55 protein-coding genes (2 of these 55 cut by a window edge) are annotated in these 57,671 nt (G+C 44.1%); 22 read left to right on the top strand and 33 right to left on the bottom strand.

Annotated features, from left to right (window positions below):
- Window positions 1-1,305, bottom strand: partial view of a heterodisulfide reductase-related iron-sulfur binding cluster gene (locus M3204_RS09175; protein ID WP_251480920.1) — the 5' portion only. The gene continues 807 nt to the left of window position 1, outside the view; only the first 1,305 of its 2,112 coding nucleotides appear in the window; the start codon lies at window positions 1,303-1,305; its stop codon lies beyond the left edge, outside the window.
- Between the two features lie 224 nt (window positions 1,306-1,529).
- On the opposite strand from M3204_RS09175, the gene cls reads away from it, so the two are divergent.
- Complete coding sequence (gene cls, locus M3204_RS09170) at window positions 1,530-2,729, top strand: cardiolipin synthase (RefSeq protein ID WP_251480919.1); 1,200 nt, start codon at window positions 1,530-1,532, stop codon at window positions 2,727-2,729.
- A 53-nt stretch (window positions 2,730-2,782) separates the two neighbouring features.
- Complete coding sequence (uvsE, locus tag M3204_RS09165; protein WP_251480918.1) at window positions 2,783-3,739, top strand: UV DNA damage repair endonuclease UvsE; 957 nt, start codon at window positions 2,783-2,785, stop codon at window positions 3,737-3,739.
- Window positions 3,740-3,774: 35 nt separating this feature from the next.
- On the opposite strand, the gene M3204_RS09160 is transcribed toward uvsE, so the two are convergent.
- The 3 genes from M3204_RS09160 to M3204_RS09150 all read right to left on the bottom strand — a co-directional run bounded on the left by M3204_RS09160 (window position 3,775) and on the right by M3204_RS09150 (window position 7,615).
- Window positions 3,775-5,058 carry a M48 family metallopeptidase gene (locus tag M3204_RS09160; protein ID WP_251480917.1) on the bottom strand — a complete coding sequence of 428 codons (1,284 nt, stop codon included), beginning with the start codon at window positions 5,056-5,058 and terminating at the stop codon, window positions 3,775-3,777.
- A 446-nt stretch (window positions 5,059-5,504) separates the two neighbouring features.
- A complete protein-coding gene (gene argS, locus M3204_RS09155) occupies window positions 5,505-7,175 on the bottom strand; it encodes an arginine--tRNA ligase (RefSeq protein ID WP_251480916.1) in 1,671 nt (556 codons plus the stop codon).
- Window positions 7,172-7,615 (bottom strand): DUF1934 domain-containing protein, encoded by a 444-nt coding sequence (locus tag M3204_RS09150; protein ID WP_251480915.1) that lies wholly within the window; start codon window positions 7,613-7,615, stop codon window positions 7,172-7,174. The genes argS and M3204_RS09150 overlap by 4 nt, the downstream gene beginning before the upstream one ends.
- 227 nt (window positions 7,616-7,842) lie before the next feature.
- Here M3204_RS09150 and M3204_RS09145 point away from each other — a divergent pair, with 227 nt between their 5' ends.
- Window positions 7,843-7,995, top strand: coding sequence for a DUF1540 domain-containing protein (locus tag M3204_RS09145; RefSeq protein WP_251480914.1), 153 nt, complete (start codon window positions 7,843-7,845; stop codon window positions 7,993-7,995).
- Window positions 7,996-8,112: 117 nt separating this feature from the next.
- On the opposite strand, the gene M3204_RS09140 is transcribed toward M3204_RS09145, so the two are convergent.
- From M3204_RS09140 to speE, 3 genes are all read right to left on the bottom strand, one after another.
- The gene (locus tag M3204_RS09140) at window positions 8,113-9,432 is read right to left on the bottom strand and encodes a short-chain fatty acid transporter (RefSeq protein WP_251480913.1); all 1,320 of its coding nucleotides are present in this window, start codon (window positions 9,430-9,432) and stop codon (window positions 8,113-8,115) included.
- Between the two features lie 229 nt (window positions 9,433-9,661).
- A complete protein-coding gene (speB, locus tag M3204_RS09135; RefSeq protein ID WP_251480912.1) occupies window positions 9,662-10,534 on the bottom strand; it encodes an agmatinase in 873 nt (290 codons plus the stop codon).
- 308 nt (window positions 10,535-10,842) lie between these two features.
- Complete coding sequence (speE, locus tag M3204_RS09130; RefSeq protein WP_251480911.1) at window positions 10,843-11,670, bottom strand: spermidine synthase; 828 nt, start codon at window positions 11,668-11,670, stop codon at window positions 10,843-10,845.
- 271 nt (window positions 11,671-11,941) lie between these two features.
- Here speE and M3204_RS09125 point away from each other — a divergent pair, with 271 nt between their 5' ends.
- Entirely contained in the window at window positions 11,942-14,005 is a 2,064-nt protein-coding gene (locus tag M3204_RS09125) for a transglycosylase domain-containing protein (protein WP_251480910.1), read from the top strand.
- A gap of 187 nt (window positions 14,006-14,192) precedes the next feature.
- Here M3204_RS09125 and M3204_RS09120 read toward each other — a convergent pair whose 3' ends face one another.
- Window positions 14,193-14,705 (bottom strand): YwhD family protein, encoded by a 513-nt coding sequence (locus tag M3204_RS09120; RefSeq protein ID WP_251480909.1) that lies wholly within the window; start codon window positions 14,703-14,705, stop codon window positions 14,193-14,195.
- 24 nt (window positions 14,706-14,729) lie between these two features.
- Entirely contained in the window at window positions 14,730-15,317 is a 588-nt protein-coding gene (locus M3204_RS09115) for a site-2 protease family protein (RefSeq protein ID WP_251481045.1), read from the bottom strand.
- 204 nt (window positions 15,318-15,521) lie between these two features.
- Here M3204_RS09115 and M3204_RS09110 point away from each other — a divergent pair, with 204 nt between their 5' ends.
- The gene (locus M3204_RS09110) at window positions 15,522-15,707 is read left to right on the top strand and encodes a 2-hydroxymuconate tautomerase (RefSeq protein ID WP_251480908.1); all 186 of its coding nucleotides are present in this window, start codon (window positions 15,522-15,524) and stop codon (window positions 15,705-15,707) included.
- 444 nt (window positions 15,708-16,151) lie between these two features.
- Here M3204_RS09110 and M3204_RS09105 read toward each other — a convergent pair whose 3' ends face one another.
- From M3204_RS09105 to M3204_RS09095, 3 genes are all read right to left on the bottom strand, one after another.
- Window positions 16,152-16,664 carry a YwgA family protein gene (locus M3204_RS09105; RefSeq protein ID WP_251480907.1) on the bottom strand — a complete coding sequence of 171 codons (513 nt, stop codon included), beginning with the start codon at window positions 16,662-16,664 and terminating at the stop codon, window positions 16,152-16,154.
- An 18-nt stretch (window positions 16,665-16,682) separates the two neighbouring features.
- Window positions 16,683-17,999, bottom strand: coding sequence for an HD domain-containing protein (locus M3204_RS09100; protein WP_251480906.1), 1,317 nt, complete (start codon window positions 17,997-17,999; stop codon window positions 16,683-16,685).
- A gap of 266 nt (window positions 18,000-18,265) precedes the next feature.
- Entirely contained in the window at window positions 18,266-18,487 is a 222-nt protein-coding gene (locus M3204_RS09095) for a DUF1450 domain-containing protein (protein ID WP_207501403.1), read from the bottom strand.
- 253 nt (window positions 18,488-18,740) lie between these two features.
- Here M3204_RS09095 and M3204_RS09090 point away from each other — a divergent pair, with 253 nt between their 5' ends.
- Window positions 18,741-19,589, top strand: a complete 849-nt coding sequence (locus tag M3204_RS09090; RefSeq protein ID WP_251480905.1) for an RsfA family transcriptional regulator — start codon at window positions 18,741-18,743, stop codon at window positions 19,587-19,589.
- A gap of 177 nt (window positions 19,590-19,766) precedes the next feature.
- Here the strand turns inward: M3204_RS09090 and M3204_RS09085 are convergent, their stop codons facing one another.
- Both M3204_RS09085 and pta read right to left on the bottom strand, forming a co-directional pair.
- The gene (locus tag M3204_RS09085; protein WP_251480904.1) at window positions 19,767-20,615 is read right to left on the bottom strand and encodes a lipoate--protein ligase family protein; all 849 of its coding nucleotides are present in this window, start codon (window positions 20,613-20,615) and stop codon (window positions 19,767-19,769) included.
- 108 nt (window positions 20,616-20,723) lie between these two features.
- Window positions 20,724-21,701, bottom strand: coding sequence for a phosphate acetyltransferase (gene pta / locus M3204_RS09080; protein WP_251480903.1), 978 nt, complete (start codon window positions 21,699-21,701; stop codon window positions 20,724-20,726).
- A gap of 375 nt (window positions 21,702-22,076) precedes the next feature.
- Between pta and hemQ the strand changes: the two genes are divergently transcribed.
- Together hemQ and gerQ are read left to right on the top strand one after the other, a co-directional pair.
- Window positions 22,077-22,823, top strand: a complete 747-nt coding sequence (gene hemQ, locus M3204_RS09075) for a hydrogen peroxide-dependent heme synthase (RefSeq protein ID WP_251480902.1) — start codon at window positions 22,077-22,079, stop codon at window positions 22,821-22,823.
- A gap of 279 nt (window positions 22,824-23,102) precedes the next feature.
- Window positions 23,103-23,642: a spore coat protein GerQ gene (gene gerQ / locus M3204_RS09070; RefSeq protein ID WP_251480901.1), complete on the top strand. Its 540-nt coding sequence runs from the start codon at window positions 23,103-23,105 to the stop codon at window positions 23,640-23,642.
- A gap of 63 nt (window positions 23,643-23,705) precedes the next feature.
- Here the strand turns inward: gerQ and M3204_RS09065 are convergent, their stop codons facing one another.
- From M3204_RS09065 to M3204_RS09055, 3 genes are all read right to left on the bottom strand, one after another.
- Complete coding sequence (locus tag M3204_RS09065; RefSeq protein ID WP_251480900.1) at window positions 23,706-24,077, bottom strand: DUF423 domain-containing protein; 372 nt, start codon at window positions 24,075-24,077, stop codon at window positions 23,706-23,708.
- Between the two features lie 21 nt (window positions 24,078-24,098).
- Window positions 24,099-24,428 carry a YwdI family protein gene (locus tag M3204_RS09060; protein ID WP_251480899.1) on the bottom strand — a complete coding sequence of 110 codons (330 nt, stop codon included), beginning with the start codon at window positions 24,426-24,428 and terminating at the stop codon, window positions 24,099-24,101.
- A gap of 374 nt (window positions 24,429-24,802) precedes the next feature.
- Window positions 24,803-25,483: a uracil-DNA glycosylase gene (locus M3204_RS09055; RefSeq protein ID WP_251480898.1), complete on the bottom strand. Its 681-nt coding sequence runs from the start codon at window positions 25,481-25,483 to the stop codon at window positions 24,803-24,805.
- A 195-nt stretch (window positions 25,484-25,678) separates the two neighbouring features.
- On the opposite strand from M3204_RS09055, the gene M3204_RS09050 reads away from it, so the two are divergent.
- On the top strand, window positions 25,679-26,008 hold the full coding sequence (locus tag M3204_RS09050) for a general stress protein (RefSeq protein WP_251480897.1): 330 nt from the start codon (window positions 25,679-25,681) through the stop codon (window positions 26,006-26,008).
- Window positions 26,009-26,197: 189 nt separating this feature from the next.
- On the opposite strand, the gene M3204_RS09045 is transcribed toward M3204_RS09050, so the two are convergent.
- The 11 genes from M3204_RS09045 to fdhD form a co-directional block, all read right to left on the bottom strand.
- Entirely contained in the window at window positions 26,198-27,217 is a 1,020-nt protein-coding gene (locus M3204_RS09045) for a thiazole biosynthesis adenylyltransferase ThiF (RefSeq protein ID WP_251480896.1), read from the bottom strand.
- A gap of 109 nt (window positions 27,218-27,326) precedes the next feature.
- Window positions 27,327-27,560 (bottom strand): molybdopterin converting factor subunit 1, encoded by a 234-nt coding sequence (gene moaD / locus M3204_RS09040; protein ID WP_251480895.1) that lies wholly within the window; start codon window positions 27,558-27,560, stop codon window positions 27,327-27,329.
- Complete coding sequence (locus M3204_RS09035) at window positions 27,553-28,017, bottom strand: molybdenum cofactor biosynthesis protein MoaE (protein WP_251480894.1); 465 nt, start codon at window positions 28,015-28,017, stop codon at window positions 27,553-27,555. The genes moaD and M3204_RS09035 overlap by 8 nt, the downstream gene beginning before the upstream one ends.
- Window positions 28,018-28,324: 307 nt before the next feature.
- Window positions 28,325-30,244, bottom strand: a complete 1,920-nt coding sequence (locus tag M3204_RS09030) for a molybdopterin biosynthesis protein (protein WP_251480893.1) — start codon at window positions 30,242-30,244, stop codon at window positions 28,325-28,327.
- Between the two features lie 13 nt (window positions 30,245-30,257).
- Window positions 30,258-31,490 (bottom strand): molybdopterin molybdotransferase MoeA, encoded by a 1,233-nt coding sequence (locus tag M3204_RS09025; protein WP_251480892.1) that lies wholly within the window; start codon window positions 31,488-31,490, stop codon window positions 30,258-30,260.
- 31 nt (window positions 31,491-31,521) lie between these two features.
- Complete coding sequence (mobA, locus tag M3204_RS09020; protein WP_251480891.1) at window positions 31,522-32,121, bottom strand: molybdenum cofactor guanylyltransferase; 600 nt, start codon at window positions 32,119-32,121, stop codon at window positions 31,522-31,524.
- Window positions 32,122-32,137: 16 nt separating this feature from the next.
- A complete protein-coding gene (locus tag M3204_RS09015; protein WP_251480890.1) occupies window positions 32,138-32,947 on the bottom strand; it encodes a formate dehydrogenase accessory protein FdhE in 810 nt (269 codons plus the stop codon).
- A gap of 132 nt (window positions 32,948-33,079) precedes the next feature.
- Complete coding sequence (locus M3204_RS09010) at window positions 33,080-33,787, bottom strand: formate dehydrogenase subunit gamma (RefSeq protein ID WP_251480889.1); 708 nt, start codon at window positions 33,785-33,787, stop codon at window positions 33,080-33,082.
- Window positions 33,780-34,613, bottom strand: coding sequence for a 4Fe-4S dicluster domain-containing protein (locus M3204_RS09005; RefSeq protein WP_251480888.1), 834 nt, complete (start codon window positions 34,611-34,613; stop codon window positions 33,780-33,782). Before M3204_RS09005 ends, M3204_RS09010 begins: the two co-directional genes overlap by 8 nt.
- Window positions 34,613-37,585 (bottom strand): formate dehydrogenase-N subunit alpha, encoded by a 2,973-nt coding sequence (gene fdnG / locus M3204_RS09000; protein ID WP_251481044.1) that lies wholly within the window; start codon window positions 37,583-37,585, stop codon window positions 34,613-34,615. Before fdnG ends, M3204_RS09005 begins: the two co-directional genes overlap by 1 nt.
- Before the next feature lie 64 nt (window positions 37,586-37,649).
- Window positions 37,650-38,444: a formate dehydrogenase accessory sulfurtransferase FdhD gene (gene fdhD, locus M3204_RS08995; RefSeq protein ID WP_251480887.1), complete on the bottom strand. Its 795-nt coding sequence runs from the start codon at window positions 38,442-38,444 to the stop codon at window positions 37,650-37,652.
- A 581-nt stretch (window positions 38,445-39,025) separates the two neighbouring features.
- On the opposite strand from fdhD, the gene pdxK reads away from it, so the two are divergent.
- From pdxK to bshB2, 3 genes are all read left to right on the top strand, one after another.
- A complete protein-coding gene (gene pdxK, locus M3204_RS08990; RefSeq protein WP_251480886.1) occupies window positions 39,026-39,850 on the top strand; it encodes a pyridoxine/pyridoxal/pyridoxamine kinase in 825 nt (274 codons plus the stop codon).
- Between the two features lie 207 nt (window positions 39,851-40,057).
- Window positions 40,058-40,405, top strand: coding sequence for a YojF family protein (locus M3204_RS08985; protein ID WP_251480885.1), 348 nt, complete (start codon window positions 40,058-40,060; stop codon window positions 40,403-40,405).
- Window positions 40,406-40,450: 45 nt separating this feature from the next.
- The gene (bshB2, locus tag M3204_RS08980; protein ID WP_251480884.1) at window positions 40,451-41,116 is read left to right on the top strand and encodes a bacillithiol biosynthesis deacetylase BshB2; all 666 of its coding nucleotides are present in this window, start codon (window positions 40,451-40,453) and stop codon (window positions 41,114-41,116) included.
- Window positions 41,117-41,319: 203 nt separating this feature from the next.
- Here the strand turns inward: bshB2 and M3204_RS08975 are convergent, their stop codons facing one another.
- Window positions 41,320-41,661, bottom strand: coding sequence for a hypothetical protein (locus M3204_RS08975; protein WP_251480883.1), 342 nt, complete (start codon window positions 41,659-41,661; stop codon window positions 41,320-41,322).
- A 265-nt stretch (window positions 41,662-41,926) separates the two neighbouring features.
- On the opposite strand from M3204_RS08975, the gene M3204_RS08970 reads away from it, so the two are divergent.
- Genes M3204_RS08970 through M3204_RS08960 form a run of 3 tightly spaced genes read left to right on the top strand, consistent with a single transcriptional unit; the run spans window position 41,927 to window position 44,356 of the window.
- Window positions 41,927-42,649, top strand: a complete 723-nt coding sequence (locus tag M3204_RS08970; RefSeq protein WP_251480882.1) for an ABC transporter ATP-binding protein — start codon at window positions 41,927-41,929, stop codon at window positions 42,647-42,649.
- A complete protein-coding gene (locus tag M3204_RS08965; RefSeq protein WP_251480881.1) occupies window positions 42,639-43,670 on the top strand; it encodes an ABC transporter permease in 1,032 nt (343 codons plus the stop codon). The genes M3204_RS08970 and M3204_RS08965 overlap by 11 nt, the downstream gene beginning before the upstream one ends.
- Window positions 43,671-43,702: 32 nt before the next feature.
- Window positions 43,703-44,356: a TetR/AcrR family transcriptional regulator gene (locus tag M3204_RS08960; RefSeq protein ID WP_251480880.1), complete on the top strand. Its 654-nt coding sequence runs from the start codon at window positions 43,703-43,705 to the stop codon at window positions 44,354-44,356.
- Window positions 44,357-44,664: 308 nt separating this feature from the next.
- Here M3204_RS08960 and M3204_RS08955 read toward each other — a convergent pair whose 3' ends face one another.
- The 4 genes from M3204_RS08955 to M3204_RS08940 all read right to left on the bottom strand — a co-directional run bounded on the left by M3204_RS08955 (window position 44,665) and on the right by M3204_RS08940 (window position 48,199).
- Window positions 44,665-45,759: a PQQ-dependent sugar dehydrogenase gene (locus M3204_RS08955; protein ID WP_251480879.1), complete on the bottom strand. Its 1,095-nt coding sequence runs from the start codon at window positions 45,757-45,759 to the stop codon at window positions 44,665-44,667.
- 21 nt (window positions 45,760-45,780) lie between these two features.
- Complete coding sequence (locus tag M3204_RS08950) at window positions 45,781-46,641, bottom strand: Cof-type HAD-IIB family hydrolase (RefSeq protein ID WP_251480878.1); 861 nt, start codon at window positions 46,639-46,641, stop codon at window positions 45,781-45,783.
- Window positions 46,642-47,078: 437 nt separating this feature from the next.
- The gene (locus M3204_RS08945; protein WP_251480877.1) at window positions 47,079-47,258 is read right to left on the bottom strand and encodes a hypothetical protein; all 180 of its coding nucleotides are present in this window, start codon (window positions 47,256-47,258) and stop codon (window positions 47,079-47,081) included.
- Between the two features lie 137 nt (window positions 47,259-47,395).
- Window positions 47,396-48,199, bottom strand: coding sequence for a hypothetical protein (locus M3204_RS08940; protein WP_251480876.1), 804 nt, complete (start codon window positions 48,197-48,199; stop codon window positions 47,396-47,398).
- A 366-nt stretch (window positions 48,200-48,565) separates the two neighbouring features.
- On the opposite strand from M3204_RS08940, the gene M3204_RS08935 reads away from it, so the two are divergent.
- The 7 genes from M3204_RS08935 to M3204_RS08905 all read left to right on the top strand — a co-directional run.
- Complete coding sequence (locus tag M3204_RS08935; protein ID WP_251480875.1) at window positions 48,566-49,468, top strand: helix-turn-helix domain-containing protein; 903 nt, start codon at window positions 48,566-48,568, stop codon at window positions 49,466-49,468.
- Between the two features lie 763 nt (window positions 49,469-50,231).
- Window positions 50,232-51,539 carry an ABC transporter substrate-binding protein gene (locus tag M3204_RS08930; protein ID WP_251480874.1) on the top strand — a complete coding sequence of 436 codons (1,308 nt, stop codon included), beginning with the start codon at window positions 50,232-50,234 and terminating at the stop codon, window positions 51,537-51,539.
- A gap of 178 nt (window positions 51,540-51,717) precedes the next feature.
- Complete coding sequence (locus M3204_RS08925; protein WP_251480873.1) at window positions 51,718-52,578, top strand: carbohydrate ABC transporter permease; 861 nt, start codon at window positions 51,718-51,720, stop codon at window positions 52,576-52,578.
- Window positions 52,578-53,399: a carbohydrate ABC transporter permease gene (locus M3204_RS08920; RefSeq protein WP_251480872.1), complete on the top strand. Its 822-nt coding sequence runs from the start codon at window positions 52,578-52,580 to the stop codon at window positions 53,397-53,399. Before M3204_RS08925 ends, M3204_RS08920 begins: the two co-directional genes overlap by 1 nt.
- Window positions 53,400-53,423: 24 nt before the next feature.
- The gene (locus M3204_RS08915) at window positions 53,424-54,449 is read left to right on the top strand and encodes a LacI family DNA-binding transcriptional regulator (protein WP_251480871.1); all 1,026 of its coding nucleotides are present in this window, start codon (window positions 53,424-53,426) and stop codon (window positions 54,447-54,449) included.
- A gap of 79 nt (window positions 54,450-54,528) precedes the next feature.
- Window positions 54,529-56,187, top strand: coding sequence for a glycoside hydrolase family 13 protein (locus tag M3204_RS08910; protein ID WP_251480870.1), 1,659 nt, complete (start codon window positions 54,529-54,531; stop codon window positions 56,185-56,187).
- A 368-nt stretch (window positions 56,188-56,555) separates the two neighbouring features.
- Window positions 56,556-57,671, top strand: the 5' portion of a protein-coding gene (locus M3204_RS08905) for a YjiH family protein (RefSeq protein WP_251480869.1). It continues 246 nt past the right edge of the window; only the first 1,116 of its 1,362 coding nucleotides appear in the window; its start codon is at window positions 56,556-56,558; its stop codon lies beyond the right edge, outside the window.

The following is a 57,671-nucleotide window of genomic DNA, read 5'->3' as shown; positions in this document are numbered from 1 at the left end:
CTCACGCCAGTTTTCTTTTTCCTTGCGGTTCAAGCCCCAAGGGTTGCCCTGGCGCTCAATATTGGTCATTGCGCGCTGTGCGTCTGCGTCCATTTTGCCTTCCGTCAATACAAGGTAACGGCGGAGGTCGATGATTTTGTCAACATGCTCGTTCATGACCGGACACTGGTCTTCACAGTTGCGGCAAGTCGTACACGCCCAGATTTCTTCTTCTGTAATGACATCGCCGATCATGCTTGGATTGTAAGCAAGGCCAGCAGCAGCTTCATTTGCACCCTGTCCAGCAGCCGCCATTGCGATCTGGTTGCCCTTGGTGTTTGAAAAAGCAAACGTCGGAACCCATGGCTGCTTGGATGTCACAGCTGCACCATGCAGCGTCAAATGGTCGCGCAGCTTGACGATCAGGTCCATTGGCGACAGCATTTTCCCTGTGCCGGTTGCCGGACACATATTCGTACAGCGGCCGCACTCAACGCATGCGTAGAAGTCGATCATCTGCTCATAGTTGAAGTCGGTGATTTTACCTGCACCGAACGTTTCCTGCGTTTCATCTTCAAAATCGATTTTCTTGATCTTTCCTGGCGCATCAACCTTGGTCAAATAAACATTGGCCGGGCCAGCGATTAAGTGTGCGTGCTTGGATTGCGGCACGTAAACGAGGAATGCCAGCAGGAACAGCAGATGAATCCACCATGCAATATAGAAAATAGTGATGGCAGCTGCCTGAGGAATTCCGCTGAATGCTGCTGCGATCAGTGACGCAACAGGTTCTGTCCATGTTCCTTCATGCCCATGCCAGATCATGCCCATTCCGTTACCTAGCAATACAGAGAGCATCAAGCCTCCGATGAACAGCAGCACAAGACCATTTTTAAAACCGCGCTTCAAACGGACGAGCTTTTCAACATATCGTCGATAAAATGCCCATACAACTGCAACAAGTATCGTCAATGTTACGATTTCCTGAAAAAACGTGAAACCTGGATATAACGGCCCAAGCGGCAAATGCGAACCCGGCTTCAATCCCTTCCAGATAAAATCAATTGCTCCGAACTGGACAAGGATAAATCCATAGAAAAACATAACGTGAATAATACCGCTTTTCTTGTCCTTCAAGAGCCTTTTCTGGCCAAATACATGAACCCAAATTCTTCTTACCCGCTCTTTTACATCATCATCGAACTCTGATTTCTTGCCGAGCTTGATGTATTCGATTCTTGTCTTAACCACATAAACAAACAAACTGACTGCGTAAGCGGTTACAATCAAGAACGCGATAAGATTGATCCAAAGCAAACCGTCCATAAAATCAATTACCCCTTTCGATGCTGGTTTTGGATGAAAATTTTTAAACAATCCAATTTTCTGAATATACCCTTATTTCCATTATATAATGAATGAGCATTCAGTCAACTCATTTCCTTTCATTTCTGAAAATTGTTTATACTTCCTCTTTTACAGGAACATAACATATATCAAGCGTTTTCGGCAAAAATAAATGGAAATACTTTAAAGGGAGCCGAATCGCTATGGGGCTTGGATCGATCATATTTTTGATAATAGCCGGGCTTGCCTTGTGGGTCTGCGCAGACTTCATGCTTGGCCGAAAAAAGCACCTGGCCAATGCTAATACTAATGTTTTACCAGTCCGGGAAAGTAACCTCGAAATCTTCACAAAGGGGCCTGAACTGTTCGACAACCTTTTTTCCGAAATAAAAAAGGCTAAGCAGCACATCCATATTCTGTTTTACATCGTCCAGGATGATAAAATTAGCCAAGAATTCCTCTCCATTTTAAAAGAAAAAGCACAGGCTGGCGTCGAAGTCCGACTCCTGGTTGACTGGGTCGGCAGCGGGTTGAAACGGAAAACAATCCAGTCGTTAAAGGATGCCGGTGTAGAATTCGCTTATTCCCAAACACCCAAATTTCCGTTCCTGTTTTATTCGTCGCAGGTGCGGAACCATCGCAAAATCTCTGTCATTGACGGCCGCATCGCTTACCTTGGCGGGTTTAATATTGGAAAGGAATATTTTAACCAGGATCCAAAGCTGTCGCCCTGGCGCGATTATCATCTCAAAATGACCGGTGAAGGAGTTATGGATCTGCAAAGAGAATTTTTGAAGGATTGGCGAGCAGCTGCGAAAGTGAACCTTCTTCAGGACAAGGCATATTTTCCTCCATTGGAAAAGGGGCCGTTCAGCCACAAGCTCATTCCCACTGAAGGAATTCTGCTAGAGGAGCTGTTTTCAGATTTGATCAGCCAGGCGCAGAAATCGATATTCATTGGCACACCTTATTTCATTCCAAGCAAAAGAGTTTTTGACCTTTTGCGTAATGCGATTAAAAGGGGGGTTTCCGTTACGGTTCTCGTACCTTTCACGGCAGATCATGTCCTTGTAAAAGAAGCATCCCTTCCTTATTTAAGAACTCTCCTTACGGATGGAGCCGATGTCTATCAATATCTGAAGGGCTTTTACCATGCAAAGATCGTGTTGATTGATGATAAGGTATGTGATGTCGGAACAGCCAATTTTGATAAAAGAAGCATGTTTTTAAATTATGAATTGAACTGTTTGATTTATGATCCTGATTTTATAAAAAAAATAAAGCACATCCTGACAGAAGATATCCTGAATTCGCAAAAGGCCAATCTCCAGGACTTTAACCGCGTCAATCCATTGCTATCGATCAAGGAGACAGCAGCGCGTACGATTTCTTATTTTTTATAAGTATAATAACCGGAGCCTTATTAAGCTGCTTCGGACAATGAAGGAGTTTCATTATGATCATTCGGCTTGGATATGTCTCCACTGCCATCAGCTTGTGGGATGCTTCCCCGTCGAAGGCACTGACATTTGCGCGTTACGGACAGCTGCCTAAAGAAGAACGATATGGAAAATTGCTTTCCGTGACCTACCAGAACCTGGTGAATACAGAAAGAATGATACATTACAATATTGCTCATGATATCCCTCTTTACCGGTTCTCCAGTTCAATCGCTCCGCTGGCCACACACCCGGAAGTGAAATGGGATTATGTAACGCCTTTTCGCGAAAAATGGCTTGAAATTGGAGCACTCGTAAAGAAGTATGGATTGAGGACAAGCTTCCACCCGAATCAATTCACATTGTTCACCTCGCCGAGGGAGGAAGTAACGGCAAATGCCATCCTTGATATGGAATACCATTACGGAATGCTCAAAGCGATGGGGCTTGAAAACGAGGCGATCATCAACATCCACATTGGCGGGGCATACGGAAACAAGGAAGAAACCATCGTGCGATTTCATGAAAACTTCGCCAGGCTCCCTGCCCATATCAAAAAAATCACCACTTTGGAAAACGACGATAAAACTTATAATGCTGAAGAAACACTTGCCGCGTGCGTTAAGGAAGATGTGCCGTTCATGTTCGATTACCACCACCATATGGCGAACCTGTGCGAGTCAGAGCTTGAGGAAATCCTTCCCGTCGGTTTTGCAACGTGGGAACGGACTGGCTTAAAGCCGAAAATCCATATCTCCTCCCCTAAATCGGAAAAAGCATACCGATCGCATGCAGATTATGTAGACCCGGAATTCATACTGCCGTTGATAAAAATACTTCAGAGAATCGGCCAGGATGTTGATTTCATGATTGAAGCGAAGACGAAGGACAAAGCAGCGCTCGCATTGGTGGAAGATTTGGGGAAAATCCGTGGAGTGAAGCGGATTGGCGGGGCTGTTTTGGAGTGGAAATAATCAAAAGCGGCTGCTGGAAAATCCAGCAGCCCTTTTCACCACATATTTAAATAATATCGGTAATCTTCAATTATTTGATCTTGAACCCTGCTATGCTGGGTCTCCAGTTCCTTCTGCATTTTTACTAAAATAACTCTATTCACCGCAGAGACATCAGGAATGGTTCTGAATTTCTCAAGGAGCTGTATACGATTGAATGTCGGCGGGTGAGTAGAATCCAATTTGGAAGACTCTAGCTGTGCAATGCGATAAAGCCTTTCTTTTTCCCGAACAGGCATGCTGTTGATTTGCTCCTTTACAGCTTCAAACAGGTTGATTTCCTTTTTCCGCACCGCCAGCTCCCTCACTTTTAAATGAAAAGCTTCTTCAAACTGAAATTTTTTCAGCGTGGAAATTAAATGCTGATAGCCCACTGCTTTAGCGGCTCTATTATCCGCCAAATATTCGCCTTTCTGAGAAGCATCGAACAATAAATGGACAAGCAAAAAGAAAATAGAGTAAGGGATTTGAGCAAGAAAGACCATAAAATAGTACACAGGGATTTCAAAAAGACCAAAGTTATCATATTCATCGATTGGTACCGGTTCGAGCAGTTCATACCATGTCTGGAGGGTATACAGAGCTGTCCCTATATAAAAGGACCTTGTCAAATCTCCATTTGAGATGTGCCCAAATTCATGGGCAAGGACTGCGAGCTGTTCCTCCGGTTCCAGTATTGAAAATAACGGGAGCCCTATAGTGACGATGCCTTTCCTTCTCCAGCCGATTTGAGTCACAGAGGCATTGAAGTCGCCAGTAATGATAATTCCATCAATTTTTGTTACCTTCATGGCATCCGCCAGTTGATCAACCACCTGGTATAAACCAGGGAAATCTTGGCGAGAAATAACCCATTCACCCTTCTCCAGTGCCGGTACCCGTGGTCTCGCCATCCAGGCAATTCCTAAGAGAATAAGCCCACCTGCCAATAAGAAATAATTATTATTATGAAAAATAACAAAGAAAATACCCAGTGTTAATGAACCGATACTGATTAAGTGGACAAGACTGGCCAACAGGAACGCCATACCTTTGGACAACGAAGGGCCCTGCCGTAATTTTTGCTGCCCGGACAATTTTTTATAGATCCCGTCTCCCCGCTTTTCGCCAAGCCGTTCATATAATTTTTGCAGTTTAGTTACCGTCTTTCCTGCTGATGGAGTGTCCAGATTAAATCCACAATCACACCAGGAAACATAGCCTTTATTAAACGGAATGACTGCATTGCACTCAGGGCAGACCTGTCCATTTTCTAAAACGTTTATTTCCCTCAACTCCAATCAGTAGCATATATTGATATATTAAGCGAATGGTAAGTTTTTTGAAATACAAAAATTCAAAATATTTACAAGCAGACTATTTTTGTTCGGAAATTAAGCCAAATAAACAGCAGGTGGAGGAATTGTGAGAGTGGACGGTATAAAAAGCAGGCAGAATACTTACAGCAGCAGCCTTTAAAGAGGTTTTATACCTCTAAATTTGGTTTTATAGCGAAAAATTTATTTTTATAGCGAAAATCAGGATTTAATAGCGAAAAATTTATTTTTATAGCGAAAATCAAAATTTAATAGCGAATTTCTTATTTTAATAGCGAATTGGAAATCCCTCTCGATTTTTTCCAATTTTTCAAAAAGGCAAATGCCGATATTTGGTTTTGATTGTGAAAGCAACAAAATTTACGAAAAGAGACCCAGCCGAGTTTGGCTGGGTCTCTTACATTTGATTATTACATCTTCTCAGGAGCAGAAACACCAATCAACGCAAGAGCGTTCTTCAAAGTGATCTGCGCTGACTTGATCAGTGCCAAACGCGCCAGTGTTCTTTCTTTATTCTCCATATCCAATACTTTTTCCGCATTGTAGAAGCTGTGGAATACGGACGCCAGTTCAAAAATGTAGTTGCTGATGCGATGCGGCATCCGCTTCTGAGCTGCTTCGGCAACTGCAAGAGGGAATTCGCCAATCTTCTTCAGCAGGTCCATTTCCTTCTCAGCCTGGATCAGTTTAAAGTCCGCATCCGTTCCTGCTTTGAAGCCTTGCTCTTCAGCAGAACGTAAAATGCTGGAAATACGCGCATGCGCATACTGTGCGTAGAATACAGGGTTTTCATTTGACTGAGATACTGCCAAGTCAAGGTCAAAGTCCATGTGAGTGTCCGCACTTCTCATTGCGAAGAAGTAACGTACCGCATCAAGTCCTACCTCTTCAATCAGGTCACGCATTGTGACAGCTTTCCCTGTACGTTTGCTCATCTTCATCTTCTCGCCGTTTTTATACAGGTGGACAAGCTGGATGATCTCAACTTCAAGCGTATCGCGCTCATAGCCAAGCGCCTGGATTGCCGCCTTCATACGAGGGATGTAACCGTGGTGGTCCGCTCCCCAGATGTTGATCAATTTTTCAAAGCCGCGCTCAAGCTTATCCTTATGGTAAGCGATATCCGGCGTCAAATAAGTGTATGAACCATCTTGCTTGATCAGCACGCGGTCCTTGTCATCGCCTAGTTCAGTCGAACGGAACCAGGTAGCACCGTCCTCCTCGTAGATGTGGCCGTTTTCACGCAGCGCATCCAACGCCACATCAATTTTTCCATTATGATAGAGCGAAGTCTCAGAATACCACACGTCAAACGGGACGCGGAAATTCTCAAGGTCCTGCTTCAGTTTGGCCATTTCATATTTCAGGCCATACTCACGGAATGCATCGAAGCGCTCCTGGTCCGGAACATTGACATACTTGTCGCCATGTTCCTCAGCCAGCTTCTTCCCGATTCCAATAATGTCTTCACCCTGATAGCCATCCTCGGGCATTGACTTGTCCATGCCAAGCGCCTGGAAGTAACGTGCTTCAACAGACAATGCAAGGTTGTTGATCTGATTGCCGGCATCATTGATGTAGTACTCACGTGAAACATCATAGCCAGCCTTGGCAAGCACATTGCACAATGAATCACCGACAGCTGCGCCGCGCGCATGTCCAAGGTGAAGGTCGCCAGTTGGATTAGCGGAAACGAACTCGACCTGGATCTTCTGTCCGTTGCCGACCTTCGATTCGCCGTAGTGGTCTCCAGCTTCAAGAATCGCAGGAATCAAGTCAGTCAAATAGCTGTTATCCATGTAAAAGTTGATGAAGCCTGGTCCAGCAATCTCGATTTTCTCGATCGATGCCTTGCTTTTATCAAAGTTCTCGATCAACAGCTCAGCAATCTGGCGAGGTGCCTTCTTTGCAACGCGTGCAAGCTGCATGGCCATATTCGTAGAGTAATCCCCGTGCGCTTTTTCCTTAGGGGTCTCAAGGATTACCGCAGGGATTTGTGCTTCCTCGGCAAGATTAGCCTTAAGCGCAGCCTGCTTGATTTCTTCCTTCAGCTTCAATTGAACCTGTTCAACTATATTCATTTGCCTTCCTCCTTATAATTGATCGTCAAATGGTATGTACCTGCACTCGAGCCCTGGATCGCCATATCATACAGCAAATCCACATGGCCCTCCTGCTTTTCATCGTTAAAATCTGTATCAAGCCGTTTCGTGGCTGCCGATGTTTCCAGCAGCCCATACGGCGTCTTATAATTGCCCGGAGTCTTTTTATTCAGCAGAAAATGAAGCCTCATCTTGATTGCGCCGCTCCGTAAAATCAGCACTTCACTTCCGGAAACCTTCACAGTCGTGTGAACATCCCCCTCCTCCATTACTTCGTCATACTGGAGGTATGAGCTGTTCGCCTTTTTATAGTATCGGCCAAAAGTGGTCAATTCAAAAGTCTCCTTCTCACTGCCACTATAAATCACCGTTTTTACCGTCACCTTGACAGGAATCTGATCAGCGGGTCCACTCGACACCGATAACACATCCTTTGCTGCATCTATTACATCTATTATAACTTTATAAGTATAAATATTCCGCCTTGAAAGTGCAAGGTTAGCAAGGGAATCAATCATGTTCTTTTTCAAGGAAAACAAAGGATTTTTCTAAGAGTTATTAGCTAAAATTAGGAATACGCGCAGGGGATTATCCTTTGTCCAAAAAGGGTATAGATTATCAAAACCTTTTAAAGGAGGTGCCCTACATGAAAATCGAAGTTAAATGCGAGGTAGAAAACTGTAAATACTGGGCAGAAGGCGATCAATGTGTCGCTGACTCAATCCTGGTAGTTGCCAATACCGGCAGACAAGCAGCAAACGAACGCGAAACAATCTGTGATACTTTTGAAAAAATGTAAGTTATGAAACTGGATGGCAGAAGCTATCCAGTTTTTTTATTTGATTTAAAACTACATTCCTCGAAGATTATCAATATAAAAAGGAGAAGCAGAGCGCTCCTCCTCTTTTCAGCTATCTTAGAAAAACAGCATTCCTGCTGAAATGACAATACCGCTGATAATCAGCATCAACACGCAATAGCCCATGATATCCTTAGCCTTCAGCCCGGCAATAGCCAGTGCTGGCAGGGCCCAGAATGGCTGGATCAAGTTGGTCCACGCGTCGCCCCACGCCACCGCCATCGCTGTTTTTGGAATCGATACGCCTAGCGTCTGAGCAGCTTCAAGCATGACCGGTGCCTGGACAGCCCATTGTCCGCCGCCAGAAGGTACGAAGAAGTTAACAAGACCCGCACTCAGAAACGTGAAAAACGGGAATGTGAATTCATTTGAGATGGAAACGAACCCTTCTGACATGACGGCTGCCAGTCCTGATGCCGTCATCATCCCCATGATTCCCGCGTAAAAAGGAAATTGAACGATGATTCCGCTCGCTCCTTTTACCGCGTTCACAACAGCCTCAAGGAAAAGTTTGGGTGTCCCATGGAAAAGTATCCCCAAAAACAAGAATAGGAAATTAACAATGTCGAGATTCAGCTTAAATCCATTTGTGGAAAGATAGTAAAATAAGAAAACAAGTCCAAAAATGCCGATAAGCAATGAAATAATCCGGCTATTTTCAAGCTTTTCAGCAGGCGTCATCGCCCCCTGCTCGATTGTTGCTGCCTGTACGTCATTTTCTAATAGAACGGGATCCACTATGATTGTTTCCTCTTTTGAAGGCATCATCATTCTATTAACCACTGGCAGTACCAACAGCAAGATTAAAATGATAATAAGGTTAAAACCGGCAAAAATCGTTTGGTCCGTCGGAATGATTCCTATCAGGTCCTGCGAAAAGTGCCCTTCAGTTGCAATCGTCAACGGGATGGACCCTGAAATGCCTCCATGCCAGACAATAAATCCACCGTAAGCGCTTGCAATTAACAGCCTGTAATCTACATTTTTTACCTTTTTCGCTAATTCCTTCGCAAACAACGCTCCAATTACAAGACCGAATCCCCAGTTAATTAAGCTGGCGGCCATCGACACGACGGTGACGATGATAATCGCCTGACCCGGAGACTTCGCAAGGGATGCAAGAGCTCCTAATCCTTTCTTAAAAATATGGCTGCTTGCAAGTACATGGCCTGTAACAAGAACCAGGACCATCTGCATCGAGAACGTCAGCAAGCTCCAAAATCCACTTCCCCAGTGCTGAATCATCTGGTACGGACCGCTGTCGGTAAAAATAAGGCCCAATCCAAAGACCGCAAAAGTTAAGATGATGACAAAAAGAAACGGATCAGGCAAGTACCGCTGCATGATGCGGTTGAAAAAAGAAACCAACATTTTCATCCTTTTAACCTCCTTATTAGTAGTAACACTCTTAATCAATATATTTTCTATACGTTTCTGAATATTCCTTCTATTTTTAGAGATTGTATTAACGGAAGTAGAGGGGGATGAAATCAATGTCGATATACTTGCTCAATCCCTTTTGAGCTATCGCAGCACTTAAATTGAAGCAATTTCGAAAATAAAAAAAGCCACCCCCTTTTGAAAAGAGAGCAGCTTCTCAGCCAAATTATTTTACAAACCCAAGCAGCATTTCACGGATGAGTTTGCTTGCAGTGTTTGCAGTCATTTCTGATGTGTCATAAATTGGCGCTACTTCTACTAAGTCAGCACCTACTACATTCACTTCTGAATTCGCGATTGCGTGGATGGATGCAAGCAATTCCTTAGAAGTGATTCCGCCGCAATCTACCGTTCCTGTTCCTGGCGCATGGGCCGGGTCAAGGACGTCGATGTCGATGGTTACATAAACTGGGCGACCTGCAAGCGTAGGAAGAATCTCTTTAAGAGGCTCAAGAACCTCGAACTTGGAAATATGCATGCCGACTTCTTTTGCCCACTCAAATTCTTCCTTCATACCTGATCGGATACCGAATGAGTAAACATTTTTAGGCCCAATGTGCTCAGCAATTTTGCGGATAGGCGTTGAGTGGGACAAAGGCTCCCCTTCATAGTGCTCGCGCAAATCTGTGTGTGCATCGAAATGGATGATTGACAGATCATCATACTTTCTAGCCACAGCCTTCATTACCGGCCAGGATACAAGATGTTCGCCGCCCATCCCAAGCGGGAATTTTTCTGCAGCCAAAAGCTTGTCCACGAATTCTTCGATCATATCAAGACTTTTCTGCGCATTCCCGAAAGGAAGCGGAATATCGCCTGCATCAAAATACTGAAGATCAGCCAGGTCCTTATCAAGGTACGCGCTGTACTCCTCAAGACCAATCGACACCTCGCGGATACGAGTCGGGCCGAAACGGGAACCAGGACGGTAGCTTACTGTCCAGTCCATCGGCATACCGTAAAGTACAGCCTTGCTTTCCATATAATTAGAATGGCTGCGGATAAATACATTGCCAGAATATGCTTCATCAAAACGCATTCCAAACACCTCTTTCGTATGATTTTTACATTGGCTGTGTTAACTTAGACTGTTGATTTCCGTTCCAGGCGCTTCGCTTTCCGCGGACGACTCGTGGAGCCTCCTCGTCGCTTCAATCCTGCGGGGTCTCCACTGACCCGTACACCCCGCTGGAGTCTTCGCGCCTTCCACTCCAATCAACAGGGCTTAAAAACAATAGTATAAGCTTTAACACAGCCTTTACATTAAAATGGCCCCCGGCGGACCGGGAAGCCATAAAAGGTCAAGCCGGCAGGACAAGCCGCCGACTGGTGACCGATATTTAACTATTATTTCAAAAGGTCGCCAACAAACTTAGGCAATACGAAAGCTGCTTTGTGAAGCTCTTTCGTGTAATACTTTGTTTCGATTTCGTGGAAGCGGTCCTCGCTCACTTCAAGCGGGTCATGCTTTTTTGAACCTAGAGTGAAAGCCCACAATCCGCTTGGGTATGTTGGGATGTTCGCTACGTAAAGACGAGTGATCGGGAAAATCTCCCTAACATCCTTTTGAACGTTGCGGATCAAGTCAGCCTTGAACCAAGGGTTATCAGACTGAGCAACAAAGATGCCGTCTTCCTTCAGCGCTTTGGAAATTCCCGCGTAGAAGCCCTTCGTGAACAGGTTAACTGCTGGTCCAACTGGTTCAGTAGAGTCAACCATGATGACATCATACTGGTTTTCACTTTCAGCGATATGCATGAAGCCGTCGCCAACCTGGACATCAACACGTGGGTCATCAAGCTTGCCAGCGATTTCAGGCAAGAACTTCTTTGAATACTCAATTACTTTTCCATCGATATCTACAAGAGTCGCTTTTTTCACGCTAGGGTGCTTAAGGACTTCACGGATTACTCCGCCGTCGCCGCCGCCAACAACCAATACGTGCTCAGGATTTGGATGTGTGAACAAGGGGATATGCGCAACCATTTCATGGTAAACGAACTCATCTTTTACAGATGTCATAACCATGTCGTCGAGCAAAAGCATATTGCCCCACTCTTCTGTTTCCACCATATCAAGCTTCTGGAATTCCGTCTGTTCTGTATGTAACGTTTTATTTACTTTCATTGTGATACCAAAGTTTTCTGTCTGCTTTTCTGTAAACCAAAGACCCATTTTTGTTCCTTCCTTTCGGCAAAAAAATTTCCGTTATGATGCGGCGAATTTTTAAGGCAGGCAGCATTTTTGCTGTCCAAATTTATATTGATCAAGCATGGCGCTTACATTTATTTGTTATACTTCCCCAACATCACAAATACAAACATCAGAAAAAGTATAGTTGAATCTAGCAAAAATGCAAGCAAAATTTAAATATCTTTGATTCTATGTTTAAAACTTGCTGTTATTTTTCATACTGATGGTATCTATCTTTTTAGGGGGAAGCAGTATGGAGCTGATGACCGACCAGCGGTTTCGCAAAACAATTAAATATTTGCGGGCTTTGATTTTTATCGGGCTTGCGGGATTGGCTTTGGCAACTGTCCTCTATTTTTCGCTGATTGGGTACGCGAAATTGCAGGGTCCGCCTGCGCTTGCCGTGCCGCAGTCAACCTTATATTATTCTGACGATGGAACCGTCATCGGTGAGAGCCATTCAGGCCAGAAGCGCTACTGGGTGGCGCTTAAGGATATTTCCCCTCACCTGATTGACGCAACCATTTCCATAGAGGATAAAAGCTTTTTTGCCCATAGCGGCTTTGATTATAAACGGATTGCCGGTGCTGCGCTGGCTGACTTGAAGGCGATGTCCAAAGTCCAGGGAGCTAGCACCATCACCCAGCAATACGCGCGGAACCTTTACCTTGCCCATGAAAAAACATGGAAGCGTAAAGCGATAGAAGCGCTTTATACACTGCGGCTTGAAATGAATTATTCGAAGGATGAGATCCTCGAAGGCTATTTAAATACAATATACTATGGCAATGGCGCGTACGGTGTCCAGGCCGCGAGCCGTTATTATTTTGGCAAGGATGCGAAGGATTTATCCCTGGCGGAAGCTTCCATGCTGGCCGGAATCCCGAAAGGTCCTAACATCTACTCGCCATTTGCTTCTTTGGAAAAAGCGAAGCAGCGCCAGCAAACAGTTCTTTACACGATGAAAGTCAATGGATTTATTGATGACCTGACTGCTCAGAAGGCACAGATCGAGAAACTCAAGCTTGTCGGCAATCATCAGAATGACCAGCTTGGGAAGGCACCTTATTTTCAGGATGCGGTCCGTAACGCGCTGAAAAACTCATTGAATTTTGATGACCGGACGATTTCGCTAGGAGGATTGAAGGTCTATACGACGCTTAACCTCGAGCAGCAGGAAATCGCCGAAAAATCGATCAGCAAATTGATTTCTGCTGACTCTGAAATCCAGGCCGGGTTTATCGCAATGGATCCGAAAAATGGCCACGTGAAGGCGCTAGTCGGCGGTAGAAATTATGACGAAAGTCCATTTAACCGGGCAGTCCAGGCTGTCAGGCAGCCGGGGTCAACGATGAAGCCGATTCTTTACTATGCAGCACTGGAAAACGGGTTCACCCCTTCGACGACCATGAAGAGCCAACTGACAACATTCATGTTCGATGACGGACGCTCCGAATATACGCCGCATAATTTCAATAACAAATATGCGGAAGAGGATATTACGATGGCCCAGGCCCTGGCTTTATCGGACAATGTTTATGCCGTTAAAACACATCTGTTCCTTGGCGAGGAGACATTGATTGAAACTGCGAAGCGCTTTGGGATCAAGTCAAAAATGAACAATGTTCCATCGCTTGCCCTCGGCACATCAGGTGTCAGAGTAAGCGAGATGGCAGGAGCCTACAGCATTTTGGCCAACGGCGGTAAAAAGGTAGAACCTGTGCTGATCAAAAAAGTAGAGAACCATAAAGGTGAAGTCATTTACGAGTATAAAGGTGAAGAAGAAGAGGTCCTGAAGCCGGAGCTTGCATCCGTCATGACCCATATGCTGACAGGAATTTTTGATAAAAAGCTGAATGGCTATTCTTCCGTCACAGGGAGCACGCTCATCAAAAAAATGACCCGGGCTTATGCAGCAAAATCAGGAACGACCGAAACAGACAGCTGGATGATCGGATACGCACCTCAACTCGTATCTGCAGTATGGACGGGCTATGATAAAGGAAAGCCGATCGAGCTGACAGTCGAAAAATCATACGCGAAAAATATCTGGCTTGATTTTATGGAGAAGGCGCTCGACAATGAGCCTGCTAAGAAATTCAAGGCCGCAAAAGGCACTGTTTCTGTCTATGTCGACCCTGCCAACGGCAAGCTCGCCGCCGATGGCTGCCCTGTAAAGAGGCTGACCATTTTTGAGGCTGGCACGGAGCCGACTGAATTCTGCACAGACCACCTCGACCATGAAGAGCATAAAGAAGAAAAGCCTCAAAAGAAAAAGGAAAAGAAGCCTTGGTACAAGCGGATTTTTGGAAGTTAGGACATACTGTCTAAAAAGAAAAACCCCGGCAGCAAGCTTCCGGGGTTTTTTCTCGTCCTAGCATAAAATGTGTTTTACGCTGTTTTCAGTTTACTTTTTTTATTCACAGTGAGCAAGCCAGATATTGTCACCTTGGAGAAATGTCACAATTTCGACAAATTTATAGGAGAATTATCCAAAATTCAAATTACTTAACAGACAGACCGGTTTTCAGCTCGTCTGAAGACCTTTCCCACATTCCAGAATCATGTTTTTGCAAGAAATCAGCAAGGATTGCTTTTGATTTTTCATCCATATGGTCAACAATGATATGGCGTTTGATAGACTTATCAAGACGGTTTACATGCTCTGGAAGCAACTTATAGCCGCGGCGGATTTCCCGGTTGACGGTCATTTCGCATGCAGTAACACCAGCGTAATAAGGACCTTCTTCCTTCCTGTCGATCGTTACCCAGACAACCCAATATAGTTTGGCATCTGGTACTTCATTGCGGTCTGGAAGAAACTTGATTCCTTTTTCAACAACACTTCGCGCGTGCATCGCACCTACATCGACTGTCGCCTCGCCTGCATCCACGTCGACGATGACCGGAGATACATTATCCAGTGTGAGGACACCTTTCCCAAAGCCTTTATGGCCATCCATAGGGTCATTTTTAATAATATTGAAACCGATATTCTTGCTCTTTTTTTCTTCCATGAAAAATAACCTCCTTAAACGGTTTTAGAAAAATAAACTCTGTATTCCATCAGTCACAGCCGGGATCAAATAATAGAAAATCGGCTGGATTGTATATTGGTCCAGGGGAGTAATCACCAGGATCAAAAAGATGATTGAACCGTACGCTTCATACTGAGTCATTTTCGCCCTGATTTTTGGTGGTGCCAGATCCTCAATGATCCGGTAGCCGTCAAGCGGCGGGAATGGCAGCAGGTTGAAGACGAACAGCATCGCATTCAGTCCGATGAAGATATTGAGGAAATCCAGGAAAAACTCCGGAACTCCCTGGGCCAACCCCAATGCGACGAATATGTACCAGATCGCAAATGCAAGGATGACGAGGAGAAGATTGCTGACCGGTCCGGCAACCGAAACGAGAACTCCGGCCAGCCTTGGATTTTTGAACATGAATCGATTGACTGGAACCGGCCTTGCCCAGCCGAAACCAGCGATGAAAATCAAGATTGTCCCAAGCGGGTCAAGATGCTTAATCGGATTCAGCGTCAATCGCCCCTGCCTCTGAGCAGTCGGGTCGCCAAATTTATAAGCTACCCAGGCATGCGCGAATTCATGCACCGCAAAAGCGATCATCAGCGCCGCAGCAACGTACGGTATTTGTTCTAACGAATAGGGTAAGCCCACATTCCATTCCCCTTTTTTGTCTTTTCTCTAAAGTATAACGTATTCTCGTTTGAATGTGAAAACGAGAATCTTCTGCGATACTTGCGTATTTTAGCGAATTATGAAAAACTCAATTTAGAGGTACATATTAGACATTCTAAGGAGGCAAAACACATGCCATACGTAACGGTAAAAATGCTTGATGGCCGCACTGAGGAACAGAAGAAAGCTCTAGTGGAGAAAGTAACAGACGCAGTCAGCGAAACAACTGGCGCGCCAAAAGAAAAAGTCGTCGTGTTCATCGAGGAAATGACGAAGAACCACTATGCAGTAGCAGGCAAGCGGTTGAGCGACGAATAAGGTGAACTAAAAGCTCAGAGATTTCTGGGCTTTTTCCTTTTATGTGACCGGAATTTCTATTCCGTGCCTCAACCGGGAACATATTTCCCTTTTATGTGCCCGGTTTTCCTTCTCCTTCCCTATTCCGGGCACATATTTCCCTTTTATGTGGCCGGTTTTCCTTCTCTTTCCCTATTCCGGGAACATATTTCCCTTTTATGTGCCCGGTTTTCCTTCTCTTCCCTATTCCGGGAACATATTTCCCTTTTATGTGCCCGGTTTTCCTTCTCTTCCCTATTCCGGGAACATATTTCCCTTTTATGTGCCCGGTTTTCCCTCTTCTTCACTATTCCAGGGACATATTTCTGTTTAATGTGCCCGGTTTTCCTTCTCTTCCCCTCTTCCGGGAACATAAAAAAATCGAGCACAAACCCCAATAAGGTTCCATACTCGATTAAAATATCCCTACGCCAGTTGCCTGGCCTTTTCTTTCAAGCTCGCGATATATGCGTAGGCGTCAGCAATCTCTTCATCGGTGTACTTCTGGCTCTTCTTCACGGTCTGGATTTTTTCTCGAACCTCATCACCTGGCAAGTTATCAAAATACAAAACAGTTGAAACAAGTTCAAGGAATCTTGCATTCTGGTCGTTAATATCTGTCAGGCAGTCGCCAAGGCATGGCATCTCGATGCTGTTTTCACCGAGGAACTCCTGGCCTGCTTCGGTCAATGTGTAGCGGTATTGGTAGTAGCCGCCCTTCTTTTCCTTGACTTCGTCCAAAAAGCCCATGTTGCAAAGCTCTTCCACCCGCAATGTAAGCTCTTCGGAATAGGGTCCGTAAAAATGGAACTGGAATCGTTCCTGGAACGGGAACTCCATCTTTTTCGCGATATAGATCATTTTCTGAAGCTTCTTCCTGCCGATGACCTCTCCAGAAACCGAAATGGCATGTATGATTTTAGCGTGGTCTTTTAACAAAACGCGTCAACTCCTGTATCAAATGGTCCCATTGTCTAAGTTCAGCTCAAGAATCTGTACAATCTGCTCGATTTCAGGACGTGCTTTTTCTTTTTCCAAGAAATCGGCAGGATAATAAAGTTTATGGTCTGTCCGCCTTTTACCCGAAATGGCGTCTACAATTTCCGACTCTCGCGAAAGCTCGCGGATTTCACCGTTTTTCTTTAGGAGGTGGATTGGAAGGCGTTCTTCCTCCTCGCCCGGGCGGTAAAAATCGTATGGAAGGTCTGATGATGAATCGACAACCAGGTAATATTCAGGATCCAGCCCTGCCTGCTCGAAAAGCACAGAAAGCTTTGCAAGCTTCTTGTATTCCTTGGCAGGATCGAACTCAACATATTTAAATAGATTACGGTTATTGAAGCGGCGGCACAAGTCACTCAGTATGTCGTCCTCTTCTTCCTCCCAACTCTGGAAATAGTAGAGGAACACGGCTTCATCCAATTTTAAATAGTCTTGCAAAGTCATACGGTCCTCAAATATTGAGTAAAAATGATGCGGTTTATGTTTGAAGGTGTAATTTTGCTCATGAAGGTGTTTTGCACGGTGCAGGATTTTCGTCAGAATGACCTCGGCACTCCTTGTCACTGGATGGAAGTAGACCTGCCAGTACATCTGGTAGCGGCTCATTATGTAGTCCTCGACAGCATGCATCCCGCTTTGCTTGATCACGACCTGGTCTTCCCGCGGGCGCATGACACGCAAAATCCGTTCCATATCAAAATGTCCGTAGCTGACTCCGGTAAAATAGGCATCCCTTTGCAGGTAATCCATCCTGTCAGCGTCGATCTGGCTGGAAATCAAGCTGATGACAAGCTTGTTTTCATACGTCTTTTCTATAACTTCGGCTACCTTCTTGGGAAAATCCGGTGCAACCTTTGTCAGCACCTGATTCACTTCTGTATCCCCAAGAATGATTTCCCTTGTAAAATCTTCATGGTCAAGGTCAAATACCTTCTCAAACGAGTGTGAGAACGGTCCATGGCCAAGGTCATGAAGCAGTGCTGCACATAGTGAAAGCAGTCTCTCACCTTCATCCCATTCCGGACGGGAAGCAAAGGCATTGTCGACAATCCGGCGCGTGATTTCATACACGCCAAGTGAATGGTTAAACCTGCTGTGTTCAGCTCCGTGGAAGGTTAAGTACGTCGTGCCGAGCTGCTTGACCCTTCTCAGGCGCTGGAACTCCTTCGTTCCAATCAAATCCCAGATCACTCGGTCACGGACATGGACATACCGGTGTACTGGATCTTTGAAAACTTTTTCTTCAATTAGCTTTTCTTCCGAATATTCCATCGTTCCCCTTCTTCCTAATCAACTTGTTACTATTATAGCCTGTTTCATTCGTCAAATCATCTCGATTTTCTGCAAATTTTTACAAATATTGCATGCGGATTTACAAATACTTTTCTAATACCTTTAATTCCAATATTGGAGGCTTTATAAACAATTTTGTAGTTTGCAAGTTTAGCGCGGAAAAAAAATCACCTCTAAACGTTTGTTTAAAGGTGATTTATATGAATTCTTTTAAGTTAGACGAAAGCACCTGAAGAAGAGTCAGGTTATTTAAGTTTTTTCTGGACTTTTTCCATAAGTTCTTCTTCAGTCAAAGCAGCGACTGGCCGGTTGTTTACGAAAGCAAAAGTTTTCTTTCTGCCTGGTCCGCAATAGGACTGGCATCCAATCTCCATTTTCGCTTCAGGATCCAGCTGCTTCAGCTTCGGAATCAATGTTTTAAGGTTTACGGCCTGACAGTCGTCGCAAACACGGAATTCGTTTGCCATTTAGGACAACCCTTTCTTTTATCAACTGCATAAGTTGACAACACTTTTAGACTAAAGCGTATTTTACCTCTTATCTCGTACGATTGCAAGCTGTTAAGAAGGTCGGTTTGCTTATCTATCTATATAAAAAACAAGCATTCATGCGAAAAATCTACTATCCTTCCATTTTACAATGTATAAGCTTTCCAAATTCAGGACATGATTGAAATATAGCTTTTAAATAGTTAACCAATGTAAAAGGGAGTTGAAAAAAATGAAAGTACGACAGGATGCCTGGACAGAAGAAAATGATTTGTTGCTGGCAGAAACCGTGCTGCGCCACGTAAGAGAAGGCAGCACACAATTGAATGCATTTGAAGAGGTGGGCGACAAGCTTGACCGCACTTCAGCCGCCTGCGGATTCAGATGGAACGCAGTCGTAAGGCACAACTATGAAAAAGCCTTGCAGCTTGCAAAGAAGCAGCGGAAACAGAGACAGAGAATCCTAGGAAAAGATCAGGGCGGCAAAAAGAAACTGTTATATGCACCGCCAGTGCCAGTAATGGATGAAAGTTTGACAGGTTCGTTGCCAGAGGTCGAGACGAGTGAATCCCAGTTTATGTTTGACCTGTCTTTGCTGGAGCAGGATGACAAACAAATTGATGCTGCGCTTATGGCCGAAGTAGAAGATTTAGTGAATAATAAACAAGAGCAAAAGAATTACTCTGCAGAGGCAGCTGCTGAAATGGCGGAGATGCCGGCACCGGCAGCCAGAGTACAGGCAGCACCTGTGAGATATACTGTCCCGCCGACAGGCATGACGATGGGACATGTGATCGCTTACCTGCAAAGCTTAAATGGTTCTTCGCTGCAAGTAGATATCTATAAGAGTGAGAATGAAAGATTAAAGCGTGAAATCAATAGTTTAAGGAAACAGAACGAAGAACTGCAGGGAAAAATAAACAGGCTCGAGGTAAATACGAATACGATGCAGGAAGATTATGAAACACTTATGAAAATCATGAACCGCGCCCGCAAGCTTGCCCTGTTTGAAGAAGAAGAACGTCCGGCAACCAAGTTCAAGATGGACCGTAACGGCAATCTCGAAAAAGTAGCAGAATAAACCTAGTTTTTCTAATTACTAAATAGATAGATGTTAGTTGTAGATGGAGAATTGGCAGCAACCCCCTCTTTGGAGAAAAGCCGGAAACCTCAGTTTCCGGCTTTTCTTTAATGGATTGGGTGATTTTTATCTTGAAACGTCAACACTGGTTATACTTCCGAAGTCTTGTTTTTCCAGTTAACTATCCAATGGCTCGAGGAATTTTTCGTTCCGTTCGATGATCCGGTTATAGTAATGGTCAAACAGCTCAATCTCTGTATTATTAAGATACCCCGATGTCAGCTCATCGCTGTTGGCGTTCAGGAATGTTAAAAACCGTAACATCACATCCTGAATCGTCATCTCGACACCAAACAGCTCAGAAAGTGAAGCCATCACCTCCGGCTCGATATCCGGATAGCTGAATTTCGTGCGTTCGCCTTTTTTTGCTCGAGAGTAGAACTCACGGATCAATTCTGCCCGCTCGCTTCCGCTTCCGTTCACGCAAAGATAGATTTGGACAGCGACCCCTTTTTTCAGGCGGCGCTGCGAGATTCCCGCAAATTTTTTCCCGTCGATGCTCAAATCATAGCTTCCTGGACAATATGAAGCGGAAATCTCCTTTGCGTCTATCTTTTTATTAAAATCAGCAAACATTTCTTTTATTAAAAACCACATTGCATCATAGCCGCGGTTGATGTCTATTCCCTTTTCCTTTTCAGGTAAAATAAGTGAAAGATTCAGGACTCCATCGTCAAGCACGACGGCCAGGCCGCCGGAGTTGCGGACAATAAATTGATAGCCTTGCTCTTCAAGGTAATCCAGACCCTCCTGAAGATGCGGCAGCCTTGTATCCTGGATGCCCAGGACAATCGTGTCATGGTGGACCCATGCCCTTGCTGTTGCCGGGGATTGGCCCCTGCCTACCGATTCGCATAATGTATCATCCGTGCCAAATGACTGGAGGGCGTGAAAATGCGCACCAAGCGCAGACTGGTCAATCAATCTCCATTTGTCCTGACGCAATAAATTGAGCGCCTCATCCATGAAAATTCCTCTTTTCTTTCTAAATCATTCCGTTGATATTATAGCATAATGGGCAAAATCGGCATTCAAAAAGCCGATCGAAAAAATCGACCGGCTAACATGTAAATCTTATTTAACAAGTGCCTGACCTGCGGTAATCAACGCGAGCTTATAAACGTCTTCCTCGCTGCAGCCTCGGGACAGGTCGTTAACCGGACGGTTCAACCCTTGTAAGATTGGGCCTACAGCTTCAAAACCACCTAAGCGCTGGGCGATTTTATAGCCGATGTTGCCTGCTTCAAGGCTTGGGAATACGAACACATTCGCATCGCCCTGAAGTGGCGAATCTGGAGCTTTCTTAGCCGCAACAGAAGGAACGAAGGCTGCGTCGAATTGGAACTCACCGTCAACAATCAGAAGCGGATCGCGAAGCTTAGCTTCTTCGACTGCTTTCGATACTTTTTCCGTTTCAGGTGAAACAGCAGAACCTTTAGTAGAGAAGCTCAGCATCGCCACGCGCGGCTCTACGTCAAACATTCTTGCTGTTTTCGCGCTTTCGATTGCGATTTCAGCAAGGTCCTGGCTGTCAGGTGCGATGTTGATCGCACAGTCAGCGAATACATACTTTTCATCTTCACGAACCATGATAAAGACACCTGATGTCTTACGGACGCCTTCTTTCGTCTTGATGATCTGCAATGCAGGTCTTACTGTATCTGCAGTTGAGTGCGCTGCGCCGCTTACAAGGCCGTCTGCTTTGTTTGCGTACACCAGCATTGTGCCAAAGTAGTTCTCATCAAGAAGAATCTGGCGGGCCTGCTCTTCCGTTGCTTTTCCTTTGCGTCTCTCAACGAATGCAGCGACTAGCTCATCCATCATCAGGAAGTTGGCTGGATCATAAATTTCAATCGCATCAAGAGACACGTCCATGTCATTCGCCTTCGCCTGAATCTGTTCGATATTCCCTACTAAGATTGGTGTTAACACTCCGTCTGCAGCAAGCCTTCCAGCTGCAGCTAAAATCCGTTCATCAAGGCCTTCTGGAAATACAATCCGTAAATTTTGTCCGCTTAATTTGGCTTTTAAGCCTTCAAATAAATCACTCATGCTGACTCCTCCTTTATTCTATACTTCTAGCATACTTTACCAACCTTAAAATTCAAGAATGTTATCGTTTACACTATGAAGTCTTTTTATTAAAAATTTTCAAGCATGTTAATATAACTTGGAAAACATTCCGGCTGCGGTTCCTAACTCGAGAGACGATTTAGTTCTTCTCGCCAAGTTAAAAAACGATTTCACCTTTCAGCCCTCCAGCGTTTCCCGAATTTAAGCAGTCGCCTCCGCTTTTCTTACTATCTGCAATCTTTAACAAAATATCCTTTTTATGTACAGTATAAACAATCCGGGTTTTATAAACATGACGGATGGAGAAACTATGATATGATAATGGTATATTTATGATTTTTAGGAGTGATATAAATGAGTGAAGCAGCACAGACATTAGATGGCTGGTATTGCCTGCATGATTTCCGCACTGTAGACTGGACAACCTGGAAGATGCTTTCTAGCGATGAGCGCCAGGCAGCAATCCATGAATTCCTTGGACTTGTGGAAAAATGGAACGGTACGCAAAACGAGAAGAACGGCAGCCATGCCCTTTATACAATCGTTGGCCAAAAAGCAGATTTCATGATGATGATCTTGCGTCCTACAATGGAAGAATTGAATGAAATCGAAACAGAATTCAACAAAACGAAGCTGGCTGAATTCACTGTTCCGGCACATTCTTACGTTTCTGTTGTCGAGTTGAGCAACTACTTGCCTGCTGGTGAAGATCCTTACCAGAATCCGCAAATCCTTGCTCGCCTGTATCCTGAGCTTCCAAAAGCTAAGCATGTTTGCTTCTATCCAATGGACAAGCGCCGCCAGGGCAACGACAACTGGTACATGCTTCCGATGGAAGACCGCCGCAATATGATGCGCAGCCACGGTATGATCGGCCGCCAATATGCCGGTAAAGTCAAACAAATCATCACAGGTTCAGTAGGGTTTGACGATTACGAATGGGGCGTAACTCTATTTGCGGATGAAGTCCTGCAGTTCAAGAAGCTTGTTTATGAAATGCGTTTTGATGAAGTGAGCGCACGCTACGGCGAATTCGGCGCTTTCTTCGTAGGAAACCTGCTTGAAGTAGACCGCGTTTCTGCGTTTTTACATGTTAACTAATAACTTTCCGCCTCAGGCATTTGCCTGAGGTTTTTTTATTTCAAAAACTTTGCCCCCAAAAGTACGACTTCCCAAGAAGGCAAGCACCTGTTGCTCAACAACGAAAATTCCTTCCCTGCCCATCCATTTTCCCTGTCATAAAATCAAGCTTTCCTCATATGAATGAAATAGTGAGGAATCATTTTACTTGTACACTCATCCCGTAAAAGATCAATTTCACCATTACATATATAAGGTGAAATGAAGGCAATGAATAAAAACTTTTAAGGAGGCTACACAATGACTCAATCCAATTATCCATATTATAACTACAGAACCTATCCACAAACCTACCAGCCATATACTGGTGCTGAAACCCAAATGCCAACAGGATACCCACAGGCCCAGCAGATGGGACAGATGGGACAGATGGGACAAATGGGGCAGATGGGACAACAGATGGGTTACCCAGATGCAACAGCATTCCCGGCACAAAATGGCGCAACCATGGGTGCTGGTGCTGGTGCTGGCTCAGGAGTACAGGTACCTGGCATGCTTCCAGCAGAACAATCGTATATCGAAAATATTCTCCGGCTGAACAAGGGCAAGCTGGCTACCATTTATATGACCTTTGAAAATAACCGCGAGTGGAATGCGAAGATCTTTAAGGGGATTATCGAAGCTGCAGGTAGGGACCACATTATCATCAGTGATCCGCAAACGAATATGAGATTCTTATTGCCAATGATTTATCTGGATTACATTACGTTCGATGAAGAAATTGAGTATGAGTATCCATTCGGTGCAGGAGCAGGATTGACTGCATATCCTCCTCGCTAAGAGATGCAAAAGAGCACGCCACTATCGGCGTGCTCCATTTTTTTGTATGCAGTTCTATCAGGTTTACAGATATTTAACAGCCGCGATCATCAAAAGCACCCAGGCTGCGAGGAAGGCTACGCCTCCGAGTGGGGTGATTGCTCCGAGAATGCTGATTTTTGTGACACTCAATACGTACAAGCTGCCGGAAAATAACACGATGCCAATCAGCATTAGCCAGCCAGACCAGGAAACTAGCGCATTTGCAGGAAGTTTCCCTGCAAGGATTCCAATAATGAAAATTCCTGTTGCATGAAACATCTGGTATGTAACGGCTGTTTTCCAGGTTTCTAAATATTTTGGTTCTACCTTGCCTTCGAGTCCATGCGCTCCGAAAGCTCCAAGCGCAACTGCCAGAAAAGCGTTGATTGCTCCAATTAAGATAAACAATTTCATTCTTTACACCTCATTTTTTTGTTAAAAATCGAACAGTGAATCGCCGTTTACGTTATCTTCCATTTCAAGCTTCCTTGGCTGGGGCATCATTGGTGATGGCTGGCTTACAGGCATCTGATGCTGCGGGATGCTCGGCTGGACTGCAGCAGCGTATTGCGGAGCAGCCTGCGTAGCGGCATTGCTGTAACCGGCCTTCCCTGCTCCATTCTGCACCGGTTCATCCAGTACAAGCTCGCACAATGTCTTGATTGAATGGATCCGTTCTCGCTGTGCGGTTTCGGATTCTGCCGATTTGGCAAGCCTTAATTCCTCTTCCATCTTCAATAATAATTTCCGCAATGAAATCTCCATGCATTCACCTCCATGAATCCAGTTATTTATGTAAATCCAATCCTTCTAACCATTTATTTATTCCGTTTTATTCTACATCAATTATTATATTTTTTCGACCACAGAGAAAAAATGATGTCAGTTCCACGTGGAACATGTCGATTTTTACGAATGGCTGTTTTCGTATAGATTGTTGTTTTCGTACCCATTTCTCATGCCGTATTTCTCTTGCCTTGGAGCTCCTTTCGAATAGGTTTTTGAACTGGGCAAGCTTTAAAACTCGTAAAAATCCAGAAGCCGATTTTTCCTTTTGATTGAGATCGCCACAAAGTTTACGAAAAGAACCTTACGAATTCATGGATCTGAATGTAAAAAACTCTGGTTTCCCAGAGCTGTTATTCTTCCATATTTTCAATTTGCCAATCAATCTCCTGATCGCCTTGCTTCTGTAAAATTTCATTCACTTTGGAAAATGGCTTGCTGCCGAAGAAACCTCTTCTCGCTGACAGAGGGCTTGGGTGAACGGACATGATGATTTTATGTTTGCTTTCATCGATAAGCTTAAGTTTGCTTTGTGCCGGTTTGCCCCAGAGGATGAAGATGACTGGCTTTTCGCGTTCATTCATCAAGGTGATGACTTTGTCGGTGAAGATCTCCCAGCCTTTTCCCTTGTGTGAGTTCGCTTCCCCTTTCCTCACCGTCAGGACTGTATTCAACAGCATAACGCCTTGGCCGGCCCATTTTTTCAAATAGCCATTATCGGGAATTTGGCAGCCAAGGTCTGCGTTCAGTTCCTTGAATATATTCCGCAGCGAAGGCGGTATTGCTACTCCGGGCTTAACTGAAAAACTTAACCCATGAGCCTGCCCTGGCCCGTGGTAAGGATCCTGTCCTAAAATCACGACTTTGACATCTTCATAATCGGTATACCGCAAAGCATTAAATATATCATCTTGTTCAGGATATACTGTTTCATTCGCGTATTCTTCTGTTAAAAATTCTCTTAACTCCAGATAATAGGCTTTTTCGAATTCTTCCGCTAAAAGCGGAGCCCAGCCATTATTTAAGAGTGCCATCTGGAATCATCTCCTTTCATCTCTATCAATCTACCCGTTTTTTTTAAAATAGGCACATAAGGATAGAGAATAGTTTGAACATTAGCGTTCATGTTTAATAGACCTAAGAACGGTTATATATATACTGTAGACGCGGAAAGCAAAAAATGTTTTCCCACCTAGTATAGTTAAACACATTTTAAGGAGGAAGATACTATGTTAAAAGTAGAAGTAGTTGAAAACGGCGTACAGGCAACGGAAAAAATCGGCTCACTGGAAGCTGCTGGTTTCGGCAAAGAAAACATCTATATTTTCGCACATGACGAAAACCGCAGTGAGCATTTAACTGATGCTACTGAAACAGGCGGAGTAGGCTTCAAGGAGCAAGGCTTCTTCGATTCCATCGGGAACATGTTCAAATCCCGCGGAGATGAGCTTCGTAACAAGTTCGAATCTCTTGGCCTTTCAAAGCAAGAGGCAGAGCAGTATGAAATGGAATTGGACAAAGGCCGTCTAGTGTTAGTGGCTACTGACGATGTTAAGTAAATTTCTTCCACGCAAAAGCATAACCGATCCACGGTGATCGTTTATATAGAAACCCCCTGCCTATAGGCAGGGGGTTTGCGCGTGCTTCTCGATATTGTTTTTTGCCTAGTTTTGAGCTCTTTTCGGACTGTGTCTGAAAAGCCAAATTTACTTTCAGGTGTAAAAATTGGAAGTTTTACAGAAGAAGCTTTACCCAAAAAACCTCTGGTAAATACTGCGTGCATGGGCAAGGTCCTTTGTTCCATGTATCAGCGCTCGTCCATCCTGGAAAATGACCATCCGGTGGTCGTCCATTTCAACAGACACCAGGTATGGATTTCCTTTGACCTGATAGCCTAAATCCTTCATCTTCTCTGCCGTTTCCTGCAGATTCAGCTGCTGTTGTTTAGGAGGCCTGATCTGCACTGTATCCCGGCCGCAAAGAACTGTCGTCTTCGTCATGTTCTCCGCGTCCAAATATGGATATTCAGGATGCTCGCCGCAGGATAGGCAGCCTGGATCCTTCGCTTTTGACATTTTCATGCTTGTGTATTGGTTCCGCCACAAATCAAAGCTAACGAAGGATGTTCTGACCGCATCCCAGTCCTCTACGAGAATTTTCAGTGCTTCCGCTCCCTGATGGGCAATGACCATTTGGACGGCAGGTCCGATTATTCCGCCCGTATCACAAGTCATCCCCTGCAATGGAACAGTTTTCAGCAGGCAATTCAGGCATGGTGTCTTGCCGGGAATAATCGAAAAACTCATGCCGAAGCTGCCGACACACGCACCGTAAATCCATGGAATTCTATATTTTTGTGAAATATCGTTTATTGCCATTCTTGTTTCAAAATTATCAGTGGCATCGATGATCAAATCAACGCCATCTGCCAGTTCAGCTAATTTTTCCGGCGTCGCATCGGCAATATAAGCACGGAGATCAACTTCCGAATTAATTGCTTGGAGCCTTTTTTCCGCCGCAGCGGCCTTTGGAAGCTTATCGGCAACGTCTTCTTCCGTATATAGCTGCTGGCGCTGCAGATTGCTTGCTTCAACATAATCGCGATCGACAATGGTCAGCCGCCCTATCCCGGCTCTCACCAATAGCTCAGCATTGCCAGATCCGAGCGCGCCGGCTCCGATCATCAGCACATGCTTGCTGCGGATTTTTTCCTGTCCTGCTTTGCCGATAGGAGGAAACAGCGTCTGGCGTGAATATCTTTCTGACATGGGGCATCCCTCCTCAAAGTTCAGGATTATCTCGAATAAAAATACAAGCGCCAAGACCGCAGGCAGCCATCGTGCCAGTGGAACAAGGCGCTGAACCATACTATTTTAATCAGCCGCCAGATACTGGCGGAATGAAGGCGACAGTATCTCCCTCATTGATGACTTCATCGTTTGAAGAGAATTCTTCATTGATGGCTGTCATCGAAGTATCTAGTTTCTGTACTCCATATTTTTCTGCAATGATTTGCTTTAACTCGGCAACTGTTTTACCAGCTGCTTCGATTTCGACTGATTCATGGCCTGCTTCATCTCGCAAATGGGCAAAGAATAATACTTTATTCATTGAGATCCTTCTCCTCCGGTTTTCCTGTCGGATATGGGACAGTTTCTAGTTGATTGCCAATCCATTCCTGGCCGTCTTCCCAATGTTCTTTTTTCCAGATTGGCACGATTTCCTTGATGCGCTCGATGGCGTATCGGTTCGCTTCATACGCATCATTTCGATGTGGCGTTGAAACGGCAATGACAACCGCGATGTCGGTGATGTCGAGTCTGCCGACACGGTGAGTAATCGCAACCTGGGCTCCATTCCAGCGCTCCTGGATTTCTGTTCCGATCTGCTCGAGCTTTTTGACTGCCATCGGTTCGTATGCATCGTATATAAGATAAAGGGTCTTCTTGCCCTTCGTCATTTCGCGGACGGTGCCAATGAATGTCGTGATCGCCCCGGCATCGCGCTGGACCACTTTATCAATGACTGATTGAACGTTGATTGGTTCTTTCGCTATTTCATAATTCATCAATATCACCTCAATAAATTGATCCGGATCAGGATTTAATTTTTAATGGACACTTTTCTCCAGGTTCTGTGCCGGTTTGTCCGTTAGAGCTCTTCTATCGGACACTTTTTCCGGTTTTTCTCGCCGGTTTGTCCGTTAGAGCCCTTTTATCGGACACTTTTTCCAGTTTCTCTCCCCGGTTTGTCCGATAGAGCCCTTTTATCGGACACTTTTTCCGGTTTCTCTCTCCGGTTTGTCCGTTAGAGCCCTTCTATCGGACACTTTTTCCGGTTTCTCTCTCCGGTTTGTCCGTTAGAGCACAAATATCTTAAAAATAAACCGGCTCTGGATTCTCGACGACTGCATAGCCGCCGATCTTTGCGACTTCGTCCTTGAACGCTTGTGATTGGATCACGGACCTTAACCAGATACCCTTTTCGCTTTCATAAAATGCTTTTGTCATCAGTAAATCATAGTTTTCGTCAGCAACCGGGATGAAATCCAGTCCCATTGCCCTTGCTGCCGGGAAGATTCCGAGGCCTGCTGCGTTGTCATTCCCCTTCACTTCAGCGGCGACGCTCAAGTGTGAAAACATTTCGCGGTCATAGCCGTTTACCTCGTCTGCGTTCAGGCCTGCTTCTTTTAACAATAAATCAAACAATATACGAGTGCCGGCGCCCTTCTGCCTGTTGGCGTAATCTGCGCCCTTGTCGGCAATGTCACTTACGCTCTCGATTCCAAGTGGATTTCCTTTCGGAAGCATCCAGCCTTGCGTTCTTTTTAAAAATGGATAAAGGACTGCGTCTTGCCCGGCAAGCAGTTTCCTTACATAGGTAACATTATATTCTTTCGTCTCCGGGTCAAGCAAATGAATGCCCGCTACATGGGCTTCCCCTTTTCTGATTGCCATTAAACCGGCCATGCTGCCAACATGGGAAGAAACAATTTTCATGTCTGTGCGCTGCTTTTTCAACTGAGATGACAACAGATCGATCGTCAAATCATGGCTGCCGCTGAAGACGATTGCGTTCTTAATCTCTTCTACTGGCCTATATAGCTCGACCTCGACGATGTCTCCCTGTTCGTACCCTAACTCCTCCGGCGGCACGACGAGCAAACCATCTGCGCGAACAAGCGACATGGTGACGCCCGCCGCACGTGTCAGCGGATTGGCGACAAATTGTCCATTCACATAGCCGATATTCATTCGGACAAAGTCCTCAGCCCCCATCGTGGAGACGATCCTGCGGCCGAGCTTGACCTGCAATGTCGGACGTTTAGGTTCCGGTATTCCTAAATATTTGCAAACCAGTGGCCTTACGAACCATTCAAGCGCAAAGTAAGCTGAAACTGGATATCCCGGCACGCCGACAACTACCTTATCTTTGATTTTCCCAAGGATGACTGGCTTACCCGGCCTTGTTGCAACGCCGTGGGTAAACACAGTGCCTAACTCCTCGAGGATATGCACGGTATAATCTTTTGAGCCTGCCGATGAGCCTGCATTGATGACAACGATGTCAGAAGTTTCAACTGCATTCAGTAAAGCTTCTTTAATCTTTTCCGGCTCATCCTTCACGATTGGATGAAGATAAGGCTTGCCGCCCCAATCTTCAACATACGCGCTGAAAACGGTGCCATTGAATTCAATGATCCTGCCTGAAGACAATGAAGTATTGGCACTGACGAGTTCGTTTCCGGTCGGGATGATCGTAACGAGCGGCTTTTTGACGACTGGGACTTCCGTAACCTGGGCAGCCAAAAGTGCCCCAAGGTCTGCGGGCCTTAATTCATGACCCTGAGTGAACAGCATTTCCTCCTGGACGATATCCTCTCCAATCGGGCGAATGTGCTGCCAGGGTGTTGCCGGTTCGATGATTTCAATTGTATCTTCGTCAACGACATGGATATTCTCGACCATGATCACGGCATTGAATTGCGGCGGGATCGCATTCCCGGTATCAACGTACTCGAACTGAACACCCTTTTTCAAATGGAGTGGACGCTGTTCATGTGCTTCGTAAGTTTCCTCAGCATTTACGGCAATGCCGTCCATCGCGGATGCATGGTAAAAAGGCATGGAGACATTGGCGAAAACAGGTTCAGCAGTAATGCGGCCAAGGGCGCCGGCAGCCGGGATCCATTCTTTTTCCTGAGGCAGGTCAAACGCGGCCAGAACTTCATTCCTGGCTTGTTCGCGCGGCTTGTCTTCAAGATAAATTTTTCGGTTGTATCGTATTCGGTCCATGATGCGGCTCCCCCTATCTCGTCAAAATTACTGGAACGTATTCACCTTGAGAAATCCCCTCTTTTTCGGAAACAATCTCTACAATTCCATCGCTTTTTACTAATGTTGTTATCAGGCCTGATTTACCGATGATCGGCTCAGCCCACCATTCGCCATCCTTCTCCTCGAGCCTGACCCTGATGTAGTCAGACCTACCTGGTGAGGATGCGATATTTTTTACAATCCGGGCAAAAATCCGTTCAGGCTTATGTTCAATTTTTTCGCCCTTCAGTCTTCTGAAAACCCGTTCGCCAAACAGCTTGAAGATAATCATCGCTGAAGCTGGATGCCCAGGCAGTCCGATGACCGGCTTTCCATCCGCGACTGCCAGAATCGTTGGCTTGCCTGGCTTGATGGAAATGCCATGGACAAAAACACCTGGATCACCGAGCGATTGGATGACCTCTGTCGTAAAGTCCTTTGTGCCGACAGAACTACCGCCGGATAGGATAAGGCAGTCGGACTGTTCGTACAATTCACGGGCTTTCCTGGAGAACTCCTGATAATCATCGCGCGTAATGCCGCCATAGATGAGATCGATGTCCCACTCATTGACAAGGCCCTTGACGGTTAAGTAATTTATATCGCGAATCTGTCCAGTTTCAAGTGTTTTCGTTTCATAAGGAACGATTTCGTCCCCTGAAGAAAGGTACGCAGCTTTCAGCTTCCGGTAGACTTTCACCTCAGAAATACCAAGTGCCGCCAGTGCCCCAAGCTCCTGCGGCCGCAGTTTTGAACCTTCGGATAATAGCACTTCGCCCGCTTTGATGTCCTCACCAGCACGAATGACATTCTCGCCTGGCGCAATCTGCTTATACGTATTCAAGAGGCCGCCGATTTCCTCGCAATGCTCGATCATCAGCACACTGTCGCTGCCTGGCGGGAGCATCCCGCCTGTCGGAACATAAATCGCCTCTCCTCTGCCAACCGGCTTTACAGCTTCTTCGCCCATATGGACTTCGCCGGCAACATTCAAAAAGCCTGGCATTGATTCGGCTGAACCATAGGTGTCCTTGGCGATGACGGCATAGCCATCGACAGTTGACCGGTCAAAACCCGGGACATTCTCTTCCGCTGTCACATCCTCTGCCAGGATGTAATGAAGCGCATCATCGAGCGGACGAATCTCGGTTTCTTTGATCTTGCCGATTTTTTCATCAATTAGCGCAAAGGTCTCCTCAACTGTTTTCACTTTGAAAAATTGCATGCTGCCTAACTTCCTTTCTAGCACCTGAAAACTATTCTCCGGATTCTGCCCATTTCTTCGCATCTTCATATTCTTCAGGACGATTCATATTGAAAAAGACGCGTTCCAGGCTGCGCTCGCAATAAAGCCGTAAATCTTCCTCAGCCAAATAACGCACATTCAGGTTCTCGAGCATATGCTTCAATCTTAAAGTGCCCTCTTCGATACAAGCTTTTGCATCGCCTGCGACCCTTTTTTGATAAGCTGCAAAAAGCGGATGCTGTCTCCCGTCGCTTACCGGCACGACTGCATCATGGTGCTTCAGCGCTTTTACAAGGCTTGAGGCCAGCTCTGCCGATACAAACGGCATGTCACAGGCAACGACAAAATTCTCTTCGTAGTCAGATGCCTCAAGCCCGGCGTGGATTCCCGCCAGCGGACCGGAACCCGGATATTGGTCAGTAACCGTTTTTATATTTAAAAACTGATAGGTTTCAGGATCATTCGTTACTAGAATTATATCATCGAATACGTGCTTTAGCTCATCCTTAATTCTCTCAATATTCGTTTTTTCGTGAAATTTCAGGAGAGCCTTGTTCGTTCCCATCCTGCTAGATTTACCGCCTGATAAAATGATCGCTCCGGCTTTCATCCCACAGCACCTTCTTTTAATTTGTCTGTTTTGTTTCTCCTGCCGATTTGTAACCATTCTCCTGGGCCACAAAATCGAGGTGGATCGTATTCAAGTCAAGCATCGCTGACGTTGGCTTCACAATATACTGCCTTGTATCAATAACCTTAGTATAACCCTTGCATTCCTCACAAACCTGGATCTGTGCAGCAGCATCCCCTTCGATTGTCAGGAACTGCACTGTTTCGTGATCTTCATTGCCGCAATGTGAGCAGGTGATGCGCTTATCATGCCAGTGAGCAAGGCAGCGCGGGCAGTGAAGGACCTTCTTTCCTCCATCTTCAAGCTGTGCAAGGCGCACCGGTTCTCCGCAAACTGGGCAGCCAGCGCCATGCACTCCATATTGTATCTCATCCTGGACCTTTTCGGCGGTGAGCTGCAAATATGGACGCAGCAACGTTTCGGCAAGAAATTGCGGGATCCATTCATCAACTTCATTTTCTTCTGCAAAACTAGCAAAATATATATGGTTAAAAGCAAAAGCTTCATCGATCCATCTTTTAGCTGTTTCTTCATCTAATAATTTTTTAATAGACTCCATCACTTTCTCGAGCTCTGGTTGATACTTCGATAAAAGCTCGCCTATATCCTCTATCCACTGTAAGAATAGGGAAATATCAAAGTCAATAGCCGCTAAAGCAGTGACAGGCACACCCGCCTCCATTGCCGCTTTATCATGGTTTGGTCGGATACAGTCAGGATCCAGGGAAGTCTTCCATTGTTCCTGCAATCTGATGATATCCTTCTGCAATTTCTGGTACTCTTTTGAGACAACCGACTTTTTCATTGCTGAAGCCCCTCTTTCAATATTAATCTAAGCTCTTTTTGTAATGTAAAAACAGCCTCGATCTAAATTTTGAAGGGAATGGAGCCCGGGCTGGGCAGCCATTCCCTTTATTAAAGGTCTAAAAGAAAAGTGTTAAGCGCCTTTTTTCTTGTTCTTGTTTTTATCGAGGTCTGGGAAGTTGCCTTTTTTGACTTCTTCTTCATACCACTCTGTATAGTGTTCCTTTGCCCACTCTGCCGGAACCTCACCTGTAATGACGCCAGTGTATCCTGGTCTTGAGTTTTTGTGGATGACACTCAGGTAAATATGGCCGACTACTACCGCGATGGCCAAGCCGAAGCCGACATTGTGCGCGACATATGCCCACTGGACCATTACCTTCGGGAACAGGGCCGGGAACCACATTGGGAAGCCGGAACCGATGATCAGAACCGCAGTAAGGATTTGGATAATCGAGTTGATTTTTTCACCAGCATTAAAGAAGGTTTGTTTAACATGCTTGAATTTGAATCCGAACAGTTCCTTTACGAATTCAGTGAAAAACTGGATATCTCGCTTTTTCCAGGTAACAAGCTCTTTTCCCCAGCGCAGGAAGCCCTTTGGATCCATGATCAGCCAGATGAAAGTAGGTGTAATGAAGGCAATCGCGAAAATCCTGTGTAGCAGGCGTGCTCCTTCTGGTCCGCCCAGTACCGGATAAAGCCAGTCAAACCACTCTGTATACATTGGCAGGGCCGTGATATACAGCGCAAAGAATGAAATGGCGTTCACAGCATGTGAAATTACAAAGCCTTTCGAGAATCGCTTTACCTTCACACCTGAATACTGCGTGTTACTCATGGCTGCCACCTCCATCCTCTTCATGGTCCTTGCCTTCTTTATTGAATAACTTATTGGATACGAAAGCACCTACTAGCGCCATGCTTGTCGCTCCAAGCATCATCTTGCCGATTGGCTGTGCGTAATCCTTCCAGACAACCGCTGATGTCGGAACCTTTGGCTTTTCAGGCAATCCATAAACAGATGGCTTTTCTGCAAGCACATAGACTGTATGTGTTCCGCCGACTCCTTCTGGGTTGTAAATCATGGCGTTAGGGAATCTTTCCTTGATTTCGCCCAGACGCTTTTCAGCTTTCTTAAGCATTTCTTCTTTTGTTCCGAATTCCATTGCATCTGTATGGCAGGTTGTGACACAAGCAGGCTGCATGCCTTCTTCAAGGCGATCGACGCACATCGTGCACTTTTGAGCCTTCTTGTACTCCTTGCCGTTCTTGTCTTTGTAGGTTGCCAATTGAACGACATCAAATGGGCAGTTCTGCACACAATAGCCGCAGCCTACGCACTTATCTGCGTTTACGTCGACAGTGCCAAATTCTGTGTAGTGCATTGCATCCTCAGGGCAAACCTTAACACAGGCTGCTTCAGAGCAATGGAAACAGGACGAATGGCGGAAAAGGTATTCAAGATTGCCTTTTCCGTTTTCGTGTTCAATGAATGACAACACGTTCCATGTATTCGCCGTTACATTCGCATGTGACTGGACGCTGCCCTGGAAAGCTTCCGGTTCAGCCGGAAGGTCGTTCCAGTTTTTGCAGGCGACCATACAGGCGCGGCAGCCGTCACACTTGGTTACGTCTACAAACTTTACATACTCCGCCTTTGCCATTAGTCAGCCCTCCTTACGTTGCAGAGGAATGCCTTATATTCAGGAATCATCGTATTTGCGTCCCCGATATGAGGTGTTAAGCGGTTTGCTGTATCCCCTGTTGCATATCCTTTATATCCGAAGTGCCAAGGCATTCCGATCTGGTGTACTATCTTGCCATTGATCGTATGCGGCTTGAAGCGCTTTGTCACCATCGCGTACGCTTTGACCTCTCCGCGGGCGGATGTAACGATGACCTTATCTTTATTCTTGATGCCTTTTTCCTTCGCAAGCTCTTCGCTCATTTCGATGTACATATGGCCAGCCAGCTCTGATAGCCATTGCTGGTTCCGTGTCATCGATCCGGACTGCCAATGTTCACTTACACGGTAAGTCGTCGCTACGATTGGGAATTGTTTCTTCGTTCCTTTAAGGTTGAAGTCACCATCCCAAACCTTGATTGTCGGATTGAATTCCTGGCTTGAGAACGCATTCGGCACTGGGCTTTCAAACGGCTCATAGTGCTCTGGGAACGGTCCGTCGTTCAGGGTTGGAGCAAACATGCCGCCAACTCCATCCTTTGTCATGATGAATGGGTTCGTTCCGCCTGGATCGGAAGGCGCTACGATTGCTTTAAAGTCTGGAACATCGTTTCCAGTCCATTTTTTTGCAGCAGCATCCCACCAGATGACAGCCTTATCCTTATTCCATGGCTTTCCGCTTGGATCGGCAGAAGCACGATTGTAAAGAACGCGGCGGTTCATCGGCCATGCATATGACCAGTTCAGGAAGTTGCCCATTCCTGTGTCTTTGTTGTCACGGCGCTTAGACAAGTTGCCTTCTTCAGGATAGAATCCAGAATAAATCCAGTTGCCGGAGCAAGTAGATCCGTCATCAGCAAGCATTCCGAAGTTTTCAACCTGTTTGCCTGTTTGTGTGTAGTAGCCGTTGATTTCCCTGGCAACGAGGTCGAATTCAGGATGGTCATGTTCACCATAATTCCAATACAATGCGTTCATTGCTTTTGCTGCAGGTGAACCCTCGTTTTTATACATTCCCTTCAGGCGCCGCATCAGCATATGGATGATTTCCATATCTGCTTTTGCTTCACCTTTAGGTTCAATCGCCTTCCAGCGGTATTGCATCCAGCGCCCGCTGTTTGAAACGGTTCCTTCTTTTTCATAAGAAGATGCTGCCGGAAGCAGGAATACTTCTGTATTGATCTTTGATGGGTCGCTGCCCGCTTCTTTTTGCCAGAATGATGCAGTCTCTGTTTCCCAAAGATCAATAGCCACGAGCCAATCAAGGTTGCTGAGAGCTTCTTTTTCTTTGCCTGCATTCGGCCCGCCTACAACAGGATTTGTTCCAAACAGGAATGCACCTTGCAGCTCGCCTTTGTACATCGCATTGAAGAGCGCAATATGGGAGTAATTCTTGTTGCCTTTTGGAATGTATTGATAGCAGAACTCATTTTCTTTTGTAGCATTCGGTCCATACCATGCCTTCAATAAGCTGACAACAAACTTAGGTTTATTGCTCCAGTAGCCTGTCTTTGGTGTTTCTTTTTCCAGATATGCTGCAAGTGTTGCATGTTCAGGCAGCTCTTTTGGTGCTCCAAGATATCCCGGAAGGTCCCCGAACAGCAAACCGAAGTCTGTTGAGCCTTGAACGTTCGATTCGCCGCGAAGTGCGTTTACACCGCCGCCAGGCATCCCGATGTTACCAAGTAGAAGTTGAAGCATTGCGTAAGAACGAACGTTTTGAGTTCCTACTGTATGCTGCGTTGTACCCATTGCATATAAAATGGTACCTGCTCTTCCTGGTTTTCCAGTTGAGCAGAAGGTTTCTGCTACCTTCATATACTCTTCCTTAGGTGTTCCTGTTACCGTTGTTACCGTATCAACGTCGTATCTTGAATAATGCTTTTTCATCAGTTGGAAAACAGATCTTGGATGCTGCAGTGTCTCATCTTTTTCTGGTTTTCCGTCTTCAGTTGTTTCAAATGACCAGCTTGCCTTATCATAAGCACGGGTTGCTTCATCATATCCACTGAACAAGCCGTCCTTAAAGTCGAATCCTTCCTTGACGATGAAGGATGCATTTGTATATTTAGCAACATACTCTTTGTGGAAAAGATTATTTTCAATTGCGTAATTGATCATTCCACCGATAAATGAAATATCAGATCCCGAACGAAGCGGAGCATAAATGTCAGCCTGTGAAGACGTTCTTGTAAAACGCGGATCGACAGACAGAATTTTGCCTCCGTTTTCCCTTGCCTTCAATAACCATCTGAAACTGACCGGATGGTTTTCAGCAGGGTTTGCTCCAATGATCAACGCACAATCGGTATGCTGCAGATCATTCCAATGGTTAGTCATTGCTCCACGACCAAATGTAGGTGCCAGACCGGCAACCGTAGAACTATGTCATATTCGTGCCTGGTGCTCTAAATAAGTGACACCAAGCCCTCTCATCATTTTAGCTAGCAGATACGTCTCTTCATTGTCAAGAGCTGCACCGCCTAGGCTGGCAATTGCCTCTGTTTTATTGACAAACACTCCGTTTGATTTTTCCACGAATGTTTTGTCGCGTGTTTCCTTCACACGTTTGGCAATGGTATCAAGCATCCATCCCCAATCTTTTTCTTCCCACTTATTGCTTCCAGGAGCGCGATAGCGCGGCTTCATGACTCGTTTCTCTGAAGTGAATAATTGTCTGATCGTCGTCCCTTTACTGCAAAGACTTCCTTCATTGATGGGATGATCCGGATCCCCTTCCGTATATACCACATCATTGTTTTTCGTATGGACTAAAATTCCGCAGCCCACAGCGCAGTATGGACAAATGGTTGGTGTAACAGTAGCTTTGGCAATCTTGAATTCTTTTGTTTTCGCTTGGACTTCATTTTCATTGAAGCCTAGCTCGACAACCGCCAGGGTAGCCGCAGTGGCACCTGACAGCTTCAAGAACTGCCGGCGATTCAGGTTGATTTCAACCATCTCTCTCTCTCCTTCCCAATAGTTGCTATGAACATCCCTAATCCCACAGGTAGCATTAATTCAATACTTGCTGGGCTTCCCCCCTTTCAAGTAGATCCTCTGCAGCAGCCGGCGGGTTTAAATCATCATTGATTCTCCCGGCCGATGTATAGACTGTCGCCATTTTCCCGCGCAAGTAACCAACAACCTCAATGTTCAGGAACCGGGCTAATTGAACGGCCTGCTTTGTGGCCGCAGTGCGTGAGCCAATGACGGCAAAACCAAACTTTGCTGCTTTTGAGAGCATTTCATATGAAACCCTACCGGTCGTCAGCAGGACAAGCCGGTCAGGCTGCAAACGCTTACGTATTGCATGGCCAATGATTTTATCTACGGCATTATGCCTGCCGATGTCTTCACGGACCTCAATGCTGCCATCCTCAAGGATGATGCAGGCGCCATGCATGCCTCCTGTTTCCAGGTACAGCGGCGAATTCTGGGCAAATTCAGCCCGTTTTTTTAACAAATATGTCAGCGAATAAGTTTCATCGGAATTCACTTTGTTGAATTTCTTTACATCCGTCATCGAAAAGAAGGTCACTCCACGGCCGCAGCCAGCTGTATAATGCTTCTTCTTCGAAAACATTTGTTCAGGATCAAAAGAATTGCACAGACCCACATTCAATGTTCCAGCTTTTTCATTAAAATCAACGCTGACAACATCTTCAGCCCTGTCAATCAATCCTTCGGAAAAAAGGTAGCCATACACCCAGTCTTCAAGGTCCTGATTGGTCAGCTGGAAAACAGCGATTTCATATCCGTTCAGTTTCAGGCTGATTGGATATTCTTCGGGACAGCCTTTCTTGATCATTTTCTCCACCCCTTATCTGGTCAATAATCCTATGGGATACGGTGCAACAATCGATTTCCATCCATCCATCTTAATGACTATGGAATCAAAAGACTGTTATTATTCTCACAGTCTGGTTAATTGTTATATTAAAAAAACATTCCACTATGCAAAAAGGGTTAATACCCCTATGCCTTTAATTTACTGGAAAAACCGAGTTTGTAACCGCTTCAATTGTTACAATAATATAGATGAAAATTGTCTATTTCTTTAACAAACTACGAAGTCAAGATTTTCTGGTTACGAAAAAACCCTTTTTCTTGGCTAAGCCGAATTTCCCATACCTCATCCTAAACGAATTCAATTTATCCCTCAGTAACTTTCATCACGTCAACGTGCTAATGCCACAAAATCGCCATAAGTTAATTTTTCCCAAACTGTATTTTACTGACTAAAAATAAGCTACAATCTTTGTCTAATCCATTGGAATTGGTATAATCATAAACAAGTGATGACAAAGGGGACCGCCGGCTGTAACAGCACCCGATACAATTCGGGGAAATTACAGGGCAGTCGCCACTTTTTGAAATGGAGGCTTTAAAATGACTTTAAAAAAGGTATTGACACTCGCAGGATCTGATACAAGCGGCGGAGCTGGCATCCAGGCTGACCTGAAGACATTCCAGGAGCTTGGAGTTTATGGCATGACAGCCCTAACGACAATCGTGACTATGGACCCTAAAAAACATTGGCACCATGAAGTTTTTCCTCAACCCGTTGATCTGGTTGAAAAACAGCTTGAAACAATCCTGTCAGTAGGAATAGACGCAATGAAAACGGGAATGCTTGGAACAGTCGAAATCATCGAGCTAGCCGCCCGCAAAATCGACGAGCATGAACTGGACAGAGTGGTCATCGACCCAGTTATGGTGTGCAAAGGAGAAGACGAAGTTCTTATGCCTGAAAACACAGATGCAATGAGAGAATTGCTTCTTCCACGGGCAACGGTTGTCACCCCGAACCTGTTCGAAGCATGGCAGCTGGCACAGACTGGACCAATCCGCACAATTGATGATATGAAGGAAGCAGCGGTCAAGATCAGTGACCTTGGTGCAAAGTATGTCATGATCAAAGGCGGCAATAAGCTGAATCACGAAAAGGCAGTCGACCTTCTTTATGATGGAAAAGACTTCACTCTTTTCGAATCTGAAAAAGTCGAAACAAGCTTTACACATGGCGCTGGCTGTACATTCGCATCTGCCATCACTGCACAGCTTGCAAAAGGCAAAACAGTCCATGAAGCAGTGGCTGTAGCGAAGGACTTTATCACCGAAGCCATCAAGCACGGCTTCAGGCTGAATGAATATGTAGGGCCAACTGCGCACCTTGCGTACAACAAGTTTGCGAATGGCAACAGAGGCGAATAAAAAGATAAAAAAAGGATGGCGGCCGCCATCCTTTTTTATATTTCATTCTCTACAAGCGTACATTTCGCTTTCAGAAGAATTTTTTAGTAATATAGGTATATCCATTTTAAACATAGAGCCCGTTCATTAGGCTAAAATAAAATATTCAAATTTGGGATGAAGCCAGCTTATTATGGCGGCCGTAATTTCCCGGAAGGAGGATTGGAGATGGATCCGGTTATACTGCATGAAGTCCAGGAGGCGTTGGATCGCTTTAAGGATAAAGAGGTTTATATTCATTTGGAAACAACAAATGGGGCGTACGCTTCCCATAACAACGAGTCATTCTTCTCGTCGGGAGCTTATATCCGCAATGCGAAGGTTACATATGAACGTGCGAAGATTACGGGTGAAGGACCTTTTCGTACTGGATTGAAAATACCATTTGGCTGGGTTTATGCTGAAGGAATCACTCATTTTGAAATAGATGGCAAAGGAAGGCTGCTGCTGGCAGGCCATGATTTTAACGGCAAGCTTGCCGTCGCCCTGCAAATAAGCGAAACACCTTTCGACTAATGAACAATTGGCTTCGAACAGGCTACTGAAAGGGGAGAATTTACGTTGGAAAAAGAAAGACATGTACTAGTCGTGTTCCCTCATCCTGATGATGAGGCATTCGGTGTTTCCGGCACGATTGCATCCTATATAAATATGGGAACGCCTGTCACATATGCCTGTTTAACGCTGGGGCAGATGGGCCGCAATATGGGCAACCCTCCGTTTGCGAACCGGGAAACACTTTCTGCTATACGCAAACAAGAATTAAAGGACGCAGTCCGTGCACTCGGTATTTCTGACTTGAGAATGCTGGGATTCCGTGACAAAACAATTGAATTTGAGGATGAGAATAAATTGACCAATCTAATGTCCTCACTAATCACGGAATTGAACCCTTCTCTGGTCATCACCTTCTACCCAGGCTACTCAGTCCATCCGGACCATGAAGCAACTGGTGCGGCAGTGGTGCGCGCAGTCGAAAAAATTCCTGAAGCAGACAGACCGAAGCTTCATTGCGTAGCGTTCTCACGAAATTGTGTCGAAGAATTGGGACAGCCAGATATAGTCCATGATATCAGTGCCGTTTCTGATATTAAGCTTGATGCAATCCGGGCACACCGCTCCCAGACAGAGCTGATGCTCGCTGAAATGGCAGAAAAGCTAAAAGAGAAGGATCCAAAAACTCTGGCCTGGCTCAACAATGAACGTTTCTGGACGTATAAGTTTTAAAAATGGCTGTTTTCGGATAAATTGTTGTTTCCGAACCAAGTTTACATTCCGCTATTTTTCTTAAATTCGAGCTCTTATCGAGGAGGTTTCTGATTAGGGAATGCAGTAAACTCGTAAAAATCCAAATGCCGATTTTTACTTTTGGCTGTAAAAGCAACAAAGTTAACGAAAAGAGCCTAAAAAATAATCCACCAATTGGTGGATTATTTTTTGATTTCATACACTCCTTCAATCCTCAAACCTTTTACAAATACAACTTCGTCCGCTGGTTTACCCTCGATCTTCCAGACAGACTCTTTGAAACCAACGAATTTGCTGTTATTCGTCTTGCCTATCAATCTTTCAATTTTAAACTTCTTTTCGCCATTCACATAATATTTTTGATGGGTTTCGTATCCCCTGTGGAATTCCTTATCTTTATAAACCAAGATCCCCTCTGTACTATTAGTATACACATCCAGGTTTGCGTCATAGATAATAAGGCAGCTCACTAAAATCATTGGTGCAAATATAAGTGCCAACCTCTTCTTTTTATTATTAAACAAGAGATCACTTCCTTTATTTTTAGGCTATGTAAAAGGTCCCGCTCTGAAATCATCATGGTAATATACTTCAATTCTCTTCAAATATTATATTTTTAAAATTTTCACACTTTTACTTAATCATAGCATAATACTGGGTACCCCTCACTCTTTGAAGATGTCGAAATTCAGAAGAAAATGTGAGTGATTACTCACTATACAAATGTTATCGAATGAGTTACACTAAAAGTGAGTGATTACTCACTTATAAAAAGGCGGTGAATATTTAGTGATTGTTTCTATTAATAATGTATCTAAACGTTTTGGCAAGCATGAAGTTTTAAGAGATATCAATCTTGAGATTCAAAACGGCGAAATCTTTGGGCTGCTTGGCCCTTCTGGAGCCGGTAAAACCACTCTTGTCAGGCAGCTGGTCGGCCTTGAGCTGCCAAGTGAAGGAGAAAATCATTTATTTGGCCAGAAAATGCCCTCACTAAAGCTCATTGAAAAAATTGGCTACATGGCTCAGTCCGATGCACTCTACACCGAGCTGTCCGCAAAAGAAAACCTTGAGTTTTTTGCATCCCTATTCGGATTGAACGGCGCTCAGAGGAAAAAGCGTATTTTAGAAGTAATGGAGCTTGTTGACTTATCCGAGCATCTCAACAAACTTGTAACCAATTATTCTGGCGGAATGAAGCGGCGCCTATCGCTTGCGGCCGCATTGCTGCATGAGCCTGAACTGCTGATCCTTGATGAACCGACTGTCGGGATCGACCCTGTTCTTCGCCAGAGCATCTGGGCAGGATTCTATGATTTGAAAGCGAAGGGCAAGACACTGATCGTCACTACACATGTTATGGACGAAGCCGAGAAATGCGACAGACTTGGATTGATCAGGGATGGCAGGTTAATCGCTGTCGGCACACCGGATGAACTGAAAACGAGGACTGGTTCTTCAAGTGTCGAGGAAGCATTTTTAGCATACGGAGGTGTTCAGCATGAGAATTAAAGCATTAGTAATCAGGATTATCCGCCAATTTCTCAGGGATAAAAGGACACTTGCCATGATGCTTGTCGCCCCGCTGCTTATCCTGACCATGCTCCACCTTGTTTTTAATGGAGATAACTATATCCCGAAGGTCGGCCTGGTCGATGCCCCGGACGCGGTTATTGAGAAGCTTGATTTGGATGATGCAAAAATTACAGAATATGATTCTCTCAGAAGTGCCAAAGCGGATGCAACAGCCCAAGAAATCGATGGGTACCTTGTTTTTGACGGACCTATGCCCGATCACATTGTCCTTGAAGGAAGCGACCCATCCGTTAACGGCGCTGTGATGAAATGGATCCAGCAGGCAACAAAGTCGCTGCTCCCCGCTCAGGGACAAATGGAATTATCAGTTGATTACTTGCATGGCTCGAAGGATATGGGGCAATTCGATTATTTCGGCCCGGTCTTGTTAGGCTTCTTTGCCTTCTTCTTTGTGTTTATCATTTCGGGTATTTCTTTTTTGCGCGAACGAACAAGCGGTACGCTTGAAAAATTGCTTTCCAGTCCGCTGCGCAAGTGGGAAATCGTGATTGGCTACGTGCTTGGATTCGGGATTTTCACGATGCTTCAGGCTACACTGATCGCCTGGTATGCGATCTATATTCTTGGGATGCTGATGGAAGGATCCTTTATCTATGTTTTATTAATTACCTTAATGCTGTCAATGACGGCGCTGACGCTCGGCACTCTGCTGTCCGCATTCGCGAATAACGAGTTCCAGATGATCCAATTCATCCCGATCATCATTGTGCCGCAGTTCTTCTTCTCAGGCCTGATCAATCTTGACACGATTTCCGATTGGCTGAGCTGGCTCGGTCCAATCACTCCGCTCTATTATGCTGCAGAAGCTTTGCGTGATATCATGGTCCGAGGATACGGCTGGGATGCCATATATGGTAACATGTTGATGCTGGCTGGATTTTCAGCTGTATTTATCGTGCTGAATATTTTAGCATTAAGGAAACATCGCGCTGTTTAAATGACCGAGATATACGGCGGAAGGAGTAAACGATGACAGATCGTGACTTAAAAATTGACCAGTTAATAGATGCTGAAGAAGAACTGACAGACAAGCAGAAGAAAATTATCGTCTCTGCAATCGAGTCTTTTGCCGAAAAAGGGTATTCTGCAACCTCGACAAGTGAAATCGCAAAAAAGGCCGGTGTAGCTGAAGGAACCATTTTCAGGCACTATAAAACGAAAAAGGATTTGCTGCTTGCGATTGTTGCACCAGTGATGGCAAGGTTTGTCGCACCTTTTATCATAAAAGATATTCAAAAAGTCCTCCATCAGGATTATGAACAGTTTGAAGACTTCCTGAGAGCGATGCTAGAAAACCGCCGGGACTTCCTGATCAAAAACCTGCCTACTTTGAAAATCCTGATGCAGGAGATACCGTTCCATCCTGAATTGAGGGAATTGTTCAAGGAGCATATCGCCCTTAAAATATTTACTCAATTCGAAAAGCTTGTTGAGCACTATCAGGCAAGAGGCCAAATCATTGAGATGCCTGCATACAGTGTAGTCAGGATGACGTTTACCTCCATTTTTGGCTATCTGATTGCCCGCTATATGATCCTGCCGGAAGCCGACTGGGATGACGAAGCAGAAGCGGAGCGGACCATCCAATTCATCATGCATGGTTTGGCAGGTACAAAAAGCTAGACACTGATCTTATTACATTTACAAAGCCATTAAACCGGGCGGGTGCCCGGTTTTTGTTTTGCGAACTGGAAAAAATCGCTCATAATTTCCAGTTCGCTATAAAAATGCAGATTTCGCTATAAAAGTCAGATTTTCGCTATAATATTCGCTTTTTCGCTATTAAATTGGGATTTTCGCTATAAAAAATGGATTTTCGCTATAACCTTTATGTTATGGTTCTCTTTTTATTGTTTAACCAGCCTATTTTCCAGCTTTTCAGATCCTTTTTTTATGAAAATGCTTTAGAAAACCAAAAAAATCTCACTTAATTACCGAAGCCCAGCAATTTTCACTCGAAAAAGCTTGTCATCGCCTTCACTCGGGGTGCCGCGGCCGTCTGTATTGTTGCTGATGAAATATAGATAATCACCCTCCACGATTACATCTCGTATTCGCCCTAATCCAGTGACAACTTCTCTGGTTGTTTTTGCAGCGGGATCGAACTCACGCAGCGCATTGCCCCTCAATGTTGCGACATACAGCTTCCCATTATGCGCCGCCATGCCAGATGGTGCCCATGTATCACTGCCTGATTGAAAAATCGGCGCTTCCATGCCCTGCTTCGTATCATCACCAGTGATCTCCGGCCAGCCATAGTTTTGCCCTGCCTCAATCAGATTGATTTCATCATGTGCGGAGGGTCCGTGTTCGCTGGCATAAAGCGTTCCATCCTCCGACCAGGCCAGCCCTTGCGGATTGCGATGGCCATAGCTGTATACGTAGGAGTTTCCAAAAGGATTGTCCGCCGGAACAGACCCATCAAGATTCAACCGCAAGATTTTTCCTCCAAGAGATTCTAAATCCTGGGCAATTTCGGGACTTGTTGCCGCATCCCCGGCCGTGGCATATAGCTTACCATCCGGGCCGATCTTAAGCCTGCCGCCATGATGGAACCGGCCGCTAGGGATTTTATCAAGCAATAACCTGCCTTCAGACCATTCATCATTTTTCAAAGTCAGTTCAACAATCCGATTGAACTGGCCGGTGCCATTCTCGTATGTGTAATAGGCAAATGCCTTATTGGTTTGCTCAAAATCAGGTGCCAGCACGAAGCCCAACAAGCCGGCTTCAGCTGCCTGTGACAGTCTCTTTTTCAACGATATACGCTGGCGAGTCAGCCTCCCATCCTCCACTTTGACAATTGTTCCTGGTCGTTCGCTGAGGTAAAAGGTGTCGCCAGACTTGTTGATTGACCAAGGTACTTCCAGGTTTTCCGCCACTACTTCCATATTACTGACCTGTAGCAAGACTTCCTGCTCTTGAGTTATTTGTTCTTCATCAACCGGCTTCGTTTCATCCCCACCGCCAGTACAGCCTGCGAGAAATATCAGCATCGCAAACAACACATACAAGAATCTTTTCATGACACCCGTCCTTCCTGATCGTCAGTCTTCCAACACCTTCATTATAGCCACTCCAACGCCGCTTTCTTCATTAGTAAGTGTGACTTCCCCGCATAATTCCTTGATTTGGTCGACAGCATTGCCCATCGCGACCGGCTTGCCGACTCTTTCTAGCATCGATGCATCGTTAAAATTATCTCCCAATGCCATCGTTTCCTCCATGCTGATTCCCCGGGACGAAAGGAACTTTTCAAGCGCGATCCCTTTTTGGGCGTCCAAGCTTGTGACTTCGATATTCTCACTGCCGGATGAGCTGATCGCAAGACCGTTGATTTCCCTTAATGCAGCGTTTGCAGCAGCAAGCTTTTCATCATCAAGCGAAAAAGCCAGCAATTTGTAAATTTCAGATTGCCCATCCTCAAAAAGCTTGTCGTAATGCTCAATGGTGCGGACAAGACCTTTATGAAGCCTTTCCTCTGCAGCTTGAGCTATTTTTTCAATTGGCACTTCAGGATTCGCCGTAGAAAAAATATCAACAATGATTGAGATTGCTTTATCTTCATCTTCAGTAAATGTGCCTTTGTTTGTGTAGACCTCGAAATATACACCGTTTTCGACCAATCGTAACGCTGCTTGACGGGCCTGATCTTTATTCAAAGGACTGGAGGATACGATTTCCCCTTCCTCTGAGCGCGCTTCAGCCCCATTCACACAGATCATTGGCAGCTTAAGGCCGGCTTCCTCGAGTACAAACTTCGCTTCCTGGTAAGAGCGTCCTGTAGCGACAACGACCTCCACTCCTTTTTCCTTCGCCTTCAAAATTGCTTCCCGGTTCTCAGGCGTGATCTGCTGGGTTACAGTCAATAACGTTCCATCCATATCAGTTGCTATGCATTTAATCATGATTTCACCTTCTGAAATAAGTCTTGTCTTCCATGATAGACTTTCAAACATATGACTTCAAATAATACGTGTATATACTAGTTCTTCACTTATTATCGCCCTTAAAGTATATCTTCCTATCACTTATCCGCATCTTTAAACAATACAACTTTTGATTTTTGGTTGTTTTTAAGGATATTTATAGGATGTTATTTTGTTTTTTCAATTGTCGTTACTAAACTATTAGTCCTTTAAACAAGCCTTTAACAGAACTACCAGAAATTTCTCCAAGAGAACACATCCCCTTTTAACAGTATTAAAAAGGCACAATGCCCTTATTGCACTGTGCCTTTTGATTTAATATGGAATATTTGATTGTTAGCAGTCAGGTTTTTACTCCAGTATCCTCCAATATAGTTCCTGCTTATCTTGCTAAGCGATAAATTCCCAATTATTATTTACTCTTTATTTATTTCTCTTTTTATTAAAATTGAGATGATTAAAGATGTATGCAAAATTAAAATAACCATTAATCCTAATATATAAGATGTATCGAGTGAGGCATTAAAACTAATACCGAAAAATAAAATTGCAGAAACCACAAGAACTAAAATAAAACTAATTACTATTTGTTTCATATAAGTACCTACCTCCCTTTATGACTTATTTAATTTTATTCATATCAAACTAAATTATTTAAATCAACATTTATTAAAATTTATACAAAATATTAAAAGAAGATCTGATAAATTACTCAGACCTTCCCTTCCGAAAATTAATAACTTAAAGTTAATGCATATGAAGCTGTGTCAACTGAACTTGTTGGTGTTATCGCCAAACCTGCTGGGTATACGGACACAGTCGGGGAACCTGAATATAATTTGTGCCCATATTCGATTTTAATATTAATAGTTCCGCTCTTCGATGTAGGTACATATACATATTGACCCATATATCCTTTATGTTTTGTGAGGCTGGTTGAAGAACGCAAATCAAAATCTCCAGCTACACCTGCACTCGGTTCCCAATCGCTTGGAGAATAATCAATAGCGTAGTCAATCCAATTTCCATTACCTTGTGGATCTTGTGAATATCTATGTTGATGTTGCGTTACCAGACCACTACTAGTTGGTAAATATAGCCCTGAACTGGATGGAAAACCAAATGTCATTTTATCTACTAGAGTATATGAAGGTGTTTTTAACCACGTGAAATTACCATAGATGTAAAATTTATCATTATAGGCTTTGTCACTAGTTACTTTATAAACTGTTCCTGATAATTTCATAGTTGAAGAAGAAATAGAACCCATTGTAGAGATTTGACCAGGTTTAGAAGGAGAACTTTCCAAAAACTGAACGATATCATAACCCTTATCATTAATTACAGCTTTTTCTTTAACTAACTGCTTAGCAACTTCCACTGGTAAACTTTCGATTTCCTCAACAGTATGTCCAGTTTCAAGTAAATAGGTTTTCTCGAAATCCGTCAAAGAAGTTTCCACGTTTTCCTCAGCAAAAGCTCCCCCTCCAATACAAATTAATAATAGGAAAATAAAACTGCTAACCAATTTTTTCATATGAAACACTCCTTTTAGAATATATTTACAGGATGAATATGATTGAGAATTTATCCAAACATTCTATTAACCATCTTAAAAAATTAAATTTTAATTTTCATACGGCAAATCATAATCAGGCGGAGAAATAAATGCCATAGGTGACAACAGGAGCAATACATTCAAAGCCACTAAAAGAAAGATCCCTTTCTTCATGTTTAAACCTCCAATCTATAAAATGGTATATTATGAGTATAAAGTAACCAAATTTTAGAAGTTTTTTAGCAATAGAGATGTATTTACCCATAACCCCCTAAGTAACTATCTATAGCTTTATTTATCAAATTAAATTATGAAATTTTTCATATTTTGTTCGGAGGTGAAATTATGTCTTCAGAAAGATTAGGAGAGGAAATCCATTTTTATAGAAAGAAAGCAGATTTATCGCAAGGAGAACTAGCAAAAGGAATTTGTTCTCAATCAGCAATTAGTAGAATCGAAGCTGGGGAGGTTTACCCGAGTATAGATGTTTTATATTTGATTGCATTAAAATTACACGTTCCGATCGAACATTTTCTAAATGTAACCTTTCATGATTATACTTACTACATTAAAGAAACTATTAAAACAATCGAATCACTTAATAAAGCTAAAAGATACCAGGAAGTTTATGAAATAACTTCACTTGAATTAAAAAACAAAAAAACTAAAAACCATATTTGGTTCAATCAATTCTTATATTGGAACTTTTACATGAGTTGCTTTTATATCAACAAGATAGATTATCTTGAATGCATACATAATTTAGAAAACCTTTGTGTAAACGAAGACACTATTACTAAGAAAAGCTTTCAAGAGTTGAGAATAAAAAATGTTATTGCTAATCTCTATGCAGAAAATAAACATTATCCTGAAAGCATACAGTATTATAACGATTTAGTCGCTAGCCTTAATTCTTCAAATCTAGCTTTTGATTATGAAGGAGAAATTTTGTTAATTAAAATTTATTACAATTACGGAAAGACATTATATGCTGCAGACCTTATTGGGGAGGCAATTAACATAATAGATAATGGGATTAAACTATCAAAAGAGCTGGAGAACATTTCCTACTTAGGACAACTGTATTATCAAAAAGGATTATGTTTAGAAACGAAAAAAGAAAAAGTTACTAATATTTCGGAACTATACATAAACGCCTATCGGATTTTCGAGATCTTAGATAAGAAGGAATACCTAAATATAACATTGGAAAAGAAGAGAAAGTTTATCGCTCCAATACTTAATTGAAATTTTGTCTAACTGAAACCTTCTTATTATTAAAGTGGCTTTATTATAAAACATTCATTGTCCTTATCTATATATGTATTCAGATTTCATCTTCCGTTTATATTGTTCCTTCTCCTGAAAAATCGAATTGCCTTCTCTTTCCAAGGGAGCCTGACAATACCGTATTAATTAAATTCCTTGCATTTGCATGGTTTCACAATGTCACACCTACCTTATGCTTGGGTCTTTTTGATTTTATTTTACGACAAAAATGCAGTTAAAGGGCCACTTGTCCACGATTGGTGCAAGAAAAATTTAGAAGCTTTATACAGAACGGTTTATTTTAAAAAAACATAGATTTAAGAATTCATTTTGACGTCCTGCAATAGAAATGTTGCAGGATTTTTTTAGATAGTTTAACCAAGGGAAATGGGTTTAGTATATTTTTACCTAACTTCAAAATTCTTTAAGGTATAGGAGACTTACAGCCACATAATCTCAAAATTTAATTTTCTCATAAGCTTACATATTGTCATCCTAAAAATCATATGCTATTATGTATCCACAGCTGCAATCGTTTGCATATAAAGATAGCATAAGGGAAATATTGTCCAGGAATCCATCTGCATCAGTGTTTTCCTTATTTTCATCCCATATATGTAAGCGTTTTAAAGGTGTTGTATATGATTATTATCTTCTGAGTATCTATGCAAATATATGCAAACGCTTTCGGAACGCATGTGGTTGCATGCAAAAAAACAATATTTTTGGGGGTATCTCAACAATGAAAGCAAAAAAGCTATTTCCAGCAGTTCTTTCCCTTGGGCTTTTGATCGGCGGAGGTCTTGCAGGATGTTCATCAAGCGATGACAAAAAATCTGGAGACAATGGAAAAGACGGAGACAAAGTAACCGTTGACATTTTCCAATTCAAGGTTGAATTCAAGGATCAGTTCGAAGACATCGCAAAGGCTTACGAAGAAGCTAATAAAGATGTTGACATCAACATCACCACTGTCGGCGGCGGTGAAGATTACGGCGCCGCACTGAAATCCAAATTCGCTTCTGGCAATGAACCTACAATTTACAACGTTGGCGGACCTCAGGACGTTGCTGACTGGGAAGATAAGCTGGCAGACCTTTCTGACACAGACGCTGCAAAAGCTGCTCTTAGCGGAACTCTTGAAGGCGTAACAAAAGACGACAAAGTACTTGGACTTCCATACAACCAGGAAGGCTATGGCTTCATCTATAACAAAGGCATTTTTGAAAAAGCTGGTATCGATCCGAAGAGCATCACTAGCTACAAAGCTTTAGAAGATGCAGTAAAGACTTTAGACAGCAAGAAGAAAGACCTTGGCCTTACATCTGTATTTGCTCTTCCAGCAAAAGAAACTTGGGTAACTGGACTTCACCTTTCAAACGTGTTCCTTGCGCCTGAGTTTGATCAGAACGTAATCAACGCTTTCGAATCGAAGGAAGTTACATTTGAACACGGTGATGCATTCAAGAAAATTCTTGACCTGCAGAACAAATACTCTGACCAGCCTACTGTAAGCCTTGACTATGCTAAGCAGGTTGAAGAGTTATTCTCTACTGGCAAAGCAGCAATCATCCAGCAAGGCAACTGGGTATCCGGTTCAATCGCTGGAATCGATGAAGAGCTTGCTAACAGCGGCGTAGGAATCCTTCCTATTCCAGTTGAAGGCTACAAAGAAGATTCAATCCCGGTTGGCGTGCCAATGTACTGGGCTGTAAACAGCAACAAGGACGAAAAAGAAGTAGCAGCAGCTAAGGAATTCTTAGACTGGTTATATACTTCTGAAGAAGGTAAAACTGCAGTAATTGAAGATTTCAAATTCATTCCTGCTTATGAAGGATACGACGCTGGCAAGATCTCTGATCCACTTGCAAAAGAAATCTATGAATACTCTTCAGCTGGAAAAACATTGGCTTGGACTTTCATGGGTTACCCAACAGGATGGGGACAAGAAAAGCTTGGTGTTAACATCCAAAAATATGTAAGCGGTGAAATGAGCTGGGATGACTTAGTAAAAGAGTCTTCTAAAGCTTGGGAAGACGCTCGTAAGTAATAACTTTTACAAAGGGGGAAACAGAACGGCTTAGGCTGTTTTGTTTCCTAACTTTTTTTCTAGAAGTTACAAACAAGAAAAATAGCTCGTACAAACGTTTGCACATATAAACATTATTGCTTTCTACCAACTAGTGTAATCAGCTTCCAGGCGATTACAAAGACAGGAGGATTTACAGATGCGCAACCGGAACCTCTGGTACTGGCTTTTCCTGGCTCCAGCTTTGCTTGCTCTTGCTGTGGTTGTTCTTATGCCGCTTGCTTACGGCGTTTATTACTCATTTACAGACTGGAACGGGATTAAGACCCCATCTTTCGTTGGCCTTGAACATTACAAAGCTCTTCTTGATGAAAAAGAATTCAGAGATGCCTTATGGTTCACCACAAAATTCACTGTGGTTTCTGTGTTCCTGATCAACTTTTTTGGCCTATCATTGGCATTGCTTGTTACGCAAAAATTCAGAACCAATAATATCCTTAGAACGATTTTTTTCATGCCGAACCTGATCGGCGGACTGATTCTTGGATTCATCTGGCAGTTTATTTTTATAAAGGTATTCGCAAGTATTGGCGAACTGATCGGTGTGGAAGCCTTGGAGGGATGGCTGTCCACTGAGGCAACAGGCTTCTGGGCAATGGCGATCCTGATGAGCTGGCAGATGGCTGGTTACATTATGGTCATCTACATTTCATTCCTTGAAGGTGTACCGCAGGAATTGCTTGAAGCCGCAGAAATCGATGGCGCGAACAGCTTCCAGCGTTTTTATCATGTGACTTTCCCGCTGGTTATGCCGGCATTCACTGTCAGCTTGTTCCTGACACTTTCAAACTCCTTCAAGCTTTATGACCAAAACCTGTCGCTCACTGGCGGTGGTCCGTATAACTCCACCCAGATGGTGGCGATGGAAATTTTCAAAACAGCATTCGTGGAAAACGCGATGGCATTTGCTCAAGCGAAAGCGGTCATTTTCTTCCTGATCGTTGCGGCTATTTCACTTACACAGGTTTACATCAATAAAAAACGGGAGGTCGAGATGTAATGAAAAAGAAGAAGCAGAGCAGAATCATATTAGAAATTCTCGGCATCATTCTTGCGCTGATCTGGCTTTCCCCGTTCTATCTTATGATCGTCAACTCTTTTAAAACAAAAAGAGAAATGTTTGAGGATACGTTAAAGCTTCCGGATGTTTTTACATTCGAAAATTATACCGTGGCCTTTGAGCGTCTTGATTTTGTCAAAACCTTTTTCAACTCCCTGCTGATCACTGTGCTCGCTGTAGCTGTCATCATCATCTTTTCATCAATGGCTGCTTATGCCCTTTCAAGACGAGGAGGCAAAACGAGCGGTATCATTTTCATGCTGTTCGTGGCTGCGATGCTCATCCCTTTCCAGTCGGTTATGATTCCACTCGTGTCTATTTTTGGCAAGCTCGAAATGCTCAATAGAGGCGGACTGGTTTTCATGTACCTTGGTTTTGGGGCCAGCTTATCGATCTTCCTCTATCACGGGACATTGAGTGGAATTCCGAAATCGCTTGATGAAGCGGCAACAATTGATGGTGCGAATCGATTCCAGATTTTCTGGTATATTATCTTCCCGATGCTAAAGCCTGTATCCGTTACAGTCGCAATCTTGAATATCATTTGGATCTGGAACGATTATCTCCTTCCTTCACTAGTTATCAACCAGCAGGGAATGGAAACAATTCCGCTGAAGATGTTCTTCTTCTTTGGGGAATATACTAAACAATGGCATTTGGCATTGGCAGGATTGACAATCGCAATCATTCCAGTCATCATCATATACTTCTTCCTCCAAAAGCAAATCATCAAGGGAGTATCAGAGGGTTCGGTAAAATAATCGATACTACAGGAGAGACGACCAATGGCAGTCACAATCAAAGATGTAGCGAAGGCAGCCGGTGTGTCGCCTTCTACCGTTTCCAGGGTGATCGGCGATCATCCTCATATCAGTGAAGAAACCAAGAAGCGTGTACGGAAAGAGATGGCGAAGCTGGGATACCACCCTAACCTGCAAGCCCGGAGTCTGGTTGTAAGGAGTACCGAAACGATCGGCATCGTCATGCCCAATTCGGCAACCCAGGCATTGCAAAACCCGTTTTTCCCTGAAGTGCTAAGAGGGATCAGCATGAAGGCCCATGAGGATAAGTTCGGAGTATATTTGACGACTGGCATTACCGATGATGAAATCTTCCAGCAGGTTGTTTCAATGGTCCAGGGCCGGCGAGTTGACGGCATCATCCTTCTGTATTCGAAGACGGATGATCAGATCATGAACTATTTACTGGATGAAAAATTTCCTTTTACAGTCATCGGCCGCCCCTATAAGAACGCTGAGCGGATTACCTATGTTGACAATGACAACATCTATATCACAAAGCAGGTTACCGATTATTTAATCAATCTTGGCCATAGAAAGATTGCTTTTATCGGAGTCAATCTGGACCATGTCTTTACGATTGACCGGCTCGAAGGATATAAACACGCCCTTCTCGAAGCTGGTATCGCATATGACGAAACGTATATTATTCATGAGGAATGCTTAAAATCAGAAGGAAAAGAAGGCATCACAAAATTCCTGTCCTCCCATGAGCCTCCTACTGCTCTTGTAGTCGCCGATGATTTTACGGCAATCGAACTCATGAGTTATTCAGAGGAATTGAATATCAAGGTGCCAGAGGAGATTTCAATTGTGAGCTTTAATGATGTCCCACTTACGGAGCATATGAGGCCGCAGCTGACTTCCGTGAATATCGACATCTTTCAGTTGGGCTTTGAAGCAGCTAACTGTTTAATAGAAATTATTAAAAACCCAAAGGCTTTGCCAAAGAGGATCACGATTCCAGCGCGGATGATCGAACGAAAATCGTGCTCCGTCATCAATAAGTAAGCCTTGAACAGAGCAATACTACTACTAAAGTAATTTAACTGGATATACATCAGGTCTATACAAAGAAATGAGGGTTCAAATGAAACACACATGGTGGAAAGAAGCTGTCGCATATCAGGTTTATCCAAGAAGCTTCATGGATTCAAATGGCGACGGAATCGGCGATTTGCAAGGAATGATTTCAAAACTTGATTACTTGAAGGATTTAGGGATCGATGTCATCTGGATTTGCCCGATGTACAAGTCACCTAATGACGATAACGGCTATGATATTAGCGATTATCAGGATATCATGGATGAATTCGGAACGATGGCAGACTTCGACCAGCTGCTCGCCGAGACGCATAAGCGCGGCATGAAGCTGATCATCGATCTTGTCATCAATCACTCAAGCGATGAGCATGCATGGTTCCTTGAGTCACGCGAGTCAAAGGACAGCCCTAAGCGCGACTGGTATATTTGGCGCGACGGAAAAGACGGCGCTGAACCAAATAACTGGGAAAGCATCTTTGGCGGTTCTGCCTGGGAGTATGACGAAAAGACAGATCAATACTTCCTGCACATTTTCTCCCGCAAGCAGCCTGACTTGAACTGGGAAAACAAAGAGGTCCGTACAGCACTGTACGACATGATCAACTGGTGGCTGGATAAAGGAATCGACGGCTTCCGTGTTGACGCGATCAGCCATATCAAAAAGGAAGATGGACTAAAGGACATGCCAAATCCTGAAGGCCTTCAATATGTTTCTTCCTTCGATAAGCATATGAATGTCAATGGAATCCAGACATACCTTGAAGAGCTGAAGCAGGAAACCTTCTCTAAATACGACATCATGACTGTCGGAGAGGCAAATGGCGTCAGCATTGAAGAAGCGGACCTTTGGGTTGGCGAGGAACAAGGAAAATTCAACATGGTATTCCAATTTGAGCACCTTGATCTTTGGGATTCGGAAAAGAAAGCACTTGACCTTGGGAAACTGAAAAAGACTTTCACACGCTGGCAAAAAGGCCTTGAGGGCCATGGCTGGAATGCCCTTTTCATCGAAAACCATGACAAAGCGCGAATCGTTTCTACATGGGGAGATGACAAGGAATACTGGCGTGAAAGTGCGACAGCACTCGCTTCAATGTACTTCTTGATGCAGGGGACTCCTTTCATTTATCAGGGCCAGGAAATCGGCATGACGAATGTCCAATTCCCTTCTATCGATGATTATGATGATGTTGCCATTAAAAATCTGTACAAAATCCGCCGTGAAAACGGAGTTCCTCATGAAGAAATCATGGATTTCATCTGGGCAACGAGCCGAGATAATTCAAGGACTCCAATGCAATGGTCCGATGCGCCTAACGCCGGCTTTACAACAGGAAATCCTTGGCTTGGCATGAATCCGAATTATCCAAATGTGAACGTCGAGCAGCAGATGAATGATCCTCGTTCGATCCTTCATTTTTATAAAAAGATGATTGCGATGAAGAAGGAGAACGAAATCTTTACGTATGGCACCTATGATTTGGTTCTCGAGGACCATGATCAGATCTATGCCTATACACGTACAATGGACAATGAGCAAGCAGTCGTCATTTCAAACTTATCCAGTGAGCCGGCAGCAATCGATTTTGACGCATTCCCGTTAGAATCAAGCAAGCTGTTGCTCAACAACTACGAAGTCGAAGAACACGGACCAGCTACAGCACTAACGCTTAAGCCTTACGAAACAAGAGTATACGTAAAATAAATTAATGGGAGTGCCTGATATAGATGGCACTCCCTTTCTTATTTACTATTTTCTCCATCTCATGGTTTGCAGCATATAAGATACTTCTTTATTTACCTTTTTCCACAATCAATAGCGTTTTGTGGCTGTTAAATCTCTCTTCTCCAGATAAATTAAGGTAATAGTCCTATTAGATTTTCATCCTCTACAGAAGGAATCCCTCAAAAAAGTATTGAATTTATTTTAAAGACGGTTTCTTGTTTAAGCTGTTTGCTTTAGGAGAATATAACACAGGAAGGAATTGGGCTAAGAAAAGTGTTGGCAAAACAGGGGTTATGCATTAAAATAATTTTTGGTTTATAAATATGTAATTTAAGGGTGAGTTTGTTTTGGAAAAATCGTTACGTAAATCAAGATCCACAGGGGATTTATTAGCATTCATCATTCCCTCATTAATAGGAATATTCTTTTTCATGATACCAATCTCCTATAAAGGAGAAATAACGATCCCAATCGCGGTTCTATCAGGCTGGGTTCAAGACTTGCTTGGCGGCTCGCTGCCGGCGATCATGACTTTCATCATCGTTTTGACTTTGATTGGAACGCTTTTAATTAAAACCATCAGGCCAGAAATCCTTAATCGCAATCATTTCTTAAAAGCATTATTCGACGTACCGGCAATCTGGCTGGCTGCAAGGATTTTAGGTGCCATTTTTGCGGTTATGACCTTATTCAAACTAGGACCTGAAGCAGTTTGGTCACCAAATACAGGCGGACTGCTGCTTAATGACCTTTTGCCAATCCTGTTTGCCGTATTCCTGTTTGCTGGCTTGTTCCTGCCTTTGCTGTTGAACTTCGGCTTGCTCGAATTGTTCGGTACATTGCTGACAAAAGTGATGCGTCCGATCTTCAGATTGCCAGGCCGATCTTCGATTGACTGTATTACCTCCTGGCTTGGTGATGGCACAATCGGCGTATTGCTGACCAGTAAGCAGTACGAAGAAGGTTACTATACAAAAAGAGAAGCAGCGATCATCGGCACGACATTCTCTGTGGTATCCATTACTTTCAGTCTCGTGGTCATTGCCCAGGTTGACCTTGCCCATATGTTTGTTCCTTTTTACCTGACTGTAACTGGTGCTGGTGTTGTTGCCGCCATCATTCTTCCCAGGATCCCTCCACTTTCAAGGAAGCCGGATACGTACTATGGTGAACAGAACACAGACTACTCCGAAGAAGAGATTCCAGCAGGCTATACTCCTTTCTCCTGGGGTATGGCACAGGCTGTGGAAAAGGCTAGCAGCAATAAAAGCATGAAAGATTTCTTCATTGCCGGCATCAGAAACATCCTCGATATGTGGATGGGCGTGGCTCCAATCGTCATGGCGCTCGGAACACTCGCGCTGATCGTCGCTGAATATACACCTGTTTTTCAATGGCTCGGAATGCCGTTCATCCCGCTGCTTGAGTTAATGCAGGTTCCTGAAGCAAAGGCTGCATCTGAA

This window comes from Mesobacillus subterraneus (genome assembly GCF_023715485.1).
GTDB lineage: Bacteria > Bacillota > Bacilli > Bacillales > Cytobacillaceae > Mesobacillus > Mesobacillus subterraneus_B.
This window is presented reverse-complemented; position numbering and strand designations above follow the sequence as displayed.

Bases quoted from the DNA above. Each gene is read 5' to 3' on its own strand.
- cls (WP_251480919.1), top strand. From the start codon at position 1,530: ATGGGGCTTGGATCGATCATATTTTTGATAATAGCCGGGCTTGCCTTG.
- uvsE (WP_251480918.1), top strand. From the start codon at position 2,783: ATGATCATTCGGCTTGGATATGTCTCCACTGCCATCAGCTTGTGGGAT.
- argS (WP_251480916.1), bottom strand. From the start codon at position 7,175: ATGAATATAGTTGAACAGGTTCAATTGAAGCTGAAGGAAGAAATCAAG.
- M3204_RS09145 (WP_251480914.1), top strand. From the start codon at position 7,843: ATGAAAATCGAAGTTAAATGCGAGGTAGAAAACTGTAAATACTGGGCA.
- M3204_RS09140 (WP_251480913.1), bottom strand. From the start codon at position 9,432: ATGAAAATGTTGGTTTCTTTTTTCAACCGCATCATGCAGCGGTACTTG.
- speB (WP_251480912.1), bottom strand. From the start codon at position 10,534: ATGCGTTTTGATGAAGCATATTCTGGCAATGTATTTATCCGCAGCCAT.
- speE (WP_251480911.1), bottom strand. From the start codon at position 11,670: ATGGGTCTTTGGTTTACAGAAAAGCAGACAGAAAACTTTGGTATCACA.
- M3204_RS09125 (WP_251480910.1), top strand. From the start codon at position 11,942: ATGGAGCTGATGACCGACCAGCGGTTTCGCAAAACAATTAAATATTTG.
- M3204_RS09120 (WP_251480909.1), bottom strand. From the start codon at position 14,705: ATGGAAGAAAAAAAGAGCAAGAATATCGGTTTCAATATTATTAAAAAT.
- M3204_RS09115 (WP_251481045.1), bottom strand. From the start codon at position 15,317: ATGATCGCTTTTGCGGTGCATGAATTCGCGCATGCCTGGGTAGCTTAT.
- M3204_RS09110 (WP_251480908.1), top strand. From the start codon at position 15,522: ATGCCATACGTAACGGTAAAAATGCTTGATGGCCGCACTGAGGAACAG.
- M3204_RS09100 (WP_251480906.1), bottom strand. From the start codon at position 17,999: ATGGAATATTCGGAAGAAAAGCTAATTGAAGAAAAAGTTTTCAAAGAT.
- M3204_RS09095 (WP_207501403.1), bottom strand. From the start codon at position 18,487: ATGGCAAACGAATTCCGTGTTTGCGACGACTGTCAGGCCGTAAACCTT.
- M3204_RS09090 (WP_251480905.1), top strand. From the start codon at position 18,741: ATGAAAGTACGACAGGATGCCTGGACAGAAGAAAATGATTTGTTGCTG.
- M3204_RS09085 (WP_251480904.1), bottom strand. From the start codon at position 20,615: ATGGATGAGGCGCTCAATTTATTGCGTCAGGACAAATGGAGATTGATT.
- pta (WP_251480903.1), bottom strand. From the start codon at position 21,701: ATGAGTGATTTATTTGAAGGCTTAAAAGCCAAATTAAGCGGACAAAAT.
- hemQ (WP_251480902.1), top strand. From the start codon at position 22,077: ATGAGTGAAGCAGCACAGACATTAGATGGCTGGTATTGCCTGCATGAT.
- gerQ (WP_251480901.1), top strand. From the start codon at position 23,103: ATGACTCAATCCAATTATCCATATTATAACTACAGAACCTATCCACAA.
- M3204_RS09065 (WP_251480900.1), bottom strand. From the start codon at position 24,077: ATGAAATTGTTTATCTTAATTGGAGCAATCAACGCTTTTCTGGCAGTT.
- M3204_RS09060 (WP_251480899.1), bottom strand. From the start codon at position 24,428: ATGGAGATTTCATTGCGGAAATTATTATTGAAGATGGAAGAGGAATTA.
- M3204_RS09055 (WP_251480898.1), bottom strand. From the start codon at position 25,483: ATGGCACTCTTAAATAATGGCTGGGCTCCGCTTTTAGCGGAAGAATTC.
- M3204_RS09050 (WP_251480897.1), top strand. From the start codon at position 25,679: ATGTTAAAAGTAGAAGTAGTTGAAAACGGCGTACAGGCAACGGAAAAA.
- M3204_RS09045 (WP_251480896.1), bottom strand. From the start codon at position 27,217: ATGTCAGAAAGATATTCACGCCAGACGCTGTTTCCTCCTATCGGCAAA.
- moaD (WP_251480895.1), bottom strand. From the start codon at position 27,560: ATGAATAAAGTATTATTCTTTGCCCATTTGCGAGATGAAGCAGGCCAT.
- M3204_RS09035 (WP_251480894.1), bottom strand. From the start codon at position 28,017: ATGAATTATGAAATAGCGAAAGAACCAATCAACGTTCAATCAGTCATT.
- M3204_RS09030 (WP_251480893.1), bottom strand. From the start codon at position 30,244: ATGGACCGAATACGATACAACCGAAAAATTTATCTTGAAGACAAGCCG.
- M3204_RS09025 (WP_251480892.1), bottom strand. From the start codon at position 31,490: ATGCAATTTTTCAAAGTGAAAACAGTTGAGGAGACCTTTGCGCTAATT.
- mobA (WP_251480891.1), bottom strand. From the start codon at position 32,121: ATGAAAGCCGGAGCGATCATTTTATCAGGCGGTAAATCTAGCAGGATG.
- M3204_RS09015 (WP_251480890.1), bottom strand. From the start codon at position 32,947: ATGAAAAAGTCGGTTGTCTCAAAAGAGTACCAGAAATTGCAGAAGGAT.
- M3204_RS09010 (WP_251480889.1), bottom strand. From the start codon at position 33,787: ATGAGTAACACGCAGTATTCAGGTGTGAAGGTAAAGCGATTCTCGAAA.
- M3204_RS09005 (WP_251480888.1), bottom strand. From the start codon at position 34,613: ATGGCAAAGGCGGAGTATGTAAAGTTTGTAGACGTAACCAAGTGTGAC.
- fdhD (WP_251480887.1), bottom strand. From the start codon at position 38,444: ATGATCAAGAAAGGCTGTCCCGAAGAATATCCAATCAGCCTGAAACTG.
- pdxK (WP_251480886.1), top strand. From the start codon at position 39,026: ATGACTTTAAAAAAGGTATTGACACTCGCAGGATCTGATACAAGCGGC.
- M3204_RS08985 (WP_251480885.1), top strand. From the start codon at position 40,058: ATGGATCCGGTTATACTGCATGAAGTCCAGGAGGCGTTGGATCGCTTT.
- M3204_RS08965 (WP_251480881.1), top strand. From the start codon at position 42,639: ATGAGAATTAAAGCATTAGTAATCAGGATTATCCGCCAATTTCTCAGG.
- M3204_RS08960 (WP_251480880.1), top strand. From the start codon at position 43,703: ATGACAGATCGTGACTTAAAAATTGACCAGTTAATAGATGCTGAAGAA.
- M3204_RS08955 (WP_251480879.1), bottom strand. From the start codon at position 45,759: ATGAAAAGATTCTTGTATGTGTTGTTTGCGATGCTGATATTTCTCGCA.
- M3204_RS08950 (WP_251480878.1), bottom strand. From the start codon at position 46,641: ATGATTAAATGCATAGCAACTGATATGGATGGAACGTTATTGACTGTA.
- M3204_RS08945 (WP_251480877.1), bottom strand. From the start codon at position 47,258: ATGAAACAAATAGTAATTAGTTTTATTTTAGTTCTTGTGGTTTCTGCA.
- M3204_RS08940 (WP_251480876.1), bottom strand. From the start codon at position 48,199: ATGAAAAAATTGGTTAGCAGTTTTATTTTCCTATTATTAATTTGTATT.
- M3204_RS08935 (WP_251480875.1), top strand. From the start codon at position 48,566: ATGTCTTCAGAAAGATTAGGAGAGGAAATCCATTTTTATAGAAAGAAA.
- M3204_RS08930 (WP_251480874.1), top strand. From the start codon at position 50,232: ATGAAAGCAAAAAAGCTATTTCCAGCAGTTCTTTCCCTTGGGCTTTTG.
- M3204_RS08925 (WP_251480873.1), top strand. From the start codon at position 51,718: ATGCGCAACCGGAACCTCTGGTACTGGCTTTTCCTGGCTCCAGCTTTG.
- M3204_RS08920 (WP_251480872.1), top strand. From the start codon at position 52,578: ATGAAAAAGAAGAAGCAGAGCAGAATCATATTAGAAATTCTCGGCATC.
- M3204_RS08915 (WP_251480871.1), top strand. From the start codon at position 53,424: ATGGCAGTCACAATCAAAGATGTAGCGAAGGCAGCCGGTGTGTCGCCT.
- M3204_RS08910 (WP_251480870.1), top strand. From the start codon at position 54,529: ATGAAACACACATGGTGGAAAGAAGCTGTCGCATATCAGGTTTATCCA.